This is a genomic window from Streptomyces sp. GC420, assembly GCF_009916105.1.
Lineage (GTDB): Bacteria > Actinomycetota > Actinomycetes > Streptomycetales > Streptomycetaceae > Streptomyces.
In genome coordinates this window covers 1-46,259 of sequence record NZ_JAAAXQ010000009.1, presented here as the reverse complement: position 1 = coordinate 46,259, position 46,259 = coordinate 1, and the positions used below count along the sequence as shown (strand labels likewise).

General features: G+C 68.9%; 41 protein-coding genes and 2 tRNA genes. 17 read left to right on the top strand and 26 right to left on the bottom strand.

Going from position 1 to position 46,259, the window contains the following annotated elements; genetic code table 11:
• The first annotated feature begins 23 nt into the window (after window positions 1-23).
• The gene (locus GUY61_RS02485) at window positions 24-1,490 is read left to right on the top strand and encodes a penicillin-binding protein 2 (protein ID WP_166628363.1); all 1,467 of its coding nucleotides are present in this window, start codon (window positions 24-26) and stop codon (window positions 1,488-1,490) included.
• A gap of 147 nt (window positions 1,491-1,637) precedes the next feature.
• Window positions 1,638-3,614 carry a Stk1 family PASTA domain-containing Ser/Thr kinase gene (gene pknB / locus GUY61_RS02480; protein ID WP_166628362.1) on the top strand — a complete coding sequence of 659 codons (1,977 nt, stop codon included), beginning with the start codon at window positions 1,638-1,640 and terminating at the stop codon, window positions 3,612-3,614.
• A 75-nt stretch (window positions 3,615-3,689) separates the two neighbouring features.
• Here the strand turns inward: pknB and GUY61_RS02475 are convergent, their stop codons facing one another.
• From GUY61_RS02475 to GUY61_RS02455, 6 genes are read right to left on the bottom strand one after another with little or no spacing between them, the layout of a single operon-like run.
• On the bottom strand, window positions 3,690-4,424 hold the full coding sequence (locus GUY61_RS02475) for a class E sortase (RefSeq protein ID WP_166628361.1): 735 nt from the start codon (window positions 4,422-4,424) through the stop codon (window positions 3,690-3,692).
• Between the two features lie 53 nt (window positions 4,425-4,477).
• Window positions 4,478-5,611 (bottom strand): class E sortase, encoded by a 1,134-nt coding sequence (locus GUY61_RS02470; RefSeq protein ID WP_166628360.1) that lies wholly within the window; start codon window positions 5,609-5,611, stop codon window positions 4,478-4,480.
• Window positions 5,608-6,246 (bottom strand): aminodeoxychorismate/anthranilate synthase component II, encoded by a 639-nt coding sequence (locus GUY61_RS02465; RefSeq protein ID WP_166628359.1) that lies wholly within the window; start codon window positions 6,244-6,246, stop codon window positions 5,608-5,610. Before GUY61_RS02465 ends, GUY61_RS02470 begins: the two co-directional genes overlap by 4 nt.
• On the bottom strand, window positions 6,243-6,404 hold the full coding sequence (locus tag GUY61_RS39000; RefSeq protein ID WP_208105450.1) for a hypothetical protein: 162 nt from the start codon (window positions 6,402-6,404) through the stop codon (window positions 6,243-6,245). The genes GUY61_RS02465 and GUY61_RS39000 overlap by 4 nt, the downstream gene beginning before the upstream one ends.
• Before the next feature lie 32 nt (window positions 6,405-6,436).
• Window positions 6,437-7,132, bottom strand: coding sequence for a class E sortase (locus tag GUY61_RS02460; protein ID WP_166628364.1), 696 nt, complete (start codon window positions 7,130-7,132; stop codon window positions 6,437-6,439).
• 20 nt (window positions 7,133-7,152) lie between these two features.
• Window positions 7,153-7,923, bottom strand: coding sequence for a DUF881 domain-containing protein (locus GUY61_RS02455; RefSeq protein WP_166628358.1), 771 nt, complete (start codon window positions 7,921-7,923; stop codon window positions 7,153-7,155).
• 145 nt (window positions 7,924-8,068) lie between these two features.
• On the opposite strand from GUY61_RS02455, the gene crgA reads away from it, so the two are divergent.
• The 3 genes from crgA (at window position 8,069) to GUY61_RS02440 (ending at window position 11,813) form a co-directional block, all read left to right on the top strand.
• Window positions 8,069-8,323, top strand: a complete 255-nt coding sequence (gene crgA / locus GUY61_RS39620; RefSeq protein ID WP_166628357.1) for a cell division protein CrgA — start codon at window positions 8,069-8,071, stop codon at window positions 8,321-8,323.
• Between the two features lie 805 nt (window positions 8,324-9,128).
• Window positions 9,129-10,865: an LCP family protein gene (locus tag GUY61_RS02445; RefSeq protein WP_166628356.1), complete on the top strand. Its 1,737-nt coding sequence runs from the start codon at window positions 9,129-9,131 to the stop codon at window positions 10,863-10,865.
• 501 nt (window positions 10,866-11,366) lie between these two features.
• The gene (locus tag GUY61_RS02440) at window positions 11,367-11,813 is read left to right on the top strand and encodes a hypothetical protein (protein ID WP_166628355.1); all 447 of its coding nucleotides are present in this window, start codon (window positions 11,367-11,369) and stop codon (window positions 11,811-11,813) included.
• A gap of 171 nt (window positions 11,814-11,984) precedes the next feature.
• Here the strand turns inward: GUY61_RS02440 and GUY61_RS02435 are convergent, their stop codons facing one another.
• Complete coding sequence (locus GUY61_RS02435) at window positions 11,985-12,896, bottom strand: rhomboid family intramembrane serine protease (protein WP_166628354.1); 912 nt, start codon at window positions 12,894-12,896, stop codon at window positions 11,985-11,987.
• An 89-nt stretch (window positions 12,897-12,985) separates the two neighbouring features.
• Entirely contained in the window at window positions 12,986-13,516 is a 531-nt protein-coding gene (locus GUY61_RS02430) for a peptidylprolyl isomerase (RefSeq protein ID WP_166628353.1), read from the bottom strand.
• 278 nt (window positions 13,517-13,794) lie between these two features.
• Here GUY61_RS02430 and GUY61_RS02425 point away from each other — a divergent pair, with 278 nt between their 5' ends.
• Window positions 13,795-14,520: a DUF5324 family protein gene (locus tag GUY61_RS02425; RefSeq protein ID WP_166628352.1), complete on the top strand. Its 726-nt coding sequence runs from the start codon at window positions 13,795-13,797 to the stop codon at window positions 14,518-14,520.
• Window positions 14,521-14,633: 113 nt separating this feature from the next.
• Here the strand turns inward: GUY61_RS02425 and GUY61_RS02420 are convergent.
• Window positions 14,634-14,706 (bottom strand) — tRNA-Ala (locus GUY61_RS02420).
• A 188-nt stretch (window positions 14,707-14,894) separates the two neighbouring features.
• Between GUY61_RS02420 and GUY61_RS02415 the strand changes: the two genes are divergently transcribed.
• Both GUY61_RS02415 and GUY61_RS38990 read left to right on the top strand, forming a co-directional pair.
• A complete protein-coding gene (locus tag GUY61_RS02415; protein WP_166628351.1) occupies window positions 14,895-15,449 on the top strand; it encodes a DNA-binding protein in 555 nt (184 codons plus the stop codon).
• 27 nt (window positions 15,450-15,476) lie between these two features.
• Window positions 15,477-17,687, top strand: a complete 2,211-nt coding sequence (locus GUY61_RS38990; RefSeq protein ID WP_208105448.1) for a serine/threonine-protein kinase — start codon at window positions 15,477-15,479, stop codon at window positions 17,685-17,687.
• Window positions 17,688-17,770: 83 nt separating this feature from the next.
• Here the strand turns inward: GUY61_RS38990 and GUY61_RS02405 are convergent, their stop codons facing one another.
• The 11 genes from GUY61_RS02405 to dnaA form a co-directional block, all read right to left on the bottom strand.
• The gene (locus GUY61_RS02405; protein WP_166628350.1) at window positions 17,771-19,036 is read right to left on the bottom strand and encodes a hypothetical protein; all 1,266 of its coding nucleotides are present in this window, start codon (window positions 19,034-19,036) and stop codon (window positions 17,771-17,773) included.
• 132 nt (window positions 19,037-19,168) lie between these two features.
• Window positions 19,169-19,303 carry a DLW-39 family protein gene (locus GUY61_RS39615; RefSeq protein WP_313896471.1) on the bottom strand — a complete coding sequence of 45 codons (135 nt, stop codon included), beginning with the start codon at window positions 19,301-19,303 and terminating at the stop codon, window positions 19,169-19,171.
• A gap of 237 nt (window positions 19,304-19,540) precedes the next feature.
• Window positions 19,541-19,614 (bottom strand) — tRNA-Ile (locus GUY61_RS02395).
• Between the two features lie 72 nt (window positions 19,615-19,686).
• Complete coding sequence (locus GUY61_RS02390; protein WP_166628349.1) at window positions 19,687-20,289, bottom strand: DUF3566 domain-containing protein; 603 nt, start codon at window positions 20,287-20,289, stop codon at window positions 19,687-19,689.
• A 20-nt stretch (window positions 20,290-20,309) separates the two neighbouring features.
• Window positions 20,310-22,919: a DNA gyrase subunit A gene (gene gyrA, locus GUY61_RS02385; protein WP_166628348.1), complete on the bottom strand. Its 2,610-nt coding sequence runs from the start codon at window positions 22,917-22,919 to the stop codon at window positions 20,310-20,312.
• Between the two features lie 42 nt (window positions 22,920-22,961).
• Window positions 22,962-25,052 carry a DNA topoisomerase (ATP-hydrolyzing) subunit B gene (gene gyrB / locus GUY61_RS02380; protein ID WP_166628347.1) on the bottom strand — a complete coding sequence of 697 codons (2,091 nt, stop codon included), beginning with the start codon at window positions 25,050-25,052 and terminating at the stop codon, window positions 22,962-22,964.
• Window positions 25,053-25,328: 276 nt separating this feature from the next.
• The gene (locus GUY61_RS02375; protein WP_166628346.1) at window positions 25,329-25,862 is read right to left on the bottom strand and encodes a DUF721 domain-containing protein; all 534 of its coding nucleotides are present in this window, start codon (window positions 25,860-25,862) and stop codon (window positions 25,329-25,331) included.
• On the bottom strand, window positions 25,859-27,010 hold the full coding sequence (recF, locus tag GUY61_RS02370) for a DNA replication/repair protein RecF (protein ID WP_166628345.1): 1,152 nt from the start codon (window positions 27,008-27,010) through the stop codon (window positions 25,859-25,861). The genes GUY61_RS02375 and recF overlap by 4 nt, the downstream gene beginning before the upstream one ends.
• 64 nt (window positions 27,011-27,074) lie before the next feature.
• Window positions 27,075-27,950: a phosphogluconate dehydrogenase (NAD(+)-dependent, decarboxylating) gene (gnd, locus tag GUY61_RS02365; protein WP_166628344.1), complete on the bottom strand. Its 876-nt coding sequence runs from the start codon at window positions 27,948-27,950 to the stop codon at window positions 27,075-27,077.
• Window positions 27,951-28,161: 211 nt separating this feature from the next.
• On the bottom strand, window positions 28,162-29,292 hold the full coding sequence (gene dnaN, locus GUY61_RS02360) for a DNA polymerase III subunit beta (RefSeq protein WP_166628343.1): 1,131 nt from the start codon (window positions 29,290-29,292) through the stop codon (window positions 28,162-28,164).
• Window positions 29,293-30,308: 1,016 nt separating this feature from the next.
• The gene (gene dnaA, locus GUY61_RS02355) at window positions 30,309-32,081 is read right to left on the bottom strand and encodes a chromosomal replication initiator protein DnaA (RefSeq protein WP_166628342.1); all 1,773 of its coding nucleotides are present in this window, start codon (window positions 32,079-32,081) and stop codon (window positions 30,309-30,311) included.
• A 365-nt stretch (window positions 32,082-32,446) separates the two neighbouring features.
• On the opposite strand from dnaA, the gene rpmH reads away from it, so the two are divergent.
• From rpmH to GUY61_RS02310, 9 genes are all read left to right on the top strand, one after another.
• On the top strand, window positions 32,447-32,584 hold the full coding sequence (gene rpmH, locus GUY61_RS02350) for a 50S ribosomal protein L34 (RefSeq protein ID WP_003975051.1): 138 nt from the start codon (window positions 32,447-32,449) through the stop codon (window positions 32,582-32,584).
• 17 nt (window positions 32,585-32,601) lie between these two features.
• The gene (gene rnpA, locus GUY61_RS02345) at window positions 32,602-33,000 is read left to right on the top strand and encodes a ribonuclease P protein component (RefSeq protein WP_166628341.1); all 399 of its coding nucleotides are present in this window, start codon (window positions 32,602-32,604) and stop codon (window positions 32,998-33,000) included.
• On the top strand, window positions 32,997-33,329 hold the full coding sequence (yidD, locus tag GUY61_RS02340) for a membrane protein insertion efficiency factor YidD (RefSeq protein WP_166628340.1): 333 nt from the start codon (window positions 32,997-32,999) through the stop codon (window positions 33,327-33,329). Before rnpA ends, yidD begins: the two co-directional genes overlap by 4 nt.
• Window positions 33,330-33,332: 3 nt before the next feature.
• Window positions 33,333-34,475 carry a membrane protein insertase YidC gene (yidC, locus tag GUY61_RS02335; RefSeq protein ID WP_166628339.1) on the top strand — a complete coding sequence of 381 codons (1,143 nt, stop codon included), beginning with the start codon at window positions 33,333-33,335 and terminating at the stop codon, window positions 34,473-34,475.
• 14 nt (window positions 34,476-34,489) lie between these two features.
• Entirely contained in the window at window positions 34,490-35,005 is a 516-nt protein-coding gene (locus GUY61_RS02330) for a R3H domain-containing nucleic acid-binding protein (RefSeq protein ID WP_166628338.1), read from the top strand.
• Between the two features lie 96 nt (window positions 35,006-35,101).
• Complete coding sequence (gene rsmG / locus GUY61_RS02325) at window positions 35,102-35,818, top strand: 16S rRNA (guanine(527)-N(7))-methyltransferase RsmG (RefSeq protein WP_166628337.1); 717 nt, start codon at window positions 35,102-35,104, stop codon at window positions 35,816-35,818.
• A 253-nt stretch (window positions 35,819-36,071) separates the two neighbouring features.
• Window positions 36,072-37,148: a ParA family protein gene (locus tag GUY61_RS02320; RefSeq protein ID WP_166628336.1), complete on the top strand. Its 1,077-nt coding sequence runs from the start codon at window positions 36,072-36,074 to the stop codon at window positions 37,146-37,148.
• A complete protein-coding gene (locus GUY61_RS02315; RefSeq protein WP_166628335.1) occupies window positions 37,145-38,248 on the top strand; it encodes a ParB/RepB/Spo0J family partition protein in 1,104 nt (367 codons plus the stop codon). The genes GUY61_RS02320 and GUY61_RS02315 overlap by 4 nt, the downstream gene beginning before the upstream one ends.
• 305 nt (window positions 38,249-38,553) lie before the next feature.
• Complete coding sequence (locus GUY61_RS02310) at window positions 38,554-39,171, top strand: GNAT family N-acetyltransferase (protein WP_166628334.1); 618 nt, start codon at window positions 38,554-38,556, stop codon at window positions 39,169-39,171.
• 98 nt (window positions 39,172-39,269) lie between these two features.
• Here GUY61_RS02310 and trxA read toward each other — a convergent pair whose 3' ends face one another.
• The 6 genes from trxA to murJ all read right to left on the bottom strand — a co-directional run.
• Entirely contained in the window at window positions 39,270-39,635 is a 366-nt protein-coding gene (trxA, locus tag GUY61_RS02305; protein WP_166628333.1) for a thioredoxin, read from the bottom strand.
• A gap of 39 nt (window positions 39,636-39,674) precedes the next feature.
• The gene (trxB, locus tag GUY61_RS02300; RefSeq protein ID WP_166628332.1) at window positions 39,675-40,649 is read right to left on the bottom strand and encodes a thioredoxin-disulfide reductase; all 975 of its coding nucleotides are present in this window, start codon (window positions 40,647-40,649) and stop codon (window positions 39,675-39,677) included.
• Window positions 40,650-40,798: 149 nt separating this feature from the next.
• On the bottom strand, window positions 40,799-41,665 hold the full coding sequence (locus GUY61_RS02295) for a hypothetical protein (RefSeq protein WP_313896469.1): 867 nt from the start codon (window positions 41,663-41,665) through the stop codon (window positions 40,799-40,801).
• 89 nt (window positions 41,666-41,754) lie between these two features.
• A complete protein-coding gene (gene sigM / locus GUY61_RS02290) occupies window positions 41,755-42,462 on the bottom strand; it encodes an RNA polymerase sigma factor SigM (RefSeq protein ID WP_166628330.1) in 708 nt (235 codons plus the stop codon).
• A gap of 30 nt (window positions 42,463-42,492) precedes the next feature.
• Window positions 42,493-44,217, bottom strand: a complete 1,725-nt coding sequence (locus GUY61_RS02285) for a protein kinase family protein (RefSeq protein WP_166628329.1) — start codon at window positions 44,215-44,217, stop codon at window positions 42,493-42,495.
• A 122-nt stretch (window positions 44,218-44,339) separates the two neighbouring features.
• Window positions 44,340-46,259 (bottom strand): murein biosynthesis integral membrane protein MurJ (gene murJ / locus GUY61_RS02280; protein ID WP_166628328.1); only part of this gene is annotated, 1,920 nt, incomplete at its 5' end.

Here is a 46,259-nt window from a genome sequence, read left to right as displayed (position 1 = left end):
GAGATGACCCAGGTGGTCCGACCGTGAACAAGCCCCTGCGCCGGATCGCGATCTTCTGCGGGCTCCTTGTGCTCGCCCTGCTCATCCGCGACAACTGGATCCAGTACGTCCGCGCCGACGAACTCAACTCGCACAAGCTCAACCGCCGTGTCGCCATCGAGCGTTACGCGATCCCGCGCGGCGACATCATCGTCGACGGCAAGGCCATCACCGGCTCGGTCCCGACGAACGGCAGCGACTTCAAGTACAAGCGCACCTACAAGAACGGCGAGATGTGGGCGCCCGTCACCGGGTACGCCTCGCAGGCCTTCGGCGCCTCGCAACTGGAGTCCATCGAGGACGGCATCCTCACCGGCAACGACGACCGGCTCTTCTTCCGCCGCACGATCGACATGCTCACCGGTGAGAAGCCGGGCGGCGGCCAGGTCATCACGACGCTCAACGGCGCGGCGCAGAAGGCCGCTTTCAACGGCCTGGGGAACAAGAAGGGCGCCGTCGCCGCCATCGACCCGGAGACCGGCGCGATCCTGGCACTGGCCTCCACGCCGTCGTACGACCCCTCGACGTTCGCGGGGAACTCCACCGACACCGACACCCCGGCGTGGGTGAAGCTCCAGAAGGACAAGAACCCCGACGAGCCGATGCTGAACCGGGCGCTGCGCGAGACGTACCCGCCCGGCTCCACCTTCAAGGTCGTGACGGCGGCCGCCGCGCTCGAGAACGGCCTGTACGACGACATCGACGAGAAGACCGACTCGCCGTCGCCGTGGCAGCTGCCGGACACCACCACCGACCTCACCAACCAGCACGACACCGGCTGCAAGAACGGCTCGCTCAAGGTGGCGCTCGGCAACTCCTGCAACACCGTCTTCGGCAAGATCAGTGCCGATGTCGGCAACGACAAGATGATCGAGCAGGCGGAGAAGTTCGGTTTCAACGAGGAGCACTTCACCCCGGTCCGCGCGGTCGAGAGCGTCTACCCCGAGGACAACAGGCCGCAGAACGCGATGGCCGGCATCGGCCAGGCGTCCAACCGTGCCACCCCGCTGCAGATGGCCATGGTCGCCGGCGCCGTCGCCAACGACGGCGTGGTCATGAAGCCCTACATGGTCAGCGAGCTCAAGTCGCGGAACCTCGACACCGTCGAGAAGCAGGAGCCGGAGGAGTACGGCCGGGCGGTCTCCGCGGACAACGCTCAGAAGCTCCAGCGGATGATGGAGTACGTCGTCACGGACGGCACGGGCACCACCGCGGCGATCCCGGGTGCCACGGTCGGTGGCAAGACCGGTACCGCCCAGCACGGTCTCAACAACAGTGAGAAGCCTTACGCCTGGTTCATCTCGTATGCCAAGACCGACGGCGGGGACTCGGTGGCCGTCGCGGTGGTCGTCGAGGACGGCGCGGCCAATCGTGACGACATCACCGGTGGTGGCCTTGCCGGTCCCATCGCCCGGGACGTCATGAAAGCGGTCATCGACAGCAGGAAGTGACTCCTGTCACAGCGGTACCGGTCCTGTATCAGCTGACCCGCGTGGCCGTACCGCACACCATGGGACGGGTACGGTATGCCCGGACAGCACACCGCCGGACCACACGAGGGTGCGGTCGGGACCGACGGAGAGGGCTGGTAGGTACCTATGGAAGAGCCGCGTCGCCTCGGCGGCCGGTACGAGCTGGGCTCGGTGCTCGGCCGCGGTGGAATGGCCGAGGTCTACCTCGCCCACGACACCCGTCTCGGCCGCACCGTTGCGGTCAAGACGCTGCGTGCGGACCTGGCCCGCGACCCGTCGTTCCAGGCCCGCTTCCGCCGGGAGGCCCAGTCGGCCGCCTCGCTGAACCACCCGGCGATCGTCGCCGTCTACGACACCGGCGAGGACTACGTCGACGGTGTCTCCATCCCGTACATCGTGATGGAGTACGTGGACGGCTCCACGCTGCGTGAGCTCCTTCACTCCGGCAGAAGGCTGCTGCCGGAGCGCTCCCTGGAGATGACCGTCGGCATCCTCCAGGCGCTGGAGTACTCGCACCGCAACGGCATCGTCCACCGCGACATCAAGCCCGCCAACGTGATGCTGACCCGTACCGGTCAGGTCAAGGTGATGGACTTCGGCATCGCGCGGGCCATGGGCGACGCGGGCATGACGATGACGCAGACGGCCGCCGTGATCGGGACCGCCCAGTACCTCTCCCCCGAGCAGGCCAAGGGTGAGACGGTCGACGCACGCTCCGACCTGTACTCCACGGGCTGCCTGCTGTACGAGCTGCTGACCGTCCGGCCGCCCTTCGTGGGCGACTCCCCGGTCGCCGTCGCGTACCAGCACGTGCGGGAGGAACCGCAGCCGCCGTCCGTCTTCGACCCGGAGATCACTCCGGAGATGGACGCGATCGTCCTGAAGGCGCTCGTCAAGGACCCGGACTACCGCTACCAGTCCGCCGACGAGATGCGTGCCGACATCGAGGCGGCCCTCGACGGCCAGCCCGTCGCCGCCACCGCCGCCATGGGCTCGGTCGGCTACGGCGCGTACGGCGCGGACGCCCCGACGACGGCCATGCGCACCGCGGACCCGCAGGCGACGTCCATGCTGCCGCCGATGAACCCCGACGACGGTGGCTACGGCTACGACGAGCGGCCCGACCGGCGGCGCGGGAACCAGAAGAAGAGCAACGCCTCCACGATCCTCCTGGTGGTCGCCGGCGTCCTCGTCCTCGTCGGCGCCATACTCATCGGCCGCTCCTTCCTCGGCGGGGGCAACGGCGACGATCAGGTTCCGGTGCCCGCGCTGGTCGGCGAGAAGCTGGAGGATGCCCGGAAGTCCCTGGAGAACTCGGAGCTGAAGTTCGAGATCACCGAGGAGCGCTGCGACGAGCAGGAGAAGGGTCTGGTCTGCGAGCAGAACCCGGCGGCCGGTGCCAAGGTCGACAAGGGCACGGTCGTCGACCTCGTGGTCTCCACCGGCACCGTCCCGGTCGAGGTCCCCGACGTCGAGGGCGACGACTTCGACGACGCCAAGCAGGAACTCCAGGAAAAGGGCTTCGAGGTCAAGAGGGAGTTCGAGGAGTCCGACCTTCCGCCCGGTGTCGTCATCGACCAGGACCCGGCGGCCGGCAGCAGGGCCGAGAAGGGCACCGTGATCACCCTCACCGTGGCCCAGGAGAAGGACGTCGTCGAGGTCCCCGACCTCACCGGCAAGACGCAGGACGAGGCCAAGGCGGCCCTGGAGTCGGCGGGCCTCAAGCTCGGCACCGTCACCGAGGCCGAGTCCCAGGCGACCGAGGGAACGGTGGTCGGCCAGAGCCTGGCGCCCGGCGTCGAGGCCAACCCCGGCTCCACGGTCAACATCGAGATAGCCAAGGCCGCGGAGCAGGAGCAGGTCCAGGTTCCCGAGGTCCGCAACCAGACGCTCAAGGACGCCAGGAAGAACCTGGAGGGCGCCGGGCTGACCGTCGGCAACGTCTCCGGCTCGCAGGACGAGAACTCCCTCGTCGTGGTCACCGACCCCGCACCCGGCACCACCGTGCCCAAGGGCACCGCCGTCAACGTGACCACCATCCAGCAGGGTGGCAACAACGGCGGCAACGGCGGAGACGGCTTCATCGGCGGCCTGGGCGGCTGACCGGCACGGGTCGACGCAACGACGAGAGCCCCGGCACCCGTGAAGGGTGCCGGGGCTCCGGCATGCCCGGGGTTCTCAGCGCAGTTCGGCCGGCGGGGTGCGGTCCTTGTCGACCTTCTCCGTCCGCACGAGCTCGCCCCACACCACGAAGCGGTACGTGGAGGTGTACACCGGCGTGCACGTCGTCAGCGTGATGTACCGGCCCGGCTTCTTCCTGCCGGACTCCTCCGGCACGGTGTCGAGGACACCGACGTTGTACTTCGAGGTCTCGGCGAGCCTGGCGTACGCCTTGTAGATGTACCAGGTGTCCTCGGACTCGAAGACGATCGCGTCGCCCTTCTCCACCTTGTCGATGTTGTGGAACTTCGCGCCGTGCCCGTCGCGGTGCGCGGCGAGTGAGAAGTTGCCCCGCTTGTCCCAGGGCAGGGCCGACTTCACCGGCTCGGTGTAGTAGCCGGCCACGCCGTCGTTGAGGACCTTGTCGGAGGTGCCCTTCTTGACCAGCACCTCGTCGTCGGTCATCGACGGGACGTGCAGGAAGCCGATGCCGTCCCTGGTGTCGAGCTTGCCGGGGCCGTCCGCCCAGCGGTCGCGGACCTGATCGCCCTGCCGGGCCGCCGCGCGGTCGGCGACGACGTTGGTCCACCACAGCGAGTAGACGACGAAGAGTGCCAGGACGAGGCCGGTGGTGATCAGCAGTTCGCCGAGAACGCTGACGGCGGTCGCGACCGGACCCCGGGTCCCGCGCCGCCGCCCGGCGGACTCCTCGGCGTCCCGGTCGTCCTGCTGCTGGTCGGTTGTGGTCGCCACCGCGCCGTCCCGTCCCCGTCTCGTGGCCGTCTCCGGCACCCCTGGCGTCTGCGTCAGTCGACCAGCGCGTCCGGCTTGCCCTTGCTGCGCGGTCGTTCCTCGACCATCTTGCCCCACACGATCATCCGGTACTTGCTGGTGAACTCGGGGGTGCAGGTCGTCAGCGTGATGTACCGGCCGGGCTCGGTGAAGCCGGAACCCGGGGGGACGGGGCTGATCACGTCGATGTTGCTCGGCGGGGTCTGCGGCAGGATGCTGGCCATCTTGTAGACGTAGAACGTGTCCTGCGTCTCCACCACGATCGGGTCACCCGGGTTCAGCCGGTTGATGTACCGGAACGGCTCGCCGTGGGTGTTGCGGTGGCCGGCGACCGCGAAATTGCCCTTCTTGTCCCCCGGCATCGCGGTCTTGAGGCTGCCCTCGGCGTAGTGCCCCACCATGCCCCGGTCGAGGACCTTCTTCTTGCTCGTGCCCTCCGCGATGGGGACCACCACGTCCAGCTTGGGGATGTGCATGATGGCGAAGCCCTGTCCCGGCTCGAAGCTGCCCGGTGCGCGCTCGCCGTTCTCCCAGTCCTCCTGGAGGCTGTTGGCCTCGCCGTTGGCCTGTGCCTGGGCGCGTACGTTCGTCCACCACAGCTGGTACGTGACGAACAGCAGCATCACGACGCCCATGGTGATGAACAGCTCGCCGACGACCCGGCTCGCCACGGCCGCGGGGCTCTCCCGCCGGGCACGTGCCGCCCGCCTGGCCTCGGCACGGGTCCTGGGCGGCCCCTGGGCGGGTCCGGGCGGCTCCGCGGGCCCCTGTCGCCGTCTGCGGCCGTGCCTGGCCTGCCGCTGGGCCTCGCGCCGCCTCTGGGCGCGGCCGCCGGAGGGCGGATCGGTCTCCTGACGGGTCCGCGCGGCAGCGGGCGGGACGTGCGGGATGCGCAGCCCCACCGTCTCCTGGTCCAGGCCGTCGTACGCGGTCCTGGGTGCCGGGACCCCGTCGCGGACCGACGTCCCCGGAGCCGGGGCGCCCTGGGGGACCTGGGGGACCTGGGGGCCGTGTCCCCGCGGGCCGCCGGGCGCTTCGCTCCACCGCTCCTCGGGCCGGGCACCGCCGTACGCCTCCGCCCCGTACGGACCCTGGCCGTACGGGGCGGAGGTTCCGGCAGCCTCGTGCTCGGGGCGGAGTGCGGTCACGCGACGGCCTTGCCCACCACCGGCGCGAGCCCCACCGACCGCTCCACGGCGCCCGCGTCCCCGCACCGGACCAGCCAGTTGGCCAGCATGAGATGACCGTGCTCGGTCAAAACCGACTCGGGATGGAACTGGACGCCCTCGACCGGCAGCTCGCGGTGGCGCAGCCCCATCACGATGCCGTCGCCCGTCCACGCCGTGATCTCGAGCTCGGCGGGGAGCGTCGCGGGCTCGGCGGCCAGCGAGTGGTACCGCGTCGCCGTGAAGGGAGAGGGCAGCCCGGCGAAGACACCCTTGCCCTCGTGGGTCACCGGGGAGGTCTTGCCGTGCAGCAGCTCGGGCGCCCGGTCCACCACGCCGCCGTAGGCCACCATCATCGACTGCATGCCGAGGCACACCCCGAACACCGGTACGCCCGTGGCCGCGCAGTGCCGCACCATGTCGATGCAGACCCCGGCCTCCTCGGGCGCGCCGGGCCCCGGGGAGAGCAGCACCCCGTCGAAACCGTCCTGGGCGTGGCTCAGGGCCACCTCGTCGTTGCGCACCACCTCGCACTCCGCGCCGAGCTGGTACAGGTACTGCACGAGGTTGAAGACGAAGCTGTCGTAGTTGTCGACCACGAGGATGCGCGCGCTCACTGGCCGTCCACCGTCACGTCGTTGAACGGCAGCAGAGGCTCCGCCCAGGGGAAGACGTACTGGAAGAGCACGAAGACCACGGCGAGAACGAGCACCAGCGAGATGAGTGCTCTGATCAACGCGTTACCCGGCAGATGCCGCCAGATCCAGCCGTACATGCCGTCCCTCTCGTTCCGCTTACCTCACCAGACTAATGGCGCAGCACCGCCGGCTTCCCTTTTTCCACAGGCTGGGTGGCGTCCAAATGAGCCCACACGATCAGCCGGTGGCTGTGGCCCCACTCCGGCTCGCAGGTCGTCAGTGTCAGATAGCGCCCGGGTCCGTCGTAACCGGACCGCCGCGGCACGGGGTCGACGACCCCGACGTCCGAGGGCACTGTCCTGAAGGGCGCGGTGTCGATCCGGTACGTGAACCAGGTCGCGCCGTCCGTCATCACCACCGCGTCGCCCTTCCGCAGCCGCGGGAAGTCCTTGAAGGGGTCGCCGTAGGTGCGCCGGTGGCCGGCGACCGCGAAGTTGCCGGCGGCGCCGAGAACGGCGGTCCCCTCGTAGTGCCCGAGGCCCTTCTTCAGCGTGCCCGCCGCGGTTCCCTCGAGGACCGGCTTGGCCCAGTCCGCGCCCAGGCGCGGGATGTACATGACGGCGAAGGGCTTGCCGTCCTCGTACGGCTCCGGGCCGGCCCCCGGGTCCTCCTCCGGGGGCCGCGTCCCCCGGCCGGCGTCGACGGGCGGCGCGCTTTCCCACTGCCGCCGGAGGCGGTCCATCTCGCCGTCCATGGCGCTGTCCGCCCGGACGCCGGTCCAGAACAGCACATACACCACGAACAGCACGATCACCGAGCCGAGCGTGATGCAGATCTCACTGAAGGTCCTGACGAGCACGCGCACCGGCACCGGCCGCCCCCGAACTACTCCACAGGTTCCGCGTAGTGGAGATCCACTGTGCCCGAGTAGCCCGGAAGAGTCACCGTCCCGTTCTCCTCCACTTTCCAGCCGAGACCGTAGGCCTGGACGAAGAGCTGGTAGTTCTGGATCTCCGGGGAGTCCTCCAGCGCCTTCTTCAGCCTGCCCTGGTCCCCGACGGCCGTGATCCGGTACGGCGGCGAGTAGACCCTGCCCTGGAGGATGAGCGTGTTTCCGACGCACCGGACCGCGCTCGTCGAGATCAGGCGCTGGTCCATGACCTTGATGCCCTCGGCCCCTCCCTGCCACAGCGCGTTCACCACCGCCTGCAGGTCCTGCTGGTGGATCACCAGGTCATTGGGCTGCGGTTCCGGCACGTTGGGGATCAGCGCGGTGGCGTTCGCCGGCGCGTCCGCCAGCGTGACGGTGACCGCGGAACCGGTCACCTTCTTGGTGCCCGCCGCCTTCTCCAGGGCCCTGAGCCGGGCGTCCTCCGCCTTCGTGCTGCCGTCGTCGCGCTGCGCGAGCCCGTCCACCTCCTCGCGCACCCGGGCCGTGGACTCGTCGAGTTCGGCGTTCTTGTCGCTGCGCTCCTGGATCAGGTCGGAGAGCCGCAGCATGGAGTCGTCGGTGCGGAGGTTGGTTCCTCTGGCGGTGTTGAAACTGGTGACGAAGAGGACGCCCGCGAGGGCGAACACGCAGGCGGTCAGCAGCCGGACCGCCCGGAACGGCGGGCGTTTCGCGGTACGGGAGGAGGAGTCGGCGGAATTGCTCAACGTACCCTTACTCCTTACGACGCCACGGAAGCACTACGCTAACGGACGCCCGGGGGAGGAAGAACGGCCCCGTCGTGTCCCCCGTCCCGGCGCGCCAGTCCAGTTCACTGCGCGGTCACGCAGCGCATCGACAGGAGAGTCCCTCGTGCCGAAGTCACGGATCCGCAAGAAGGCGGACTTCACGCCGCCGCCGGCGAAGACCGCCACGAACCTCAAGATGACCAGCAGCGGCTGGGTGGCACCGGTCATGCTGGCCATGTTCGCCATCGGCCTGGCATGGATCGTTCTGTTCTATGTGACCGACGCCAAGCTGCCCATCGAGGCTCTGAAGAACTGGAACATCGTGGTGGGCTTCGGCTTCATCGCGGCGGGCTTCGGCGTCTCCACCCAGTGGAAATAGCGGGCCGGTAGCCGGTCCACGCCTTCGGAGCAAGCTCTCCCCAGAGTTTGTCCACAGCGTTATCCACAGGGTGGATAAGTTACGACGATCTGTGGATAACTTGCGCGGCGTTGACGCCGGTGTGACCGCCGCACACCCTGTGTGTGAGCGGCGTGCCCCTCGCCAGACCTGAAAAAGCCCAGGTCGGAAACGAGGGGCACGACTTCTCCCAAGCGCGGTCCACTGAGTGCACAGGAAAGCGCACGCGCTGTGGACAACTCGCACAGGAAACCGAGGCCCGAGTACGACCCCAGCCGCGTACCGCCCGTGCCGGGCATGGCCCACCGTGCCTACGCCGGTTCGGGCGGCCCGGATCGTTCGAACGAGCGCGCAGGCGGTGCTCCCCCTGAAGCGACGAAGGAGCTTCCGGGCAATTCCGGCACAAAGAGCCCAGGGCGACCCCGAATCCCGGGAAGGCCTCGTAAGAACTGGGTGAAGAAAGGCCACGACCTCTTTTACCGTTCCTACGCGACGGCGAAGAGCAGTCGCACGGCGATGAACCCGGGCCGAAGGCGGGCGATGGCCCCGGGGTAAGGCAGACCCCGGGCAGGGCAACATCTGCTCCAGGAAATGCGCCGATTGCCCAGTTGTAAGGCGTGGAATTTGTCACTGGCGTCGCTTGACGCTGAACTGGGCGGATAGTGTGAGCGATCCGGTGCACCCGGCCAGGAGGTCCGTTCCCGAGGTCGCGCACTGTTGGACCGAGTGACCGAGCGCCTTTGAGGGGGAAGGGCGCCGCGTGGCCCCGACGGAGGACTAGGCAACCGTGGACGCGCAAGGCCGTGGGCGGGCGGACGACATCGATCCCGCAGACCAGTGGGTACTCAACCCCAGCACCGGTGACTACGAACTGCGACTGCCGGATTCCGCTCCGCAGTCGGCGGTCCCGGGGCCCCGCAGAGCAGGCACCCGTGCCGGAACGGCCGCAGCGCGTACGCGCCCCGCGCCGGGCCGGGAACGCGAGGTTCCCGCCACCGATGTGCCGGGGCCGCGCAGACGTCGTGGCGCCTCGGAGGAACCTCCCCCGGGCCGGCGCCGGTCGCGCACCAAGCCCGGGAAGTCGCGGGCGAAGAAGATAGTCCTGTGGACCGGCGGCAGCATGGCCTTCGTGCTCGTCGGGGTCTCGGCCGCCGCGTACCTGTACCTCAAGCACCTCGAGGGCAACGTGAACACGACGGACGTCGGCAGCGCGGGCGCGAGCAGCTTCAGCAAGGACGAGGCCTTCAACATCCTCATCATCGGCACGGACAAGCGCACCGGCGAGGGCAACGAGGGCTACGGCGACGCGGGCAGCGTTGGACACGCCGACACCAACATCCTGCTGCACGTCGCCAAGGACCGTTCGAACGCGACCGCGATGAGCATTCCGCGCGACCTGGTCGTCGACATCCCGGACTGCGAGACCAAGCAGGAGGACGGCTCCACGAAGGTCGTCCCGGGGACACAGGACCAGCGCTTCAACACGAGTCTGGGCCAGGACGGCCGGGACCCCGGCTGCACCATGCGCACGGTCGAGTCCGTCACCGGTATCCCGGTGGACCACTTCATGATGGCCGACTTCAACGCGGTGAAGACCCTGACCACGGCAGTGGACGGGGTCAAGGTCTGTGTGACCAGGGCCATCGACGACAAGCAGTCGAAGCTCAAGCTGCCCGAGGGCGAGTCCGTGGTCGAGGGCGAGCAGGCCCTCGCCTTCGTCCGTACCCGGCACAGCTTCGGCAACCAGGGCGACCTCGACCGCATCAAGGTGCAGCAGCAGTTCCTGGGTTCGCTGATACGCAAGATGGCGTCCAGCGACACCCTCACCAACCCCAGCAAGCTGCTGGCGCTGGCCGAGGCCGCCACCGAGGCGCTGACCGTGGACACCGGCATCGGGAAGGTCAGCACGCTGAAGGACGTGGCGCTGGAGCTGAAGAAGGTGCCGACGAAGAACATCACCTTCACCACGGTGCCTGTACAGGACAACCCGGCCGAGACGGTCAAGGCGACAGTCGTCGTCGACGAGTCGCGCGCGCCCCAGGTCTTCCAGATGATCAAGAACGACATCTCCTTCACCGAGGTGAAGCAGAAGGAGGCGAAGGAGAAGGCGGCGGTCGCCGCCCGCCTCAAGGGCGAGAAGGCCGACGCCTCGGAGGTACGCGTGCGGATCCTCAACGGCGGCGCCCCGGGCGGCAGCGCCCAGGCACAGCTCAACTGGCTCCAGCTCGAGGCGGGCGTGACCAAGTCCGAGAACGCGGGCAACTCGGACGCCACGCTGGCCAGGACGACACTCGAGTACGCGCCCGAGCAGGCGGACCAGGCTCGGAGGCTGGCCGCCATCATGGGTCTGAGCGGATCGGCGATGAAGCCGGGCAAGAGTGTCACCAACGCGCAGGGACTGCCGACGATGACACTCACGCTGGGCGAGGACTTCAAGGGCGCCGGGGTGAAGCTGAACGCCTCTTCGGCAGCCACCCCGAATGTGGAGAAGTCCACAGCGGACAAGGTCAAGTGCGCCGGCTGAGTCACTTGGGCGACTGACCTCACGGCCTGTCGCGCGCCTCACGGGGCGGGCGACAGGCCTTTTCCATGTACGCCCCGACCGGCCGCCCGGTGTTGCTGTTCTTCACGGGCGCCAACTCCACGGTCGGGGCGTCGGCGGCTCGCCCGGTGGACGGCGGGTCGCTCCCGTCGTACGTGCGGGCCGGCGCCCCCGGTGGCCGCGATCAGCACCAGGTCGCGACGACGCGCAGTCGGGGGGCTCCAAGCGCCCGGAATCAGACATTCCGTGCCCATTAATAGACATGTACATCTCATCATTGCCACCGAAGGGAGGGTTCGATGATGAGATCACTCTCGATGATCTTCCTTCCTTCGCGAGGCCCCTCATTTGCGTCCGGAAAGCCGGCGGCAGCCGGCGCGAGGACAAGGGCCTCCCGCCGACTCGAGTGGCACGGCAACACCATGGGCCGCAACTGATCGAACCGCCCGCCGCTCGACCGATCAGCACCCCAAGGAGACCAACGTGAAGTTCAGGAGCAGGATCGCCCGCTGCACCGCCTCGATGGCCCTCATGCTGTCGGGAATCGCCGGTTACTCACTCGCCACGGCACCCGCCGCCAGTGCCGCCACGTATGGCTGCAACGGCTCTCAGATCGACAGTTGGAACAACACCTACAACGGCACGACCTACGCCACGACCTACCTGTTCTGGGACGGCACCTACAACTGCGTCGCGGCCGTCAAGCGGGGTTCGTACTACGGTGTCAGGTCCCGCATCGCCGTGGATGCCTGGACGGACAAGGACGGCTACGTCAGCCCGGGGGACGACGGCAACTACCTCTACTACGCGAGCTTCAAGTTCTACGGAAAGAACCGCTGCATCGCGGTCGAGACCGACGTGTGGAACCTGAGCGGCAACAACATCATCCAGGACCACGTTCCGCCGAGCGGCTACTTCCACTGCGGCTGAAACCCGCTGACGGCGAAGGCTCCTTCCTTTCCGGAAGGGGCCTTCGCCATGTACGCCACAGAGGTGGCAAGAGCCGATCGGCACAGCCGGCCGCCGCGACCCGGATTCACCGGAGCCGCGTCGGCGTACGGTCGGCCGGTCCTCCGGGAGGTCAGCCGGTCTTCCGGGAGGTCAGCCGGTCAGTTGCGCCGTGCGGACGAGCACCATGGCGACGCTTGCCAGCAGGACCGCGGCGCAGACCCCGCCCTGCACCAGCGCCCGCCGTGAACGCGGGGCGTGGACCATGCCGTACGCGACCACGGCTCCGGCGACGAGACCGCCGACGTGTGCCTGCCAGGCGATGCTGCCCCAGGCGCCCCCGCCGAAGGTGAAGAGCAGGTTCAGTGCGAGCAGAACGATGACCGGCCGCATGTCCTGCTGGAGCCGGCGCATCAGCACGGCGGTGGCGCCGAGCAGCCCGAAGATCGCTCCCGACGCGCCGAGCGAGGGCTGGTTGCCCGCCTCGAGGAGATAGGTCAGCGCGCTGCCCGCGAAGCCCGAGAGCAGATAGAGAGCGAGAAAGCGGGTGCGGCCCAGCGCGGCTTCCAGCGAACCGCCGAGCCACCACAGGCCGAGCATGTTGAAACCGATGTGCCAGACCGCCTGGTGCAGGAACATCGACGTCAGCAGCCTGTACCATTCGCCGTCCGCGACGCCCACGAGCTCGCCGGTCCCCGGGTCGAGGGCCAGCCCGATCAGGTGCAGGGCATCCGCGAGACGGCCGCCGGTGGCCAGTACGGCCAGGAAGACGGAGAGGTTGATCCCGATCAGGATCTTCGTGACCAGCTGGGGATCGCCGGTGGGCACGGTGCCGCCCGCGATGGTGCGCGGCGTGCTGGCGGACGGGGCGTGTCCGGTGCCGGAGCCGCTCCTGACGCACTCGGGGCACTGGAACCCGACGGACGCACTGATCATGCAGTCGGGGCAGACGGGCCGCTCGCAGCGGGTGCAGCGGATGCCCGTCTCACGGTCCGGGTGTCGGTAGCAGCCGGGCAGTCCCCCTGCCTCGGCAGGGGTGTCCGGGCTTCCGGGCGCCTGGTCCATCTGCTGTCCTCCAAGTCGTCCGCCCCGTTCGTCATACGGACGAACGGGGCGGATTGTTCCCGCGTGGGGCGGGGATCAACCGGGAAGCGTCAGCCTTCGCGCTTCTCGATGACGACCGTCTCGATGACCACGTCGTTGACCGGCCGGTCACCCGGACGGGTGGGGACCTCGGCGATGGCGTCGACTACCTTCTGGCTGGCCGGGTCGACGACCTCGCCGAAGATGGTGTGCTTGCGGGTCAGCCACGTGGTGGGCGAGACCGTGATGAAGAACTGCGAGCCGTTGGTGCCCGGGCCGGCGTTGGCCATGGCAAGGAGGTACGGCTTGTTGAAGGACAGCTCCGGGTGGAACTCGTCCGCGAACTGGTAACCAGGACCGCCCGTGCCGTTGCCCAGCGGGTCACCGCCCTGGATCATGAAGCCGCTGATGACCCGGTGGAAGACCGTGCCGTCGTACAGCCTGTCCGTGGACTTCTTGCCGGTCTGGGGGTGGGTCCACTCGCGCTCGCCCTGGGCGAGCTCCACGAAGTTCTTGACCGTCTTGGGCGCGTGGTTCGGCAGGAGCCGGATCACGATGTCGCCGTGGTTGGTCTTCAGGGTGGCGTAAAGCTGCTCGGCCACGATCTACCTTCCATAGTCCTTTGTGCCTCTCCCTGATCCTCGCACGTACGGCGGTCCCAGGCAGAAAGCCGGTCGAGTACGGCCCACACCGCGGCAATCCGTGGCATTGTCGAGCCAGGGCCCGATTGAACCTCTTGAACCGCATTGCCGCTCCTGCCCGGTCATGCCCGTTCATGACCCGGATGCCTGCTCGCGCATGCCGTACCGCGTCCCGGCGGGCATGATTTCGAAACGGGTGGAAAGGCGGACAACCGAACGCCACCGAGGAGGAGGATCCCGTGACCCGCATCGACAGCGTGCGCGCCGCGACCGGTACGGCGAAGGACAGCGTGCTGCACGCCGCGGAAGTGGTGGCGCCCTACGCCGGCACGGCCAAGGAGCAGGCGGCGCACCTCACGCAGGAGGCGCGCGTCCGGCTCGCGCCGAAGGTGTCGCAGGCCGCACACCAGGCCCGCTGCACCGCTCGTGTCCAGTACGCGGCCCACCTCGCGCCCCGGCTCGACCAGGCGCGCGCGCATGTGCCGCCGAAGGTAGACGAGGCCGCGCACCGCGCCGCCAAGCGCACCAGGAAGGCGGCCAGGCAGGCCGCCGTCTATACCGTGCCCCGGGTGGAACACGCCGTCGAGGGCGCGCGCGCCGCGGCGGCACCGGTGGCCGAGGAGGCCGTCGCCAGGAGCGCGGCCGCTCTCGCGGCACTGCGCGGCCAGGTGACGGTGGCCGAGATCGACAGGCTGGTGCGGCGGCGCAGGCGCAGGGCGAGGGCAGGCCGGGCCCTCAAGGGCCTCGCGGTCCTTGGAGTGCTGGCCGGCGGCGCCATCGCCGTATGGAAATGGTGGGACAAGCAGGCCAACCCCGACTGGCTGGTGGAGCCGCCGGCCGCGACGGAGGTGGCCGACCGCTCCCCGCTGACCTCCGTGGACGGCAGCGGCCAGTCGGAACTGGACCCTGAGGTCCAGGCCAAGCAGGCCGAGGACGAGGCCAAGGAGCGCAGGGACCGCGACTGACCCGGGCCGGCTCCGCCGGCCGATGGGCGCCACCACATGAAACACCGAGCACGCAGTGAGTGAGAACGCCGAGGGGCGGGAGACCACCGGTCTCCCGCCCCTCGGCGGTGCTGTGGAGCCTAGGGGAGTCGAACCCCTGACATCTGCCATGCAAAGACAGCGCTCTACCAACTGAGCTAAGGCCCCGGATACGGCAGGAAAACCCGGTGGATACCGCGGCCGGGCACCGCCGGGGACCAGAGTACCGGGTGACCCCCTCGATCCCGCAAAACGATTGCCTCCAGCCCTCAGGATTGGGCTCCCCGCGGGGTATCGCGCTCCGTAAGATGCTCGCCAGGTTCGCAGCAGCGAAGCCACAGCGATGGGGAGACGCAATGGACGCAGTACAGCAGCAGGACGCCACCGCGAGAGCGAGAGAGCTCCAGCGCAGCTGGTACGGAGAGCCGCTGGGGGCGCTCTTCCGCCGGCTGATCGATGATCTGGGCCTGAACCAGGCCCGGCTCGCGGGGGTACTGGGCCTGTCGGCCCCGATGCTGTCACAGCTGATGAGCGGCCAGCGCGCCAAGATCGGCAACCCCGCGGTGGTGCAGCGTGTGCAGGCCCTCCAGGAACTGTCGAGCCAGGTCGCCGACGGCAGCGTCAGCGCCGCCGAGGCGAGCGCGCGGATGGAGGAGATCAAGAAGTCCTCCGGGGGATCCGTCCTGACCGCCAACACGGGTCAGACCACGAGCAGTACGGGTGCGCCGACCGTCCGCCGGGTGGTGCGCGAGATCCAGTCGCTGCTGCGGTCCGTCTCCTCCGCGGGCGACATCATAGATGCCGCCAACTCCCTCGCCCCGGTCCATCCCGAGCTGGCAGAGTTCCTCCGGGTGTACGGCGCCGGGCGCACCGCGGAGGCCGTCGCACACTACGAGGCGCACCAGAGCTGACGGATCCGACGGGAGCGGGCGCGGCGCATGGGTGAGGTCTTCGCCGGACGGTACGAACTGGTCGACCCGATCGGCCGCGGTGGGGCCGGCGCGGTATGGCGCGCCTGGGACCACCGGCGGCGCCGCTATGTGGCGGCCAAGGTGCTGCAGCAGAGCGACGCCCACGCGCTGCTCCGCTTCGTGCGCGAGCAGGCGCTGCGGATCGATCATCCTCATGTCCTCGCGCCCGCCAGCTGGGCGGCCGACGACGACAAGGTCCTGTTCACGATGGACCTGGTGCGCGGCGGTTCCCTCGCGCACCTGATCGGCGACTACGGCCCGCTGCCGCCGGCCTATGTGTGTGTCCTGACCGATCAGTTGCTGTCCGGCCTCGCGGCGGTGCACGCGGAGGGGGTGGTGCACCGGGACATCAAGCCGGCCAACATCCTCCTGGAGGCCACCGGGACCGGAAGGCCGCACATACGGCTCTCCGACTTCGGCATCGCGATGCGCAAGGGCGAGCCGCGGCTCACCGAGGCCAACTATGTGGTGGGTACGCCCGGTTACTTCGCGCCGGAACAGATGATGGGCGCCGAGCCGGACTTCCCTGCGGACCTCTTCGCCGTCGGCCTGGTGGCCGTCTATCTGCTCCAGGGTGCCAAGCCGGACACCAAGGCCCTGGTCGGGCACTTCGCCGAGCACGGCACTCCGGGCGCCCCGCAGGGCATTCCTGAGCCCCTCTGGCAAGTTCTGGCCACCCTCCTCCAGCCCGACCCCGAGGCTCGCTTCCGCACCGCAACGGGCGCGCGCAAGGCCCTGACCGCCGCGGCCGAGCTCCTCCCCGAGCCGGGCCCCGACGACGAGTTGGTCGAGGTGTTCGACCAACTCGGGCCGCTGCCCATGGGTTTCACGGCGAACGGACCCGTGAAGCCCCCCCGTCCGTCCGTTCCTCCCGCCGTCGGTCCGCCCGCGGCCGATCCCTCGGCCCCCGGACTCACGCACGTCACCGGCACTCCGGCGCACCCACCCCGCCGGGCGCCGGGCACACCGGGCACACCGGGCCCGAGCGCCGACGGGGTCACCGGCGGGGTCACCGGCGGCTCCTTCGCCACACCAGTGAGTACCGGACAGAGCGCGGGGGAGCCGGCCTCCGCGACCTCCTGGCACGGCACCGGGCAGGGGAGCGCTGCCGTCGGCTTCCCGGACGGGACGGGAGCCGCGCCCGGCCCTTCGGCACAGCGCCCGGGCCTCTCCGCTCCGGACTCCACGGACGCCCGGGCGCTTGGCGGGGACCGGGCCGCACCGGGCGGCAAGGGGCAGTTCCCCGGGTCCGCCCCGGCCGGTCCGGCCCAGGGATTCTCGCCCGCGGCGGACCTCGGCGGTCGGGGCGCGGTGCCACAGCCCGGCGGACCGGAGAGCCGGACCGGCGCCAAAGGCCCGGCCGGGCCCCAAATCCTCGGAACCTCCCCGGACCTGCCTGGCGCGGCCGTGGCGGGTCGGCACTGGGGGCCGTCCCCGGGAAGTCTCGTGGCACCGCAGGACGGCGGGGCACAAGACGGCGGGGCACAAGACGGCAGCAGCGCACAGGACGGCACTCCGCAGGACGGCACGGCGTGGACCCCGGCGGCCGACGCGACACCCGCGGGCGGCGCCGGGCAGTGGACCGGCATCGGCCCGTGGACCCCCTCCCCGGCTCCCGGAAGTCCGCCGGACATGGGCCGGGACGGTCCGCAGGCTCCCGGTCCGCGGCACGCCGCGCCGCCCGCCTCCCCGGCTGCCGCAAAGCCCTCCATGTCCGACACCGGAAGCTTCCATCTGCCCCCGCCTCCCCTCCCGGCGGGGGACCGGCCGGCGCCCGGGCCGCAGAGCCTCGTGACGCCCCACGGCGCCGGAGCGCATTTCAGCCCAGACGCGCCGCAGTCCCCCTTCCAGTACCCCGGACAGCGGGCCGAGCAGCATGCCGAGCAGTCGGTTCCTCCGGCACATGCCGCGCCCTCCCCGCGGACACCGGGGTTTCCGGTTCCCCCGCCCGATGTCTCGGCGGCGACGGCCGGCGTGTCCCGGGAAGGCCCTCCCACGCGTCCGTACACGGCCGGGAGCCCGCCGGTTCCGCTCCATGCACTGCCGGTCCCGTACACCGCGCAGGTCCCCGTACCGCGGCGGCGCCCGGGACCGCCCCCGCGGGTGGCGGTCCCGGTCCTGCTCCTCGCGGCGCTCTGCTTCGCGGTCGGCATCTGGGCCCTGGCCCAGTTGCTCTGACCAGAGCCGGGCGGGCATCCGGTCCACGCCCCGTTCGCCGCCGTTCGCCGCCGTACGCCGCCGTACGACGTTGCCAGCCGTCGTCAGCCGGCGTGCGACGACCGCCGCCGGGCGAGCGCCCTCCACAGAGCGAGCCACAGGACGAGCAGCGTGCCCGTTCCGATGCCTGCCGCCGCGAGAACCCTCATCGCCCCGTCCGTGCCGCCGTCGCCGCTCCGCCCGTCGTTCCCGCCGACCGCCGGCAGCCGGAAGAGGTCCGCCTCCCCCTCGTAGGCGGGGCCCTCCTCCGCGTCCCCCTCCACGTCGACCCGCAGCGTCAGCCCGATCTCACCGTCTCCGAACTTCTCCCCGACTTCCGGACTGAGCGTCACGGCGAGGTAGTACCAGCCGGCGAACCGCATCCCGGTCATCTCGTCCCCCACGCCGTAGCGGTTCCCGTACCGGACGGGCGGGAGCGGGTCCAGGGCGGCGGTCCTCGGCTCGCCGCCGTAGGGCGCGATGACCGAGTCCAGCCCGTCACGGACCGGGTTGTAGAGCCGTAAGGCAAGGGCGTTGGAGACGCGTCCGCGCACGGCCGCCGGGGGACCGCCGAGTTCCGCCTGCACGAAGATCTGCTGCCCCCAGCCGACGGGCACCCGGTAGAAGCGCGTCCGTCCGGGTGTGAGGGTGTCGCGCCAGACACCGCTGTCCAGCGTCCCCGCGTCGTTGAAGCCGGCGCCCCCCGGGCGCGGCCGCGGCTCGTCCTCCTGCGGGGGCGTCGGGGAGGCCGACTGCCAGTTCACGGCCGGCCCGCTGGTCGCGTCCCGCACGGGGGGTTCGACCACGTGCTGCAGTTCCACCTCCCACGGCTGTGAGCCGGTGGCCGTGCCGGTGCCGGTACGGCGCTCGAGGACGACGAAGTAGGAGCCGGCCTCCCGGCAGTTGCCGGTTTCCTTGATGGTCCGTTCGGCGGCCGCCGCGAGCGGGCGTGGGTAGGCGGCGGCGCCGAAGTCGGCGTTCTCCTTGCCGCAGGACACGCCCTGCTCGTTCTGCAGGGACAGGGATATGCCGTCCCGGAAGCCGATGGGGGTGGTGCTGCCCGGGACGACGACCGCGGAGACGTAGGCGTCCGACGCATCGTCCAGGGTGACCCGGTAGTAGCGCCTGCCGCCCGGCTCGATGGAACTGCGGTAGGTGCCGTCCGCGGTGAGCCGGGGAGCGTCGGTGGTGCCCGTGGCCCCCTGGAGGACGGTGGCGCCCGAGGCGAAGCGGTACGGCTCGGGCTCCCCGGCCGCTCCGGCGCCGCCCTGTCCCGCGAGCTGGGCCAGTACCGCCGTCAGGGCCACCACCGTGCCGCGCCCCACCCTCACCACGTGCCACCCCTCACCAGACTTTGCTTACGCAAGCAAATGAATTGCAGAAGTGAATACAGCACGGAGCCCCGGGCGCGTACCTCGTACGGCGACCGGGGCTCGGCAACCTGAGCGATCAGACTGTCGGTCTCACACGCCCGAACCTGCGGGCACGGAGTCGGTCGCCTCCGTCCACAGATCCTGTTCGGCGCGGTCCGCCTGGATCTGGCGGTACACGAGGAACCCGCCGATGGCGGCCAGTGCGACCAGGAGAAGCTTCTTCACCGCGCGACCTCGTCTTTCCTTGACATAGACGTAGGAGGACTTCTGGCGCCCGACTATACACACCGGCCGATACCAATCGGTGACCTGCGCCGACCTCAACTCCCCGGCGTGCACGCACAACGCGTCACGCTGCGGTTCCCCGGCCGGCGCCCGCGAACGGCCGGCCCGCCCGGCCGCCACCACATGCGGCAGGGCGGGTGACTTCCAAGAAGTCACCCGCCCTGCCGTGCATCTCTGTGGGGCTAACAGGACTTGAACCTGTGGCCTCTTCCTTATCAGGGAAGCGCTCTAACCGTCTGAGCTATAGCCCCGCGCTGCCCCTGAAGATTAGCGCACCTCGGGGGCAGTACCAAAATCGGTTCCCGGGCCCCTCTCCCCGGCCGCTACTCGTCCTCGGCCAGGGTCAGCTCGACGCCGCCCACGAACCCCGCGGAGAGGTTGTAGATGAAGGCTCCGAGGGTCGCCAGGGCCGTGGCCAGCACCACGTCGATCACCGCGATGATCGACGTGAAGAGCAGCACACGCGGCAGCGACAGGAACGACTGCAGATCGAAGCCGTTGCTGTCGTTGGAACCGGTCGCCTCGCTGATCGTGCCGCCGACCGTGGAGAACACGCCCATGGCGTCCATGACCATCCACAGCACGGCGGCCGCGATGATCGTGCAGATCCCCAGAGCGATGGAGAGCAGGAAGCTGACCTTCATCACCGACCACGGGTCCGCCTTGGCGACCCGCAGCCTCGCCTTGCGCGTACGGGGTGTCGTGCGCGCGCCGGCGCCGGTGCGGACGGCCCGCATCGCCATGGTCTCCGTGTCCCGGGCCTGGGCCTGGGGCGCTGCATAGGCCTGCGGGGGGCGGTACGGCTGGGCCGCCGCCTGCTGCGGTCCGCCCGGGGCAGCCCCGCCACCCCCCTGGGTGCCGGTGGCGGGGCCACGGCCGCCGTCCGTCCCAGTGGCGCCGACACCGGCGCCCGTGGCTCCAGTCACGATCGTTTCGACTCCTCGCGTCACTCGGCCTCGGGCGCGGCGCCCTCGGCCGTGCCAGGACCGTCTGCCGTCTCGGCTGTGGACTCGGCCTCGTCGATGTCGACGTCGACCTCCTCAGCCTCACGGCCGGCCTCGGCGTTACGGGCGATGCCGACGACGGCATCGCGCTTGCCCAGGTTGATCAGTTGAACGCCCATGGTGTCACGGCCCGTCTCCCTGACCTCGTTGACCCGTGTCCGGATCACGCCGCCCCCGAGCGTGATGGCGAGGATCTCGTCGCTCTCCTCGACCACCAGCGCTCCGACGAGCGAACCACGGTCCTCCACGATCTTGGCGGCCTTGATACCGAGGCCACCGCGGCCCTGGACGCGGTACTCGTCGACGGCGGTCCGCTTCGCGTACCCGCCATCGGTGGCGGTGAAGACGAAAGTACCGGGCCGAACGACATTCATCGAGAGCAGTTCGTCGCCATCGCGGAAACTCATCCCCTTCACGCCGGATGTGGCACGGCCCATCGGCCGGAGCGCCTCGTCCGTGGCGGTGAAGCGGATCGACTGCGCCTTCTTGCTGATGAGGAGCAGGTCGTCCTCGGCCGAGACCAGCTCGGCTCCGATCAGCTCGTCGGCGGTGCCTTCGGCGCCGTCGTCGGTCTCACGCAGGTTGATCGCGATGACACCGCCGGAGCGCGGGGAGTCGTAGTCCTTGAGCGGGGTCTTCTTCACCAGGCCGCCCTTGGTGGCGAGCACCAGGTAGGGCGCGGCCTCGTAGTCGCGGACCGCGAGGATCTCGGCGATCTGCTCGTCGGGCTGGAAGGCCAGCAGGTTCGCCACGTGCTGGCCGCGCGCGTCCCGGCCGGCGTCCGGGAGTTCGTACGCCTTGGCGCGGTAGACCCGGCCCTTGTTGGTGAAGAACAGCAGCCAGTGGTGGGTCGTCGAGACGAAGAAGTGGTCGACGATGTCGTCTTCCTTCAGCTTCGTGCCCCGTACGCCCTTGCCGCCGCGCTTCTGCGAGCGGTAGTCGTCGGTCTTGGTGCGCTTCACATAGCCGCCGCGCGTGATCGTGACGACGATGTCCTCCTCGGCGATCAGGTCCTCGATGGACATGTCACCGTCGAAGGGGATCAGCTTGGAGCGCCGGTCGTCGCCGAACTTCTCGACGATCGCGCCCAGTTCCTCGCTGATGATCTGCCGCTGCCGCTCGGGCGAGGCGAGGATCGCGTTGTACTCGTTGATCTTCGCCTGGAGCTCGTCGTGCTCGGCGACGATCTTCTGCCGTTCCAGGGCGGCCAGTCGCCGCAGCTGCATCTCGAGGATCGCGTTGGCCTGGATCTCGTCGATCTCCAGCAGGCCCATCAGGCCCTCACGCGCGACGTCGACCGTGTCGCTGCGCCGGATCAGCGCGATGACCTCGTCGATCGCGTCGAGCGCCTTCAGCAGGCCACGCAGGATGTGCGCCCGCTCCTCGGCCTTGCGCAGCCGGAACTTCGTACGCCGGACGATGACCTCGACCTGGTGGCCCACCCAGTGCCGGATGAACGCGTCCAGGGAGAGCGTGCGCGGCACGCCGTCGACCAGCGCCAGCATGTTGGCGCCGAAGTTCGTCTGCAGGTCGGTGTGCTTGTAGAGGTTGTTCAGGACGACCTTGGCGACCGCGTCCCGCTTGAGGACGATGACCAGACGCTGGCCCGTGCGGGACGAGGTCTCGTCGCGGACGTCGGCGATGCCGCCGATCTTCCCGTCCTTCACCAGATCGGCGATCTTCTGCGCGAGGTTGTCCGGATTCACTTGGTACGGAAGCTCCGTGACCACCAGGCACTGGCGGTTCTGGATCTCCTCGACCTCGACCACGGCGCGCATCGTGATCGAACCGCGGCCGGTGCGGTACGCCTCCTCGATGCCACTGCGGCCGACCACGAGGGCGCCGGTCGGGAAGTCCGGGCCCTTGATGCGCTCGATGAGGGCGTCGAGCAGTTCCTCGTGCGAGGCGTCCGGGTGCTCGAGGTACCACTGGGCGCCGTCGGCGACCTCCCGCAGGTTGTGCGGCGGGATGTTGGTGGCCATGCCGACCGCGATACCGGCCGAGCCGTTGATCAGCAGGTTCGGGAAGCGGGCCGGCAGGACGGTCGGCTCCTGGGAGCGGCCGTCGTAGTTGTCCGTGAAGTCGACGGTCTCCTCGTCGATGTCGCGGACCATCTCCATGGACAGCGGCATCATCTTGCACTCGGTGTACCGCATGGCGGCCGCCGGGTCGTTGCCGGGAGAACCGAAGTTGCCGTTGGAGTCCACCAGCGGCATCCGCATCGACCACGGCTGGGCGAGCCGCACCAGGGCGTCGTAGATCGAGGAGTCGCCGTGCGGGTGGTAGTTGCCCATGACGTCGCCGACGACGCGGGCGCACTTGTAGAAGCCCTTCTCGGGCCGGTACCCGCCGTCGTACATCGCGTAGAGCACACGGCGGTGCACGGGCTTGAGACCGTCACGGACGTCCGGCAGCGCACGCGAGACGATGACGGACATCGCGTAGTCGAGGTACGAACGCTGCATCTCCGTCTCGAGCCCGACCGGCTCGATACGCATGGTCCAGCCCTCCGGCTGGTCCGCAGTGGCGGCAGGGGTCTGCTCGTCGGCCATTGCTGATCAAAATCCTTTCGAAGCGGGGGGCGACAGACCGACTCAGATATCGAGGAAGCGGACGTCCTTGGCGTTGCGCTGGATGAAGGAGCGCCGCGCCTCCACGTCCTCGCCCATCAGCACGGAGAACAGGTCGTCCGCCTGGGCCGCGTCGTCCAGGGTCACCTGGCCGAGCACCCGGTGCTCCTGGTCCATCGTCGTGATCCGCAGTTCCTCGGCGTTCATCTCGCCGAGACCCTTGAAGCGCTGGATCGAGTCCTCCCTGATCCGCTTGCCCGCCTGGCGGCCGAGCTCGATCAGCGCGTCGCGTTCGCGGTCGGAGTACGCGTACTCGAAGTCGTCGCGGCCCCACTTGATCTTGTAGAGCGGGGGGCGGGACAGGAAGACGTGCCCGGCCTCGACGAGCGGGCGCATGAAGCGGAACAGGAAGGTCAGCAGCAGCGTGTTGATGTGCTGGCCGTCGACATCGGCGTCCGCCATCAGGATGATCTTGTGATACCGCAGCTTCTCGATGTCGAAGTCCTCGTGCACACCCGTGCCGAACGCGGAGATCAGCGCCTGGATCTCGGTGTTCTGGAGGATCTTGTCGATACGCGCCTTCTCGACGTTCAGGATCTTTCCGCGGATGGGCAGGATCGCCTGGTACATCGGGTTGCGGCCCGACTTGGCACTGCCGCCGGCGGAGTCGCCCTCGACGATGAAGATCTCGCACTTCGTCGGGTCGTTGGACTGGCAGTCGCTCAGCTTGCCCGGCAGCGAGGCGCTCTCCAGCAGCCCCTTGCGCCTCGTCAGGTCCCGCGCCTTGCGTGCCGCCACGCGCGCCGTGGCCGCCTGGATCGACTTGCGGATGATGTCCGCGGCCTCGTTGGGGTTCCGGTCGAACCAGTCGTTGAGGTGCTCATGGACGATCTTCTGGACGAAGGTCTTGGCCTCGGTGTTGCCCAGCTTCGTCTTCGTCTGGCCCTCGAACTGGGGCTCGCCCAGCTTGACGGAGATGATCGCCGTCAGACCCTCGCGGATGTCCTCACCGGTGAGGTTGTCGTCCTTCTCGCGCAGCAGCTTCTTCTCGCGCGCGTACCGGTTGACCAGGCCCGTGAGCGCGGCCCTGAAACCCTCCTCGTGCGTACCGCCCTCATGCGTGTGGATGGTGTTCGCGAAGGAGTAGACACCCTCGGTGTACTGGGAGTTCCACTGCATCGCGATCTCGACCGAGAGCATCCGCTCCTTGTCCTCGGCCTCGATGTCGATGACCGAGGGGTGGACGAGTTCACCCTTGCGGGAGTTGAGGTACTTCACGAAGTCGACGATGCCGCCCTCGTAGTGGTATGTGACGGACTTGACCTCGTCCTTCTCGTCGGCACCCGCCTCGTCCGCGCCGGTGACGGCCTTCGCCGACTCCCGCTCGTCCGTCAGGGTCAGGGTCAGGCCCTTGTTCAGGAAGGCCATCTCCTGAAAACGCCGGGACAGCGTCTCGAAGGAGTACTCGGTGGTCTCGAAGATGTCCGGGTCGGCCCAGAAGGTGACCGTGGTGCCCGTGGTGTCCACCCGCTCGTGCTTGGCGAGCGGGGCCGTGGGCACGCCCATCTTGTAGTCCTGGGTCCACCGGAAGCCGTCACGGAAGATCTCCACGGAGACCTTCGTCGACAGCGCGTTGACCACGGACACACCGACGCCGTGCAGACCGCCGGAGACGGCGTAGCCGCCTCCGCCGAACTTGCCGCCCGCGTGCAGCACGGTCAGCACGACCTCGACGGCCGGCTTCTTCTCCACCGGGTGCATGTCCACGGGGATGCCGCGGCCGTTGTCGACGACGCGTACGCCGCCGTCGGCGAGGATCGTCGCCTCGATCCGGTCGGCGTGACCCGCCAGGGCCTCGTCGACGGAGTTGTCGACGACCTCGTACACCAGGTGATGAAGACCACGCTCACCGGTCGAGCCGATGTACATACCGGGTCGCTTGCGGACGGCGTCCAGGCCCTCGAGGACCGTGATCGCGCTGGCGTCGTACGACGAGGAGGACTCCGAGGAAACCTCGACAGCCTCTGTGATCTCGACGTTCTCGCCTGCAGTGGACGGAATGTTCTCGTTGGGGTTGCCGGAATCGGCCACGAAGCGCCCTTTCTGGCACAGCACACACCGAGCCCCCGCCCAGGCGGGGGAACGGCTGCGTCGTTCAGCTGTAATCGACTGACTCCCGCATGTTGACGGGATTGGCCCCCAGTCTACCGGTAGCGCGGACATGAATGGGGGTTTGCCGGTACCTGAGTACGCATGTGCCGCCCTGAACCTCCTCCGCCCGACTCCCCATATCCGGGAAGGGGCTCCAAGAGGCTCACACGGGCATCCAGCGCTTCGCGCTGTCAACCCCTCACTACCCTGAGGGACGCCCCCGGGGACCCAGCGGTCACGTCAGCCGTACGTGTCCCCGGGGCCCGAGCTCCCCGGTGCCCGAAGCGGGCCGAAACGCTGCTGCGGGCCGCCGGGACCCAGCACCTTGATCAGCCGCACCGCGCCCTGCCCGAGGTCCGCGTTCAGCCGCGCGACCAACTGCGGGGCCAGCAGACGCAGCTGCGTCGCCCAGGCCGTCGAGTCGCACTGGACGGTCAGGACCCGCTCACCCTCGTCGTAGCGCTGCGGCGCGCAGTGCTGCGCCACCTCCGGGCCCACCAGCTGCGGCCAGCGGCCCATCACGCCGCCCACCGCCGCGGGCGTCTCCCAGCCGCGCTCGGTGATCAGCCGGCTGATCGCCGCGCCCAGCGGCAGCGGGTCGCGGCCGTCCGCACGCGCGCCCGAGCGCAGTCCGCCACCGCGCCGTGCCTGCTTCTTCTGCGCCGTTGCGGCCCCTCGCGCCTTCGCCTGCTCCTTCGCGGCCGCCAGTGCCTGCCGTGCCAGGTCCACCCCGGACAGCTCCGGGACCTTCCGGCGCGCGGACTCCTCGCTCATGCCCGGGTCACCTCGCCGCCGGACACCGAGAACCGCGTGCCGGCCAGCACCTCCGGCACGTCGTCGTCCACGGCCGCCGTCACCAGCACCTGTTCGGCGGGCGCCACCAGCTCGGCCAGCCGCTCCCGGCGCCGGGCGTCCAGCTCGGCGAAGACGTCGTCCAGCACCAGCACGGGCTCGTTGCCCTCGGCCCGCAGCAGGTCGTACGACGCCAGCCGCAGCGCCAGCGCGTAGGACCAGGACTCGCCGTGGCTGGCGTACCCCTTGGCGGGCAGCTGGCCCAGCCTGAGCAGCAGATCGTCGCGATGCGGGCCCACCAGGGTCACTCCGCGCTCGATCTCCTGCTTCCGTGCCTCGGTGAGCGCCGCCATGAGCTGCTCGTACAGCTCCTCGCGGGAGTGCCCGGTGCCCTCCGCGGAGCTCCGGTACTCCAGCGTCACCGGGCCGCCGCCGGGTGCCAGCTGCTCGTAGGCCTTGTCCGCGAGCGGCTGCAGCGCCGCGGTCAGGTCCAGGCGCTGCGCCAGCAGTTCCGCGCCCGCCCGGGCCAGGTGCTGGTCCCAGACGTCGAGCGTCGACAGGTCGGCCCCCGAGGACCTCGTCCCGGGGGCCGCGCCCGCGCGGCCGCCGTGCCGGCGCGCCATCGCCGCCGACTTCAGCAGGGTGTTGCGCTGCTTCAGGACCCGCTCGTAGTCGGAACGCACCCCCGCCATGCGCGGCGCGCGCGCCGTGATCAGTTCGTCGAGGAAGCGCCGGCGCTCGCCGGGATCGCCCTTGACCAGGGCCAGGTCCTCGGGGGCGAACAGTACGGTCCGTACGATCCCCAGCACGTCCCGCGGCTTCACCTGCGAGGACCTGTTGATGCGGGCCCGGTTGGCGCGTCCCGGATTGAGCTCCAGCTCGATCAGCTGCGCACGCTCGCCCTGCCGGACGGCGGCCCGGATCACGGCGCGCTCCGCGCCCATCCTCACCAGGGGGGCGTCGGAGGCCACCCGGTGGCTGCCGAGTGTGGCGAGATAGCCCACGGCCTCGACGAGGTTCGTCTTGCCCTGCCCGTTCGGGCCCACGAAGGCGGTGACGCCCGGATCGAGCGGGACTTCGACCCGGGCGTACGAGCGGAAGTCGGCCAGCGACAGATGCGTTACGTGCATGATGCGCGCCGACCTCCCCCGGCGACTGTGTTCACCCGGGGCGTGCCCCGGGCCCCCGCAGGGACTACTTGGATTCGACCGCGTGGCCGCCGAACTGGTTGCGCAGGGCGGCGATCATCTTCATCTGCGGGGAATCCTCCTGGCGCGAGGCGAAACGCGCGAACAGCGACGCGGTGATCGCCGGCAGCGGCACCGCGTTGTCGATCGCGGCCTCCACCGTCCAGCGGCCCTCGCCCGAGTCCGCGGCATAGCCCTTGAGGCGCTCCAGGTGCTCGTCCTCGTCCAGGGCGTTCACGGCGAGGTCCAGCAGCCAGGAGCGGATGACCGTGCCCTCCTGCCAGGACCGGAACACCTCGCGGACATCGGTGACCGAGTCCACGGCCTCCAGCAGTTCCCAGCCCTCGGCATAGGCCTGCATCATGGCGTACTCGATGCCGTTGTGGACCATCTTGGCGAAGTGGCCCGCGCCGACCTTGCCGGCGTGCACGAATCCCGCGCCGCCCGCGGGCTTGAGCGCGTCGAAGACGGGCTGCACCTTGGCGATGTTCGCGGCGTCGCCTCCGGCCATCAGGGCGTAGCCGTTCTCCAGGCCCCAGACGCCGCCGGAGACCCCGCAGTCCACGAAGCCGATGCCCTTGAGGCCGAGTTCGGCGGCGTGCTTCTCGTCGTCCGTCCAGCGGGAGTTGCCGCCGTCCACCACCACGTCGCCCGGCTCGAGCAGGTCCCCGAGCTCGTCGACCGTGGACTGGGTGGCGGCGCCGGCCGGCACCATCACCCAGACGATCCTCGGGCCCTTCAGCTTCTCCACAAGCTCCTGCAGGCTGTGGACATCCGCGAGATCGGGGTTGCGGTCGTACCCGACGACGGTGTGGCCGGCGCGGCGTATCCGCTCGCGCATGTTGCCGCCCATCTTTCCGAGGCCGACGAGACCGAGCTCCATCAGTGCTTCCTTAACGACGTCGTGGTGGTGTGTACCTGCGTCCGAGCCTACGCCGGACCCCCGGTACACACCTGTGGGGTCAGGCGCTCAGACGTACGGCTGCGGACGCCCGGCCCGGCTGCCGAACCGGCACACTCCGCCTGCCCGGGAGACGCCCCCGGAACCCCGGCCGGGCCGCGAGGGCCCGGCGACGTCGTCGACGTCCGGCCGCTCAGCCGCTCAGCCGCACCGGCATGATCAGGTACTTGTAGGCCTGGTCCGCCTCGGCGTCGATCGCGGGCCGACCGCTCAGCAGCGCCGGCTTCGTCGAGGTGGTGAAGGACAGCTGGGCCACCGGCGAGTCGATCGCGCTCAGGCCGTCCAGCAGGAACGTCGGATTGAAGGCGATGGAGATGTCCTCACCGTCCAGCTGCGCGTCGACCCTTTCCACAGCCTGTGCGTCGTCGCTCGACCCGGCCTCCAGGATCAGCACGCCCTGCTCGAAGCTCAGCCGCACCGGGGTGTTCCGCTCGGCGACCAGGGCCACACGCTTGACGGCCTCGACGAACGGCGCCGTCTCGATCACCGCGATCGAGTTGAACTCGGTGGGGAACAGCGTGCGGTACTTGGGGAGGTCGCCCTCCAGCAGCCGGGTCGTGGTGCGCCGGCCCGCCCCCTCGAAACCGATCAGGCCCTCACCGGCGCCCGAGCCCGCCAGTGCCAGCGTCACCGTGTCACCGCTGGTCAGTGACTTGGCCGTGTCCAGCAGCGTCTTGGCGGGCACCAGCGCCACCGCGGAGGCCTCGGGGACCTCCGGCTTCCACAGGAACTCGCGCACCGCGAAGCGGTAGCGGTCGGTGGAGGCCAGGGTGACGGTGTCGCCCTCGATCTCGATACGGACGCCGGTCAGCACCGGGAGTGTGTCGTCACGGCCGGCGGCGACGGCCACCTGGGCCACGGCCGACGCGAACACCTCACCCGGAACCGTGCCGGTCGCCCCGGGCATCTGCGGCAGCGCCGGATACTCCTCCACAGGCAGGGTGTGGAGTGTGAATCGCGAGGAGCCGCAGACCACGGTCGCCCGCACGCCGTCCGTGGAGATCTCCACAGGCCGGTTGGGAAGGGCGCGGCAGATGTCCGCGAGCAGCCGGCCGGACACCAGGACCGTGCCGTCCTCCTCGATCTCCGCCTCCACCGAGACCCGTGCCGAGACCTCGTAGTCGAAGCCGGAAAGGCTCAGCGCGCCGTCCTCCGCCTTCAGGAGGAGGCCCGCGAGCACGGGCACGGGCGGACGGGCCGGGAGGCTGCGGGCCGCCCAGGCCACTGCCTCCGCGAGTACATCGCGCTCCACCCGGATCTTCACCGGAACCGCCTCCTGCTGTTGCTGGCCTTCTTCATCGGCATCGACTCGTCGGTATGGGAGATGCCGGGGACCAGTCTGACGCACGGCACCGACAGTCGGTGCTGCTCGGGGTCAAGTCGACTCAAGAGGTGGCCGGCGGCCGAGGGGCGAGTTGTGCACAGGACCCACTTCGAAGTGGATTCCGGGCTATCTCTCAGTGGTTGTAGTAGTAGGCCCTGTGGAAACCGTGGATAACCCGGTCCACGCAGGTCAGCAACGGTTTTTTATCCACGGGGCCTGTGGGCGCCGCCCGTGGACAACCAGAGCCCGCTGTGGACAGGCGGAAGTTACCCACACCCGATGCACAGGGCCGGGGGACTTCTCCCCAGTGCCGTCCCCAGGTTTACCCACGTTCCCCACAGCTCAATCGAGCACCTTGGTGTGACGCCTTTCACTCGCGGCGGTGAGAGGACGCGTCGCGTTGCCGAACAGTGGACAGAGGTGTGGAGAAGTGCCCTCGGGATGGGGACAACACTCCCCAGCCTGTGGGGCGCCGGTGGACAACTCCCGTACGGCCCTGTGGGTGATTCATGTCATCCACAGTCTGTGGAAGCCGCTCGCGCACAATTCCACAGGCGTCTGACCAGCCCTGATGTGATCTTGACCAGGGTGCCTGTGGACGCGTTCGGGACAACGCGTTGTTCCCCAGGGTGTGGACGGCCGTTCACACCCGGATCTGTGGACAGTCCGTCCCCCGGTCGGCCTATTCGAACAGGAACGGAGCCCTCCCTACCGGTCCTGCACGGCTCCCCTGCCGCCGATGTGCCCTTCCCTCCCCCTTGCTGCACCCGTTCCCTTGCGCTCCCTCGTGCTGTCACGCTGTCCCACGCGCTTCGGGCGCTCCCTGCTTTCCACTCCCCGCTTCGCCGCGGAGGCCGGCGCATGCGAAGAGCGCCCCCGGAGCCGTCTCCGGGGGCGCTGATGTGGCTGTGCCTGCGATGGTGCGGTGCCGGCCCTCCCGGTCGGCAGGTGCGGTGTCAGCCGTTCTTGATGCGGTTGGTGAGTTCGGTGACCTGGTTGTAGATGGACCGCCGCTCGGCCATCAGCGCCCGGATCTTCCGGTCGGCGTGCATCACCGTCGTGTGATCGCGGCCGCCGAACTGCGCACCGATCTTCGGCAGGGAGAGGTCGGTGAGCTCCCGGCACAGATACATGGCGATCTGGCGGGCGGTGACCAGGACGCGGCTGCGCGAGGAGCCGCACAGATCGTCCACGGTCAGTCCGAAGTAGTCGGCGGTCGCAGCCATGATCGCGGTGGCGGTGATCTCCGGAGCCGAGTCCTCGCCGCCGGGGATGAGGTCCTTGAGGACGATCTCGGTGAGGCCGAGATCCACGGGCTGCCGGTTGAGCGAGGCGAATGCCGTGACCCGGATCAGTGCCCCCTCCAGCTCGCGGATGTTGCGCGAGATGCGGGAGGCGATGAACTCCAGGACCTCCGGCGGCGCGTTGAGCTGCTCCTGCACGGCCTTCTTGCGGAGGATCGCGATCCGGGTCTCCAGCTCGGGCGGCTGGACGTCGGTGATGAGGCCCCACTCGAAGCGGTTGCGAAGCCGGTCCTCCAGGGTGACCAACTGCTTGGGCGGCCGGTCCGAGGACAGCACGATCTGCTTGTTGGCGTTGTGCAGCGTGTTGAACGTGTGGAAGAACTCCTCCTGCGTCGACTCCTTGCTCGCCAGGAACTGGATGTCGTCGACCAGGAGGATGTCCATCTCGCGGTAGCGCTTGCGGAAGGTGTCGCCCTTGCCGTCGCGGATGGAGTTGATGAACTCGTTGGTGAACTCCTCGGAGCTCACATAACGCACCCGGGTGCCGGGGTAGAGGCTGCGCGCGTAGTGCCCGATGGCGTGCAGGAGGTGCGTCTTGCCGAGCCCGGACTCCCCATAGATGAAGAGCGGGTTGTAGGCCTTGGCCGGTGCCTCGGCGACGGCGACCGCGGCCGCGTGCGCGAAGCGGTTCGAGGCACCGATGACGAAGGTGTCGAAGAGGTACTTCGGATTGAGGCGTGCGGTCGGTTCACCGGGACCGCCCGCAGGTGCCGGCTGGGCACCCAGCGGGCCGGGGGTGCCACCGCGCGCGGCGTGCGCGCCGCCGGCGACACCGTGGGATGAGGGCTCCGGAAGCGTGGGGCGCTCGCCGGGACGCTGCTGCCGGTAGTCGGCGGACGGCTGCTGCGGAGCGTGCTGCTGCCCGTGGTGCCCGTGCTGGGTCGCGTAGGGATCGCGCTCGCGCCCGGAGAAACCGCCCGGGCGCGGCTGCTGCCAGCCGTAGTCGTCCTGCGCCGGCTGCATACGGGGCCAGGCCCCGGGCTCGGGGCGCTGCTGCCGGTAGTCGGGGTACGCGGGACGCGCGGTCGGCAGCCGGTCGTCGTAGGACGAGGGGGCCTGGGAGGGCTCCCGCTGCGGGTCCTCGTAGCCGGGCCGGGGCTCCTCGTAGCGGGACTGGTGCGGTACGGGGGCCGGTGGGGGCGGACCGGCGGCCGAGTCGTCGACGGTGATCGCGATACGGATCGGGCGGCCGCACTCCCGGCTCAGCCCTTCGCTGATCAGCGGAGCGAGCCGGCCTTCCAGGACGCCCTTGGCGAATTCGTTGGGGACGGCGAGCAGGGCGGTGTCGGCGACCAGCGCGAGGGGCTGGCAGCGCCGGATCCACTGCTCGTCCTTGGCCTCCACTCCCTGTCCGCGTCCTTCGCCGAGGAGCTGGTCCACCACTCGCGGCCACACTGCGGCAAGATCGGCAGGTACGTCAGCCACAGGGCACGCTCTCTCAGAGACTCATGGGGGGATCCCGCGAAGGTGTGATTCTCGGGACGGTCGGGAAGGATTCGGGGTTCAGCCACGGTAGTCAGGGCTGCCCCGGTGGTTCAAGTCGTTGTCCACAGCCTGTGCACAGTGTCTCCCACTCGAGCGCCGGTTTGACCGGATGGCGTAGCCGCGCGTACCGTGACCAGGTCGAGTTGTCGATGGCTGCTGCCGCCTGCCTCCGATGGGCAAAGACCACACCAGTCAGAACGTGGTCGGTGAAGCGGTGCACTCGGGCGTATTGCGAGCTACTCGTGGGCGCACGGTGACAGCCAGGCGATACCCGCCAACACACGAGTCATTACTGGAGCCCCCGAGTGAGCAAGCGCACCTTCCAGCCGAACAACCGTCGTCGCGCGAAGACCCACGGCTTCCGGCTTCGTATGCGTACCCGTGCCGGCCGCGCGATCCTGGCGACCCGCCGCAGCAAGGGTCGCGCCCGTCTGTCCGCCTGATCTCAACAGGTCATGACGTGCTGCCTTCCGAGAATCGGCTGAGGCGGCGCGAGGACTTCGCGACCGCGGTACGAAGAGGTCGTCGGGCAGGTCGCCCGCTCCTTGTCGTACATCTTCGTAGCGGAACAACGGACCCGCACGCGCCTGGGGAGAGCGCTCCCCTTCCGCGTGCGGGTTTCGTCGTAAGCAAAGCTGTGGGGAACGCGGTGATACGGAACAGGGTGAAGCGGAGACTTCGCCATCTGGTGCGCGATCGTCTCGCCGCGCTGCCCCCCGGTAGCCTGGTTGTCGTACGGGCGCTGCCCGGCGCGGGCGACGCCGACCACAGTCATCTGGCCCGAGACCTGGACGCCGCTCTTCAGCGGCTGCTGGGTGGGACATCCCACGGCGGAGGTCAGGGGAAGGGCGCGCGATGAAGTATCCGCTGCTGGCTCTGATCAAGCTGTACCAGTGGACGATCAGCCCACTGCTCGGGCCGGTGTGCAGGTATTACCCGTCGTGTTCCCACTATGGGTACGAGGCCATCGACCGGCACGGCGCGATCAAGGGCACCGCCCTGACCGCGTGGCGCATCCTGCGGTGCAACCCCTGGTCGCCGGGCGGTGTCGATCACGTACCACCGCGCAAGCGTCCGCCATGGCACGAACTGCTGCGCGATGCGTGGCGGGGCAGAAGGGGCGGGCCCTCCGCCGATGACAACAACAGCCCGGCCGCAGAGACTTCGCCCCATGCTCAAGGAGCCTGATTAGTGGACACGATTTCCAGTCTGTTCAGCTTTATCACCACACCTGTTTCCTGGATCATCGTCCAGTTCCACAAGGTGTACGGCGCCATGTTCGGCGACGACAGCGGCTGGGCCTGGGGCCTGTCCATCGTGTCGCTGGTGATCCTGATCCGGATCTGTCTGATCCCGCTCTTCGTGAAGCAGATCAAGGCGACCCGGAACATGCAGGCGCTCCAGCCGAAGATGAAGGCGATCCAGGAGCGCTACAAGAACGACAAGCAGCGTCAGTCCGAAGAGATGATGAAGCTGTACAAGGAGACGGGCACCAACCCGCTCTCCTCGTGTCTTCCGATTCTGGCGCAGTCGCCGTTCTTCTTCGCGCTCTACACCGTCCTCAACGACATCGCGCGGAACAAGACGGTCGGTGTCATCGACCAGTCGCTGCTGGACAGTGCCCGTCAAGCGAAGATCTTCGGTGCTCCGCTGCCCGCGAAGTTCATGGACAGCGCTGAGCGCATCGAGTCCCTGGGTGCCACGCTGGCCGATGTCCGGGTCGTGACGGTCGTCATGATCGTTCTGATGTCGCTGTCGCAGTTCTACACGCAGCGCCAGCTGATGACGAAGAACGTCGACCTGACGGTGAAGACCCCGTTCATGCAGCAGCAGAAGATGCTGATGTACGTCTTCCCGATCATGTTCGCTGTCTTCGGTATCAACTTCCCGGTCGGTGTCCTGGTCTACTGGCTGACCACCAACGTGTGGACCATGGGGCAGCAGATGTTCGTGATCCACCGCAACCCGACGCCGGGCAGCCTTGCGTACAAGCAGCGCCAGGAGCGTCTGCGCGCCAAGGGCAAGCTCAAGGAGGACCCGGCGGTCGTCGAGGCCAAGAAGGCCGTCGAGGCCGCTCGCGCCAACCGCCAGCAGCCCAAGCGGAAGCCCAAGGCCAAGCGCCAGAGCGGTGCCGCTCAGCCCGCCAGGCCGGCCGGAACGGACAAGCCCGAGGGTGTGTCCAAGCAGACCGAGCCCGGGCCCTCCCCCCAGAAGGGCGAGCCGCAGGACGACAAGCCGGATGCGGCGGCCAAGCCCGCCACCGGTTCCGCACGCCAAGCCAAGTCTGGGCAGCGCAAGGGCCAGCAGCGGCCCAAGCACCCGTCCAAGAAGTAAGAAGGAGTCGATCCGTGACGGAAGGCACCACCTCCGCGGCAGCCGCCGAGGGTGGCGAAACCCTGACCCGCCTGGAGCAGGAAGGGGAAATCGCGGCCGACTACCTCGAGGGTCTGCTGGACATCGCCGATCTCGACGGTGACATCGATATGGATGTCGAGGCGGACCGTGCCGCCGTCTCGATCATCAGTGACTCCGGCAGCCGCGACCTGCAGAAGCTCGTCGGCCGTGACGGGGAGGTACTGGAGGCGCTCCAGGAACTGACGCGGCTCGCTGTGCACCGGGAGACCGGTGACCGGAGCCGTCTGATGCTGGACATCGCCGGGTACCGCGCCAAGAAGCGGGCCGAGCTGACCGAGCTGGGCGCCAAGGCCGCGGACGAGGCGAAGAACTCCGGTGAGCCGGTGAAGCTGAAGCCGATGACGCCTTTCGAGCGCAAGGTGGTGCACGACGCGGTCGCCGCGGCGGGGCTGCGCAGCGAGTCGGAGGGCGAGGAACCGCAGCGTTTCGTCGTCGTACTGCCGGCCTGATCGCCTCCCCGGTCCTCCCGGCCCCGTCTGTTCGCAGGCGGGGCCGGTCTTTGTCAGCCTGATAGTTCCACCCACCGGTATGGAAGGACGGTTCCCGTGACGGAGGCAGAGGAGCTTCCCCCAGCTCCGGACGCGGCCAGGGAGGTCTTCGGTGATTACTTCCCGGAGGCGGTCCGGTACGCGGAATTGCTGGCGGATGCCGGGGTGCGGCGAGGGCTGATCGGCCCTAGGGAAGTGCCCCGGCTGTGGGAGCGGCATCTGCTGAACTGCGCCGTGCTCTCCGAGGTCGTGCCGGAGAGCGTGACCGTCTGCGATGTGGGCTCGGGCGCCGGCCTGCCCGGCATCCCGCTGGCGCTGGTGCGTCCGGACCTGAAGATCACGCTGCTCGAACCATTGCTCCGGAGGACCAACTTCCTCCAGGAGGTCGTCGAGTTGCTCGGCCTGGAGCATGTGACGGTGGTACGCGGCCGCGCCGAGGAGATGATGGGGAAGCTGCCGCCGGTCCACGTTGTGACGGCGCGCGCCGTCGCTCCGCTGGACCGGCTGGCGGGCTGGGGCGTTCCGCTGCTGCGCCCCTATGGCGAGATGCTGGCCCTGAAGGGGGACACGGCAGAAGAAGAGGTGAAGGCCTCGCGGGCTGCCCTCAGCAAGCTCGGTGTGGTGGAGACCTCAATTCTTCATGTCGGCGAGGGCGTGGTGGAGCCTTTGTCCACTGTGGTCCGCGTCGTATGCGGGGAGAGCCCTGGTGGTGTGCGCTTCGCCGCGAAGCGGGCCAAGGCGGCGCGGGTGAGCAGGACCCGCCGTCGGCGTTGACCCGTCTGTCCTACGAGTATTGCCCCATAAAAGCTGTCAAACCTATGCAAATCGGAGTGTCGTGGCAGCTTAGAACGAGCGCGTGTGCATCTTGTTTCACGTGAAACGTCGTTCTCTGTTGCATGGAATCATCAGTCGCGGACGTGCGGCTGCCACGCCCCGCGACCGTAGGCCCCCAGGGGTCACAGAGTTGTCCACAAACGTGGATTCATCCACAGGAGAACGGACCTCGCTGGTTCACGACCCCGAAAGCATGGCAGGCTCTGTTCATCGAGAGCCTGATGTCGAGGAGAGTGAATCCTTGCGGTCCGACGCCAACATCGCGGGGCCGGTGGCCGATCCGGTCCCCGCCCCCCGTACCGAGTCGGCGGGGGAGGATGTTTCACGTGAAACACCGCCTCCGATGGACGACACCCCTATTGGACGCGCTGCCCAACTGGCAGTGGAGGCTCTTGGCCGTGCCGGCGAGGGTCTGCCGCGACCCGAGCAGACCCGGGTCATGGTGGTCGCCAACCAGAAGGGCGGAGTGGGTAAGACCACCACCACGGTCAACCTCGCCGCTTCCCTGGCGCTGCACGGCGCGCGGGTTTTGGTGATCGACCTCGATCCTCAGGGCAATGCCTCGACCGCGCTGGGGATCGACCATCACGCCGAAGTGCCCTCCATCTACGACGTCTTGGTAGAGAGCAAGCCGCTCTCCGATGTCGTACAGCCGGTGCCCGATGTAGAGGGGCTGTTCTGCGCTCCCGCCACCATCGATCTGGCCGGAGCGGAGATCGAGCTGGTCTCCCTGGTGGCGCGGGAGAGTCGGCTGCAGCGCGCCATTCAGGCGTATGAGCAGCCGCTGGACTACATTCTCATCGACTGCCCGCCCTCGCTCGGCCTGTTGACGGTCAACGCGCTCGTCGCGGGCGCCGAGGTCCTGATCCCCATCCAGTGCGAGTACTACGCGCTGGAAGGACTGGGGCAGCTGCTCCGGAATGTCGACCTGGTGCGTGGACATCTCAATCCCGCACTGCACGTGTCCACGATTCTGCTCACCATGTACGACGGCCGTACGCGGCTCGCCTCCCAGGTGGCGGAGGAAGTGCGCGGCCACTTCGGTGACGAGGTGCTGCGGACCAGCATTCCCCGTTCCGTGCGCATCTCTGAGGCTCCGAGCTACGGACAGACGGTTCTCACGTACGATCCGGGTTCCAGTGGTGCCCTCTCGTACTTGGAGGCCGCCAGAGAGATCGCCCTGCGCGGCGTCCAAGTGAACTACGACGCACAGCACGCCCATGTGGGTGTTCAGTTCAGCCAGCACAGAATGTCGGAGGGGATTCAGTGAGCGAGCGACGCAGAGGACTGGGACGTGGGCTCGGGGCTCTGATCCCAGCAGCGCCGCAGGCCGAGAAGTCGGCCGCCCCAGCTGGGGTGGCGTCCGCCTCCCCGACGTCAGTGCCGGTGCTCACCGCGGAGCGTGGTGTGGCTGCCGCCAAGGTGGCCACTCTCCCGGCGGCCTCGGTTTCACGTGAAACAGAGGAGCCGACTCAGGTCGAGCTGCAGCTGAGCGCTCCCGCTGGAGCGCACTTCGCGGAGCTGCCCCTGGACTTCATCACCCCGAATCCGCGGCAGCCTCGTGAGGTCTTCGACGAGGACGCGCTCGCCGAGCTGGTCACCTCCATCCTGGAAGTGGGCCTGCTCCAGCCCGTCGTGGTGCGGCAACTGGGGCCGGAGCGCTACGAGCTCATCATGGGTGAGCGGCGCTGGCGCGCCTGCCGTGAGGCAGGGCTGGAGAAGATCCCCGCGATTGTCCGTGCCACCGAGGACGAGAAGCTTCTTCTCGACGCGCTCCTGGAGAACCTCCACCGCGCCCAGCTGAACCCGCTGGAGGAAGCGGCGGCTTATGACCAACTGCTGAAGGACTTCAACTGCACGCACGACCAGTTGGCCGACCGAATCGGGCGCTCGCGTCCGCAGGTCTCCAATACGCTGCGACTGCTGAAGCTTTCCCCGCCGGTGCAGCGGAGGGTGGCGGCGGGTGTTCTGTCTGCCGGGCACGCCCGTGCCCTCCTTTCGGTGGAGGACTCCGACGAGCAGGACAAGCTGGCCCACCGCATCGTGGCCGAGGGTCTCTCGGTGCGGGCGGTCGAGGAGATCGTGACGCTGATGGGCTCGGGGCCCAAGAGCGCTCCCAAGGCCAAGGGACCCCGCGCGGGTGCACGGCTGTCCCCGGCGCTCAGTGATCTTGCCTCCAGGCTCTCCGACCGCTTCGAGACCAGGGTGAAGGTCGACCTGGGCCAGAAGAAGGGCAAGATCGTCGTCGAGTTCGCCTCGATGGAGGACCTGGAGCGGATTCTCGACACCCTGGCCCCGGGAGAGCGCCGGGAGCTCGAGCAGGGGCTGTCGGCCACGACCGCCGACGAGCCGGAGTCCACCGAGAGCTGAGGCTGCGGTGCGACAGCGAAGGGCCGGTCCGTGTCCCCCGTAGGCGGGACGTGGACCGGCCCTTCGCTTTCCGGTAGTGCCGAGTCCATTGCACCGTGGATACGATGCGATCGGATGTGGCGTATCCATCCCGAAGCACCTCATACGGAGGGCGAGGCCATGCGTACGGTGAGCCGCACCGGACTGATGACGGCAGGCCTGGGACTGGGGGCGGTCGGCGGCTTCGTCGGCAGCCTCATCCGCGAACGGAGTGCGCTGACCGCCGCGCGGGACGCGGCACGCGCAGGAAGTGAGGAACCGCCTTCATGGGGCGTCGGCTCGTACCGCTCACACTGGACAACCTTCCCGATCTCCCCAGGCGCTGCCGGTCCTGTGTCTTCTGGGAGCTTGATCCGGTCAGCGGAGAGGCCGCGATAAGGGCGGGAACCCCGGAGCTGGAGAAGGAGGCCTGGATCTCGGCGGTCCTGTTGGAGTGGGGATCCTGCGGGCGGGTCGTGTATGTCGACGAGGTACCGGTCGGCTTCGTGCTGTACGCCCCTCCGGCATACGTCCCGCGGTCTCTGGCCTTCCCCACGAGCCCGGTCTCACCTGACGCGGTTCAGTTGATGACAGCGTTCATCACCCCGGGCTACCAGGGGCAGGGACTCGGCCGGGTGATGGTGCAGACGGTTGCCAAGGACCTGCTGCGGCGCGGGTTCAAGGCGATCGAGGCTTTCGGGGACGCCCGGTGGAAGGAACCCGCCTGCGTGCTCCCCGCCGATCACCTGTTGGCAGTGGGCTTCAAGACGGTGCGTCCGCATCCCGCCTATCCGCGGCTGAGACTGGAGCTGCGCACGACGCTCTCCTGGAAAGAAGATGTGGAGCTGGCACTGGACCGGCTGCTTGGCGCGGTGCAGAAGGAGCCGGCGCTGCGGCCCCTGTGAGACCGCGGAGCGTCGCGCCGGGCAGAAGAGCAGGAGTCCGGAAAGGACGGAGTCCGGACCACCCCCAGGGGCGATCCGGACTCCGTGGTGGGATCGGGTCAGGCCTTGGTGACGGACTCGTCGCCGATGAAGTCGTCGAGGTCGCGGATGATCGCGGCCTTGGGCTTGGCACCGACGATGGTCTTGGCGACCTCGCCGCCCTGGTAGACGTTCAGCGTCGGGATGGACATGACGCCGTACTTGGCTGCGGTGGCCGGGTTCTCGTCGATGTTGAGCTTCACAACCTCGATCTTGTCACCGTGCTCGGCCGCGATCGCTTCGAGCGAGGGAGCGATCTGGCGGCACGGACCGCACCAGGCCGCCCAGAAGTCCACGAGAACGGGCTTGTCGCTCTTGAGGACCTCCTCCTCGAAGGTCTCGTCGGTCACATTCTTCAAGGTGCCGGCCACTGCGGCCTCCTTCATTCTTTCTCGGGGTGTGGGGGTGGGACTGGGAGATGATCTTCAGACCGCGGCGGTCTTCTCCGGTTCGGCCTGCTTCTCGCCGTCGGAGAGCGCGGCGAGGTAGCGCTCCGCGTCGAGGGCGGAGGAGCAACCCGTACCGGCGGCGGTGATCGCCTGGCGGTAGGTGTGGTCGACGACGTCGCCGGCGGCGAAGACTCCCGGCACATTGGTGCGGGTGGAAGGAGCATCGACCTTGAGGTAGCCCTCATCGTCGAGCTCCAGCTGGCCCTTGAACAGCTCGGTGCGCGGGTCGTGGCCGACTGCGATGAAGAGGCCCGTCACCGCGAGCTCAGAGGTCTCACCGGTCTTGGTGTTGCGCAGCGTCAGACCGCTGAGCTTCTGGTCGCCGTGGATCTCTGCGACCTCGCTGTCCCAGGCGAACTTGATCTTCGGGTCGGCGAAGGCGCGTTCCTGCATCGCCTTGGACGCCCGGAGCGTGTCGCGGCGGTGCACGATGGTGACGGACCTGGCGAACCGCGAGAGGAAGGTGGCCTCCTCCATCGCGGTGTCACCGCCGCCGATGACGGCGATGTCCTGGTCCTTGAAGAAGAAGCCGTCACACGTGGCACACCAGGAGACGCCGCGCCCGGAGAGCGCGTCCTCGTTGGGAAGGCCGAGCTTGCGGTGCTGGGATCCGGTGGTGACGATCACGGCCTTGGCACGGTGAACCGTTCCGGAGGTGTCGGTGACGGTTTTGATGTCGCCGCTCAGGTCGACGGTGACCACGTCGTCCGGGATCAGTTCGGCGCCGAAGCGCTCTGCCTGTGCACGCATGTTGTCCATCAGGTCCGGCCCCATGATGCCGTCCCTGAATCCGGGGAAGTTCTCCACTTCGGTGGTGTTCATCAGCGCGCCACCGGCGGTCACCGCGCCCTCGAAGACCAGCGGCTTCAACGACGCGCGCGCGGTGTACAGCGCCGCCGTGTAGCCTGCGGGCCCGGAGCCGATGATGATCACGTTACGGACGTCGCTCACGGGTTTCTTCCTCGTCTCTGCGGACTGCCTGCTGCCTAAGGGGTTTCCCTCTTCAGGACTCTCACCCCACCCAACGGATCCTAAGGGGCGCACATTCCCGCAGGGCCCGCGTACGGGGTGTGTCAGCAGAGCGCGACCGCCGGGCGTTCTCAGCCTCGAGGATAGGTACGCATCAGCAGCACGTCGGCCTTGCCGGGAGGGGTGTTCCCCGTGCATGCCGCATCGACGACGTACGCGTCCACCTTCGAAGGCTGGGTGCCGTGCGGCAACACCACGAGGTACGCCTCCGTACCTTCGTAGAGGCCCCTCTCAACAGCGAGCGGCGGGTCCTCACGGCCGATGCCCTCCCGCACACAAGCGGGGATGGTCTCCTCCGCCCGCTTGGGCAGGGTGCCGTGGGACTCGATACCGAAAGACTTGCCATTGGGCTCCGCCTCGGGCTCCGCAGACGGCGGGCGGTCGTCGATCAGTGCCTGCACATCCGACTCGAGGTTCCGCTCATCGAAGGTGCGAGCCTGGTCGGCGGTGTCACTGGCGGCACTGTGTTCAACCGTCCCATCCCCCGCCCCGCCCAGGGACTGCGCCAGCAGGGCGCCCAGCCCCAGCAAGGCCGCCGACGCGACCGTACCGATCAGGAGGCGGACACGACGCCTTCGCGTGACTGACCGCCCGCTGGGAGCGGTCGCGCCCTGAGGCCGGCCGGCCGGCTGGCCTCTTTGTGCGCGGTGCGCCGATGTGCCGCCGAGCGATGTTTCACGTGAAACGACGCTTCCGGACGACGCCGGCACCGCCGCTACGTCATCATCCGTTTCACGTGAAACATCGGCGGGGGCGTTGGCCGCGGCCGCTGCCGCGGCATCAAGGAGCGCCTCGGCGGCGAGGGCGGCATCGATACGGTCGGCGATGTCGGCAGGCATGTGTGTTGGACCGGGCAGGGAGCCGAGCAGCCCGCGGATCTCGTCCAGGGAGTCCCGTACATCGGCGCACAGCTCGCACGACGCGAGATGCTCGCTCACGTCCGTGGTGCGGGCCGGGGGGAGCAGTCCCTCGGCCAGGTCGGAGATCTCCGAGACATCCGGGTGCTCGGTCGCACCGGTCGTCGATGTCACGCTCGTCCACCTCCGCCCTTCACAGCAGCTGAGTTGCTCGGTCCCGTGTCCCGTGTTTCCGCTGCCGGTGGGACGGATGACTCCCGCGTCCGGTTCCTTCCCGGACCGGAGTCCTTGTTATCACCCTCGTCCGCCCGTAGGTGGGTGAGCAGCGGAAGCAGTCTTGCCCGACCGCGTGCGCACCGGCTCTTGACCGTTCCGGTGGGGACCTCGAGGATCCGGGCCGCCTCGGTGACGGGATAGCCCTGCATGTCGACCAGGATGAGGGCGGCCCGCTGCTCGGCCGGCAGCGTGGCAAGGGCCGTCACCAGTTGCCGGTGGACGTCCTGGCGTTCGGCGGGTGCAGCAGCGGACTCATGCGGCTCGAGGAGTTGCTCAAGGCGCTCCGTGTCGTTGAGAGGCGAGGTACGCCTGGACGCCGCCTTGCGGGCCCGGTCGAGGCAGGCGTTCACGGTGATGCGGTGCAGCCATGTAGTGACGGCCGACTGGCCGCGGAAGGTGTGGGCTCCCCGGTACGCGGAGACCAGGGCGTCCTGGACCGCGTCGGCGGCCTCCTCGCGGTCGCCGAGCGTCCGCAGGGCGACCGCCCACAGCCGGTCCCGGTGCCGGCGCACGATCTCTCCGAAGGCATCCGGGTCTCCCCCCACATGCCGGGAGAGGAGGTCCTGATCGCTGGCGTCGCCCAGCCTGACGTCATCGTCCAACGGTCGTTCCCCCTCCCCCTCGCGTCGTGATCAGCCCGTGAACTTCACGTCCGTCACGGCTTGCTTGTAGCCGGCTCCGCTGTACTGGTCTTCGGCGGAGTACGGCATCGCCGTGATCCAGAGGAGTACGTACTGGGTTTTCACGGCCTCGTTCACCTTTATCGATGCCTCGGTTCCCTGAGTGGTGATCTCCTTGATCTTCTTCATGGAGCTCAGGGGGGCGCTCGACGAAAGAGCATCGGCCGCGTACAGCGAGATCGTCGTGTGGTCGCCGCCGTAGCGGAGCCCTATCGAGGCAGCGGAGAGAGTCTTCTCCGACCCCAGGTCATAGACGATCCCCACGCCCTCCTTGAAGGGCGCGAGGACGGGGCCGTCGTTGAAGCGGTAGCTCCGCCAGTACGTCGAACTGTCGCCGTCGTAAGTGAGACCCACGTCCTCACTGTGCTGATCCTTGCCGTCCGGGTAGTACTCGACGGCTCCCTTGATGGCCAGCGGCACAGGGGCCGTCTTCTGCTCCGTGTCCTTGTTGCTGTCGTCCGTCTGACCGGTGCCGCTGTCGCCCCGGCTCTCCTCGCGATCCATCAGGGTGTCGGCGAGCTGCCAGCTGCCCAGCCCCAGCGCGGCGATGAGCAGTGCGGACACGGCCCACTTCAGTGCCCGCCCGGCACGACTCTGCAGTGGCGGCGGCGGCGTCAGGACCGGCTGGGTGGCGTTCATGCCGGGGCCGGTCTGAGGACGCCCGTAGGCACCCTGCTGATACGTCTGTTGCTGGAAGGCCGGGGGCGCGACGAACGCGGGCTCCGGCGGGCGGATGCGCGGCATGGCCGCGACGGCCTTGGAGAGCTCCTCGGGGGTGGTGCAGGGCTGCTCCTGCCGCGAGGGCGTCGCGCCGTTGTTGACCAGAGCGCGCATGGCAAGCTCCGACAGACCGCGGTGGACGCCCGCCCTCACCTGGTCCGGCGAAATCAGCCCGACGTCCTTGGGCAGACCGGAGAGCCCATAGGCGTCCTCCTCGTACGGCCAGCGCTGAGTGATCGCCGCATACAGGAGCGCACCGATCGCCTCGGTGTCGGTGCGCTGCGGAGTATCGGAGGTGATGCCGCGAAGAGCGGCGTTCACGGCGAGCCCACGGATCCGGTACTGGCCCGAGGAGGTACGCAGCACCGCCCCCGGGGTGAGTCTCAGGTGGGCCAGTCCCTCACGGTGGGCGGCAGCCATGGCCTGGGAGATCTGGCTGACCATTTGATAGGCGTCGTGCGGCTCGAGAGGGCCCGCGGCGAACAGAGCCGTCAGCTCTGTGGCATCGGGCAGCCACTCGTGCACGACGTACACGAGGTCGTTCTCCTCGACCGCGTCGAGCACCTGCACGAAGCGGGGGTCGCCGAGCAGGGCCGCGGAGCGGGCGGCGGCGAGCACCGGCCTGGCCCGCGGATGATCGGCGGGCAGGATGTGAATACCGACGGCCCGGCGAAGTTTCTCGTCGACCGCACGCCAACTGCTGAATCCGTCCAGACGGGTGACGCACTCCTCCAGGCGGTAGCGTCTGGCGAGCTTGTGGCCGCTGTGCAGCTCGAGGGGCGCGGCCTCGCTCTTCCCCGCGGCCGGCTCTTCGGCATCTCCGGGCTTGCCGGCCTCTTCCGCCTTGTTCTGGGCTTCGTCCACCCCGTCGGCCGTGGCCTCGTCCGCCTTGGCGGTCAGCGGCTGCTCACCGCTGTTGTCGGCCACGTCGACGGCAGCCGTGCTACGTTCCGCCACCGTCGTTCCTGCCTCCCCATCCGTTGCACGCTGTCACTCGTCAGCTCTGCAAAGCCAAGCCAATTGTGCCCACAGTCCGCCGCTATGCACGACACACGGTGGCCGTTGAAGGTTGTGCTGGCTCAGCGTCCCAGGCGTCCGCGGACCATGCCGACCATGGCGTTGAGCTCCTGCACCCGCATCCGCTTCGCGGCGACGAAGAAGACGGCCAGCAGTACGGCTCCGCCCCCGACCAGAGCGGCCAGGGAGCCCAGCACACCCTGCCCCAGTGCCTGGGTGATCGCATAGCCCACCGCACCACCAAGAGCCGCGGCGGGCACCGAGGCGATGGCCAGGCGGGTGTAGGCCCGGACGATGTTGGCGCCGTCCAGGTCGCCGCCCAGCCGCTTGCGCAGTCTGCGCCACGCCACTCCGACGCCGATCATGTAAGCCAGACCGTAGGCGGCGGCCATGCCGGCGACCGCCCATCGTGCGGGCAGCAGCAGGTAGCACATGGCCGAGGCCCCCGCGTTGACGGCCGCGACGATGACCGTGTTGTAGAAGGGGGTGCGGGTGTCCTCGTAGGCGTAGAAGGCGCGCAGCACGACGTACTGCACGGAGTAGGGGATCAGGCCGAGGCCGAAGGCCATCAGCATGTAACCCATCGAGGTGGCGTCCTCGGTACCGGAGGAACCGAAGATCAGCGTGCACATGGGCACGCCCAGCGCGACGAACGTGAAAGCGATGGGCACGATCGCGACGGCCGAGGTGCGCAGACCCTGGGAGATGTCGTCGCGGACGGCTCCGCTGTCCCCCTCGTGGGCCGAACGGGAAAGACGCGGCAACAGCGCGGCCATCAGGGAGACGGTGATGATGGCCTGCGGCAGACCCCAGATGAGCTGTGCGTTGGAGTACGCGATGTATCCGGTGCCGCCCACGTCGGACTCGGACACCGCAGCCGTGGAAAGTTGGCTCACGACCACGGCGCCTGCCTGATTGGCGAGGACGAAGAGGATCGTCCACTTGGCGAGGGTGGCTGCCTTGCCCAGCCCGTGGCCCCTCCAGTCGAAGCGCAGCCGCAGCTTGAAGCCCGTCTCGCGCAGGTAGGGAATCATCGCCAGGGCCTGGACAGTGAGTCCGAGGAGCACACCGACGCCCAGCAGTCGCTGTGCCTCCGACGGAATCGACTCGACGGTCATCCGGGAGTCCGCTGCGGTGCCGTAGACCCAGATGAACATCAGCAGGGTCGCGATGATGACGATGTTGTTGAGGACCGGGGTCCACATCATCGCGCCGAACTTGCCGCGGGCGTTGAGCACCTGCCCCATCACCACATGGATGCCCATGAAGAAGATCGTGGGCACGCAGTAGCGGACGAAGGTGACGGCGACCTCATTGGCCGCAGGGTCGCTGGCGACCTCAACGGACAGCAGACGGACGAGGAACGGGGCCGCGAAGATCGCGGCGGCCGTCAGCGCCCCCAGGGCCACCATGACGAGGGTGAGGAGCCGGTTCGCGTAGGCCTCGCCACCGTCGTCGTCCTCCTTCATCGCCCGCACCAGCTGCGGGACGAAGACGGAGTTGAGCCCGCCGCCGATGGTCAGGATGTAGATCATCGTCGGCAGGGTGTACGCGACCTGGAAGGTGTCGCCGAGGAACGCGGCGCCCAGGGCCGCGACGATCAACGCCGAGCGGATGAAGCCCGTGACGCGCGAGACCATCGTTCCGGCGGCCATCACCGCACTGGACTTCAGGAGGCCGGCCGCCCGCCCGGTCCGCTTGGGTGCCGGGGCAGGGGCGGGCTTGGGCTCCGTCTCGATGACCTCGTGGGCGGCGGACCGGGCCTCGTAGCCGTGCTGGTCGCGGTAGAGGTGGGCGAAGGCGTCCTGCCGGGGCTCCTCCTCGGAGGGGCCGCCCACAAGGGAGTCGACCCCCACGTACTGGGTGGCCTGATCGTCGCCGTACGGAAGATGGCGCGAGGGGCCCTCGGGTTCCGGGGGAGGCGTCTGGGCCCACACGCGGGGATCGGGAGCGTTCGTCGGGGCGGGAGGCTGCTGGTAGAT

Coding starts and splice junctions, on each gene's coding strand:
- pknB (WP_166628362.1), top strand. CDS start 1,638: ATGGAAGAGCCGCGTCGCCTCGGCGGCCGGTACGAGCTGGGCTCGGTG.
- GUY61_RS39000 (WP_208105450.1), bottom strand. CDS start 6,404: ATGTACGGCTGGATCTGGCGGCATCTGCCGGGTAACGCGTTGATCAGA.
- GUY61_RS02435 (WP_166628354.1), bottom strand. CDS start 12,896: ATGGACCAGGCGCCCGGAAGCCCGGACACCCCTGCCGAGGCAGGGGGA.
- GUY61_RS02415 (WP_166628351.1), top strand. CDS start 14,895: ATGGACGCAGTACAGCAGCAGGACGCCACCGCGAGAGCGAGAGAGCTC.
- GUY61_RS38990 (WP_208105448.1), top strand. CDS start 15,477: ATGGGTGAGGTCTTCGCCGGACGGTACGAACTGGTCGACCCGATCGGC.
- gyrA (WP_166628348.1), bottom strand. CDS start 22,919: ATGGCCGACGAGCAGACCCCTGCCGCCACTGCGGACCAGCCGGAGGGC.
- GUY61_RS02375 (WP_166628346.1), bottom strand. CDS start 25,862: ATGAGCGAGGAGTCCGCGCGCCGGAAGGTCCCGGAGCTGTCCGGGGTG.
- recF (WP_166628345.1), bottom strand. CDS start 27,010: ATGCACGTAACGCATCTGTCGCTGGCCGACTTCCGCTCGTACGCCCGG.
- gnd (WP_166628344.1), bottom strand. CDS start 27,950: ATGGAGCTCGGTCTCGTCGGCCTCGGAAAGATGGGCGGCAACATGCGC.
- yidD (WP_166628340.1), top strand. CDS start 32,997: ATGAAGTATCCGCTGCTGGCTCTGATCAAGCTGTACCAGTGGACGATC.
- GUY61_RS02320 (WP_166628336.1), top strand. CDS start 36,072: ATGGCAGGCTCTGTTCATCGAGAGCCTGATGTCGAGGAGAGTGAATCC.
- GUY61_RS02310 (WP_166628334.1), top strand. CDS start 38,554: ATGGGGCGTCGGCTCGTACCGCTCACACTGGACAACCTTCCCGATCTC.
- trxA (WP_166628333.1), bottom strand. CDS start 39,635: ATGAAGGAGGCCGCAGTGGCCGGCACCTTGAAGAATGTGACCGACGAG.